The organism is Sporosarcina sp. P17b (assembly GCF_002743115.1).
Taxonomy (GTDB): domain Bacteria; phylum Bacillota; class Bacilli; order Bacillales_A; family Planococcaceae; genus Sporosarcina; species Sporosarcina ureae_C.
This window is the reverse complement of record NZ_PDYP01000019.1, coordinates 1-40390: the sequence shown is the minus strand read 5'-3', so window position 1 is coordinate 40390 and position 40390 is coordinate 1. Positions and strand designations below refer to the sequence as shown.

Sequence of the window (40390 nt, the reverse complement as noted above, 5' to 3'; positions counted from 1 at the left end):
ATCCGCTCTATCAGACGCCACGAGTGCTCATAGATTCATCTAAGTGATCATAGAACCTGGATAACCGCTCATAGCCTCGCAAGCTCAACATTAATCACAACCATAACTTCAATGTACAACAAAAAGTATCACCCACTCGCATTGCAAGGGATTAGCGCGTAGGAGGGGGCGACTCCAGGGGATCAGCTCACCGCGAACCCCCTAGGAAAGCGTCCCCCTCCGAAGCGCAAATCCCCACCCAAACACTAAGTACACCCATCCCCGAACAAACTTAGGAAAAATGATACAGCGCACTATTTGCACCTAGCTTTTTACAATGCTAAAATGGAGTGTGACTCAAAAATCTTGAACGAAAACTATGGACCAGACGAAGAACTTACAACTGGCAGGCGCGTCCTGCTAATTGATGAAGCTATGAGGATGTGACAATAAATGCTTGGCGTATTGAATAAAATGTTCGACCCAAACAAACGTGACCTAAAACGACTCGAGAAAATTGCCGACCAAGTAGAACTATTGGCTGATGATATGGAAAAACTGTCCGACGAACAACTGACAGCGAAAACAGACGAATTTAAAGAACGCTACCAACAAGGCGAGACGGTCGAAGACTTGCAGCCTGAAGCGTTTGCTGTCGTGCGTGAGGCTTCCCGCCGCGTACTAGGACTCTACCCATTCCGCGTGCAAATCATGGGTGCAGCGGCCCTTAACGAAGGCAATATCGCAGAGATGAAGACCGGTGAAGGTAAGACATTGACTTCAGTACTTGCGGTGTATTTAAATGCCCTGACGTCTAAAGGCGTTCACGTCGTCACTGTCAACGAATACTTGGCAAGTCGTGACGCAGAAGAAATGGGACAATTGTATTCATTCCTCGGCATGAACGTAGGTTTGAACTTGAACAGTATGAGTAAAGAAGAAAAGCGTGAAGCGTATGAAGCCGATGTAACATACAGCACGAACAACGAACTCGGTTTCGACTACTTGCGTGACAATATGGTGCTTTACAATGAACATAAAGTGCAACGCCCGCTTCATTTCGCCGTAATTGACGAAGTCGACTCCATTTTAGTCGATGAAGCACGTACGCCGTTGATCATTTCCGGTCAAGCAGCGAAAGCGCAGGAGCTGTATCGCTTGGCTAACCGCTTTGTGATTACGTTGAAAAAAGAAGAAGACTATTCATTCGATGAGTCGACAAAAGGCGTTGTATTGACGGAGCAAGGTATTGAAGCGGCTGAGAAAGCGTTCAGTATCGACAACTTGTTCGATCTGCAACACGTGACGCTAAACCACGCGATCAACCAGTCATTGAAAGCGCATGTTAGTATGCACAATGACGTAGACTATGTCGTAGAAGAAGGCGAAGTAGTCATCGTTGACTCCTTCACTGGACGTTTGATGAAAGGCCGTCGTTATAGTGACGGGTTACACCAAGCGATTGAAGCGAAAGAAGGACTTGAAGTTCAGAACGAGTCGATGACACTTGCGACGATTACGTTCCAGAACTATTTCCGTATGTATGAAAAGCTGTCCGGGATGACGGGTACAGCGAAGACAGAGGAAGAAGAGTTCCGCAATATCTATAATATGAACGTTATTGCGATCCCGACAAATCGTCCGATTGCTCGTGATGACCGTCCAGACTTAATCTTTGCATCGATGGATGGAAAGTATAAAGCTGTAGCGGAAGATATTAGAGATCGACACGAAAAAGGTCAGCCGGTGCTCGTCGGTACAGTAGCGATTGAAACGTCTGAAATCATTTCAGCTTTCTTGAAAAAATACGGCATTCCACATAATGTCTTGAACGCGAAGAATCACGAGCGTGAAGCCGAAATTATTCAAGACGCTGGTAAAAGAGGCGCTGTTACGATTGCGACGAACATGGCCGGTCGTGGTACCGACATTAAATTGGGTGACCATATCCAAGACGTTGGCGGTTTAGCGGTAATCGGTACAGAACGACATGAGTCTAGACGTATCGATAATCAGCTCCGTGGACGTTCAGGCCGTCAAGGTGATCCAGGTGTTACGCAATTTTATCTTTCATTAGAAGATGAATTAATGCGTCGTTTCGGTTCTGAGCAAATGAAATCGATGATGACGAAACTCGGTATGGATGATGAGACTCCGATCCAGTCGAAAATGGTTTCTCGTTCTGTTGAATCTGCCCAGAAACGAGTAGAGGGTAATAACTTTGATTCACGGAAACGTTTATTGCAGTATGACGATGTACTTCGTCAACAGCGTGAAGTAATTTACAAAGAGCGTAATGAAGTTCTTGGTTCAGAAAATATTCGTCCAGTGCTTGAAGGTATGTTGGAGTCGGTTATTGAACGCGTTGTGGCGGTCCACACTGCAGACAATACGGTCTATTCAAAAGGCTTGAAAGACTATCTGGAAGCGAACTTACTGGCTGAAGATACCGTGACGATTGAAGACTTGGAAGAGAAAACACCGGAAGAGTTGCAAACATTTATTCACGAATTGGTCATTGCACGCTATAATGAAAAAGAACAAGAAATGTCCGAAGAGCGTATGCGTGAATTTGAGAAAGTTGTCCTGTTGCGTGCGATTGATACCAAGTGGATGGATCATATCGATGCGATGGATCAACTTCGTAACGGAATTCATTTACGTGCGTATGGACAGAATGATCCGCTTCGTGAATACCAGGCAGAAGGATTTGGAATGTTTGAAGAGATGCTTGTATCGATCGAAAACGATGCGACGAAGTATGTCATGAAGGCTGAAATCCGCAATAACTTGGAGCGCGAAGAAGTAGCAAAAGGTCAAGCGAATAATCCGAAAGAAGACGGCGCACCGGTTGCTAAAAAGCCAATCCGACGCACTGTCAATATCGGCCGCAACGACCCTTGTCCATGTGGCAGCGGTAAGAAGTATAAGAACTGTCACGGCAAAGCATAACGAGAAACAACCACTCAGGAGGAAACAATTATGATGGAATTATCCGATGTTCGCAACGAGTTAGAAAAAACCGCTAAGAAATTAGTGGACTTCAGGGGGTCTCTTTGACTTAGAAAACAAAGAGACTAGCATGCAGGAATTAGATGAAATGATGATGGAGCCGGGCTTCTGGGATGACCAAGACGCTGCTCAGAAAGTCATTTCACAATCGAATGCATTAAAAGATGTAGTAGGCGAATATCACGAGTTAAGCGAGACGCAAGAAAATCTAGAGATGACGCTTGAACTTCTACGTGAAGAAGCTGACGAAGAGTTACAAGAAGACCTTATATCCGAATTAAAAGAGTTCAAAAAGAAGATGGATCAATTCGATCTTCAAATGTTATTAAGCGATGAGTTTGATAAAAATAGTGCAGTAGTTGAAATACACTCAGGCGCAGGCGGCACCGAGTCTCAAGACTGGGCGTCGATGTTGCTTCGCATGTACACACGCTGGGCAGAGCACCATGGCTTTAAAGTCGAAACACTCGACTATCAAGCAGGTGACGAGGCAGGCGTCAAGTCTGTCACACTCGGAATTAAAGGACATAATGCGTATGGCTACTTGAAAGCGGAGAAAGGTGTACATCGACTCGTTCGTATCTCACCATTTGACTCTTCAGGCAGACGCCATACATCCTTCTCTTCTATTGAAGTGATGCCGGAGTTTGAAGGCGACATCGAATTGGATCTGAAGTCGGAAGATATTAAGATTGATACGTATCGTTCAAGCGGCGCCGGCGGACAGCACGTTAACACGACGGATTCAGCTGTGCGTATGACTCACCTTCCAACGGGTGCAGTTGTTACGTGTCAGACGGAGCGTTCACAGATCAAGAACCGTGAGCGTGCGATGAATCTTTTGAAGGCGAAGATTTACCAGATTCGCGTCGAGGAAGAGGAAGCGCGTTTGGCGGATATCCGTGGCGAGCAGAAGGAAATTGGATGGGGTAGTCAGATCCGTTCTTATGTGTTCCATCCGTATTCTATGGTGAAGGATCACCGTACGAATGAGGAGACGGGTAATGTGAGTTCTGTTATGGATGGCGAGATTGACCAGTTCATCAATGCGTACTTGCGTTCAAGAATTTCGTAATTGTTTAAAGACAGCCCAGCAGGTCAGTTTATCTGACTTGTTGTGGCTGTTTTTCGTTTAAAGGCTGGCAGAGTGTTGGGGTGGGGATTGGTGCTTCGGAGGGGACGCTTTCCTGAGGGTTCGCGGCGAGCCAACCAGTCGCAAGCTCCCTTGGTTGTCTCGCCTGTCGAACTGATCCTCTAGGAGTCGCCCCTCCTACGCGCCAATCCCTTGCATAGTGAGTGGGTGCCACTTTTTGTAGTGTTTTAAAATTTCTAGGCTTTTTTTAAAAAGATTTTTCGTATGAAATAAAGGATTTAGAGCAGGCTAGGACTTGAACTTAATCAGTGGTATTTGAACTAAATCCACTTGATTTTGAAATATTTCAAAGATGTTACAATGTTACAGATTATTACAATGTACGACTTACATCCATCCACTTTATACGTAGGATTGGAACGGAAGCTGGGGGCGACTCCTGGGGAATCAAAGTGATCTTGAGACCCTGGACTGAGCGTAGCGAGGGAAGCGGCTCAAGATTGCTCCCCCGGAAAGCGTCCCCCAGCTGCAGTGGAAATCCCGAACCACTCTCCATTGTCACCTTTTTATTACAAACATTTCTAATAATAAATGTTTAAGAACCGGATTTTTGGTCAATACTATATTATGTACTCACTACCAAACCGTCCTTTTAGGCTAAATTTAGGCAAATAGCATAATTATCCATGATAATTAGAAACTTTGTCATATCTGGTGCCCGTTCACGGTCGTTTTTTGGTATACTACTTGTGTTACAAAAATACAAAGCAAAAGGGAGGATATTACATGAAGAACAAACTACTAGCTACACTTTTCGGAGCAGCACTAGTTCTTGGCGCTTGTGGTGGAGGCGACGATAACGCTTCAGAGCCAAAAGACGACGCTGCAAACGACAACGGCGCAGCTACTACTGAAGTAGATGCAGAAGCAGTTGTACAACAAAGCTGTGCGTCATGTCACGGAGGAAACTTAGAAGGTGGAGCAGGTCCAGCACTTGAGAACATTGGTGCAACACTTTCTGAAGAAGAAATCCACGACGTGATCGTTAACGGTAAAGGCGCTATGCCTCCTGGTATCATCCAAGGCGAAGAAGCAGATGCAGTTGCTGCTTGGTTAGCTGAAAAGAAATAATTGATATTACGATCGTTTCCAAGATTATATTGGGAACGATCTTTTTTTGTACATAATTCCGGAAGAAAATCCAAACTTCTACCAATTTGCTAGCTTGATCAATTGATACATAACTGTAATACATGATAGAGTAAAGCCCATGCTATAATAAAAATGGCGAATATGAGAGAAAAACAAAATTCAGGTGGTTATCATGTATGATTGTAATGAAAAATGTATACAAAAAGTACCCGAATGGTGTTATAGCCTCTAACGGAATTCATGTCGAAATCGAAAAAGGGGAATTTGTATATGTCGTTGGTCCAAGTGGTGCAGGTAAATCCACGTTCATCAAAATGATGTACCGTGAAGAAATCCCAACTAGTGGATTGATTTACTTTAACAATACCGAACTAACGAAAATGCAAAGAAAAGATGTCCCTTATTTGAGAAGACAAATTGGCGTGGTGTTTCAGGATTTTAAGCTATTGCCGAAACTGACTGTCTACGAAAATATTGCGTACGCGCTGGAAGTGATCGAAGAATCGCCGAGCGTTATCCGTAAAAAAGTGACAGAAGTGCTGAAATTAGTTGGGCTCACCAAAAAGATGAGAATGTTTCCAAATGAACTGTCAGGCGGAGAACAGCAACGGGTGTCGATTGCACGATCCATCGTCAATCAGCCCACATTAGTCATCGCAGACGAACCGACAGGGAATTTGGATCCGGAGACTTCATGGGAGATCATGAAGATTTTTGAACGTATAAATGCACAAGGTACGACGATTATTATGGCTACACACAATAAAGACATTGTAGATAATCAAAAACATCGGGTGATTCAGATCGAAGGCGGGCTCATCACACGAGATGAGTACGAAGGAGATTACTCAAATGAAATCTAGAACATTACGACGTCATATTCGGGAAAGTTTCAAAAGTCTAAGTCGGAATGGTTGGATGACCTTTGCATCCGTAAGTGCTGTTACCGTGACCTTATTGTTGATCGGTGTGTTCATCGTCATCATGATGAACTTGAATCAACTAGCGGATAACATCGAGAATGATGTGGAAATCAAAGTAGTCGCAGAGCAAAATGCAACTACATCACAAGTTGAGGGACTAATGAAGAAAGTCAAAGAGACCCCAGGCGTTGCCGAGGTCAAGTACTCCTCACGTGAACAGGAATTAAATCAAATGATTCAATCATTTGGTGAAGAGTTTGCGCTATATAAGCAGGACAACCCTCTCGGTGATGCATTATATGTAAAGGCAGATGATCCGAAAAATACGGCATCAGTCGCACTAGAACTCAGCACGTACGATTATACATTTGATGTGGAGTACGGAGAAGGTAAAGTAGAAAAGTTGTTCAATGTACTGAAAATTGGACGAAATGTTGGACTAGGATTGATTTTGGCATTGTTGTTTACGGCAATGTTCCTCATATCGAATACAATTCGACTCACGATCGTGGCACGACGTACCGAAATCGACATTATGAAACTGGTCGGTGCAACGGATAGTTTCGTGCGGATTCCTTTCATGCTCGAAGGAGTGTGGCTCGGGATTTTTGGTGCGATTATACCGATGGTTTTAATGACGACATTTTATTCGCAACTGTATAGTTTCTGGGAAGGTCGTTTGCAAAATGAGTTATTCCATTTGCTTGACCCAAGCCCGTTCTTATTACAATTAAACTTCTTACTGTTATTCGTCGCTGTTTTTATTGGCGTATGGGGCAGTTTCATGTCAGTCCGGAAGTTTTTGAGAGTGTAAGTGTTCGTATCGAAGGGAGAACTAGAATTTGAGAAAGAGAAATCGAATCATTTCAAGTGTCCTTGCGGTTTGCTTGCTGACCACAACGGTCGGCAGTGCAGACGTATTCGCAGACTCTCTGAAAGATCTGCAGAATGAAAAAAAGGCAGCAGAAACTAAAAAGAAAAATTTGGATTCTACTATCCAGAAAAAAGAAACGCAAATACAGGAAAAGCAATCGAAATTAGATGTGCTGATCAACCAAATTAAGAAACTGAACGACAAGATAGAAGAGACCAATCAAAATATGGACAGAATCATTGCAGAAATGAATAAGACCAAATTAGAGATTGAAGAACTTCAAGCGTCTATTAAAGAATTAGAGATTCGTATCGAGCAGCGGGACGAAGTATTGCGTGAGCGCGTTCGTGTCATGCAAGTCAAAGGCAATAAAGTCAGTTATCTCGACGTGCTTCTCGGTGCTAACAGTTTCGCGGATTTCATTGACCGTTTCTCCGCAGTGACGACACTGATGGACGCGGATCGTAAAATCATTGAACAGCAAGAACAAGATATGGCGCAGTTGGAAGAAGAAAAGAAACTGGTGGAGCAGAAATTAGCTGAACAAGAAGAGCGCCGACAGAAGATTCAGGCGATGAAAGATGAATTGCAGCAAAAGAAGCTGGAAAAAAGAGATGTTGTCAATGAACTTGAAAGAAGTCAGGAAAAACTTTCGAGTGAAAAAGGACAATTAGAAGAAGAATACAGCGATACGGTTGAATTCAGCAAAACGTTGGAAAAGAAAATCGTCGCTGAACAAGAGCGTTTGGCTGAAATCGTGAGAAAAGAACAAGCGAGAAAGCTGAAACTTCAACAACAGAAAGAAGCGGCAGCAGCAGCTGCTGTTTCAGCGCAAGGCGGTTCGGCTGATTATTCAGGTCCACTCCCTTCTGTTTCGAGCGGCTTTTGGACAAAACCGACTAGCGGGACCCTCAGTTCAGGATTTGGCTGGCGCATCCATCCAATCACTAAAGTGAAAAAGCAACACCGCGGTATGGATTTAAGTGCACCCTTGGGAACTCCAGTTGTAGCAGCCGGAGATGGTGTTGTATCGTATGCAGGTAGCATGGAAGGCTTTGGGAATGTCATTATGATTACACACTCTGTGAACAATCAGATTTTGACGACGGTTTATGGACATCTTTCTTCGATCGGCACAAGCTCAGGCAAGTCGGTAGGAAAAGGTGAGTTAATAGGAGCGGTTGGTTCGACAGGTTTCTCTACGGGCAATCATTTGCATTTTGAAGTGCACGTTGGAAACTTCTCTGCCACTGGTCCAAGTGCAGTCAACCCATTGCATTACGTTTCTTTTTAATATAGCATGAAATGAAAACCTGCCTGAAAGGGTGGGTTTTCATTTGTTCATAAGGAGAAAAGGGGGATGAGGGATGCCAGTAACGCAGTATTATCCAATAGGCTCGATTACGTTGCCGTCTTCATGGATTGCGCTCATTGCGGGCTTCATAGTTACCTATCTTTTCATTCGATTGTACGTTGGTAAAGTGCATGGCGAACGAGTTAGCAATATATTTTTCAATGTCATCATCATTTGGAAGTTGTCCGTAGTGTTGACGGATTTTTCTATGGTTATTAAAAACCCGTTATCTATTCTATACTTTCACGGCGGCACGTTTGGCTGGATCCTCGGACTGATCGTCGCAGGGTTATTGATAATTCGGCAAGTATATAAAGAGAAGTGGAAACGTAAAGATCAGTGGGCGCTATTACTTGCATTCATTTGCTGGCAAGGGGTCTATCAAATCGCTATGGCGTTTCTGAATGAAGGCAGTCTCCTAGCGAAAAGTGGAACCGTACTATTGTTTATCGCTATTTTTCTATTGGCATGTTGGAGCGAACGAAAGAAAGTGAATACGGTCAGCGAGCTTGCAAGTGTATTCGTAGCGGTTCATTTTCTCGTCTCGGCACTGCAAGGAAATGTATTGAATACAGCATGGATCACGACCATTTTCATCGGATTGCTTATGTGGGCAGTAGAGAGAGTGTCTTCGCAACCAATCAGCAGAAGGGAAGAGATAGAGTGAGCAAGAAAACGATTGGATATATTATCACGGCATTAATTATCGGTACGCTGATTTTCATTATGGTGCAAAATAATGCTGGAAAGAAAGAATCGGCTGAAGCACCGGCTTCACAAGTAAATCAACAAGAAGCGTTGCTTGCGGAAGAGGAAGGTTTGGAGCAATATTCACCGGCACCGGACTTTACGCTTGAAACATTGGCGGGCGATACGGTGACACTTTCTGAGTTAAAAGGTAAGAAAGTTATTCTGAATTTCTGGGCGACTTGGTGTCCACCGTGTAAAGCAGAAATGCCGCATATGGAAAGTTTTTATTCGAAATTAACGGATGAAGATCAAGTGGAATTAATCGCTGTGAACGTTACAGAATCAGAGAAGATTGGTATTAGTGAAGTGGAAAAGTTTATCGATTCATATGGATTGAGCTTCCCGATTCCACTGGATAAAAAGGCGGAAGTGACGCAGAAATATGGCGTGTTCTCGATGCCGACAACTTATATGATTGACACAAAAGGTCTCATAGCGCAAAAGATCATTGGACCATTGGATGAAAAAAAGTTGAATGAATTAGTCGATTCTATGGACTGAAAAAAGAGTCTGTTCTCGTGTCGTAACTTCTTGTCTACCTTCATATAGTGGAGGGAGGAGGAGGTTATGAATGCGTAAGAGCAGGCTTTTTTTAGTAGGTGTATTATTGCTGATCGGCGTTATTTGGCTGAATGGCTGCGGTAAGCAGAAAGCTGCACAAAATGAAACGATCAGTCAGCTGCCTGTAGTAGACGAAGTGTTTGAAAAGATTCAAGAGAGAGCCGTATATCCGGTCAAGAAGGACGAGCTGATTGAAGGAGCATTGCGTGGTATGACCGATACGATTGGCGATCCGTATTCTACGTATTTGACTGAGCAAGAAGCTGTGTCTCATCGCGAATCGCTGGCTGCTTCACGTGTCGGAATCGGAGCGGAAGTAACGCGTACAAATGGCAAGTATATTATTGTTGCGCCTATTAAAGGAGGACCAGCAGAAAAAGCCGGATTGCAGCCGTATGATGAAATTGTGCGTGTCAACGGTGAACGATTAGGGAATGAAACATTGCGAGACGTAGTAAATAGTATTCGCGGCAAGAAAGGGACGGAAGTGAAGTTGACGATTTTCCGGCCTGAAGCGGATAAGCATATGGAATATACGATTACCCGCGATAACATGCCTGTGCAGTCTGTATCGCATCAACTACTTGAAGAACGGGATGCTAAGCTTGGGTACATAGCGCTAAGCATGTTTGGTGAAGAGACGGCACAAGAGTGGCAAAAAGCTACGTCTGACGTCATTAAAAAAGGCGCTCAAGCGCTCATCATTGATGTGCGCGGTAATCCAGGAGGTTATTTGAAGGCTGTTTCCGAAATTTCCAGCAGTCTATTGGACGAAGATCGAACATTTGTCGTAATGCAAGATGCAAAAGGGAATTTAACCCCTGTTTCAACAGAAAAGAACGAGAACCTTTCATTCAATGAACGATTGAAAATGATTCCAATTGTTGTCGTTCAAGATGTCGGCAGTGCGTCAGCGAGTGAAGTATTGAGTGCGGCAATCAAAGATTTAAAACGCGGATCAATCATCGGTACTACAAGCTTCGGAAAAGGGACCGTGCAAGAAACGATGGAATTATCGAATGGCGGAGAATTGAAGCTATCGACGAATAAATGGCTAACGCCTAAAGAGAAGTGGATTCACGGTAAAGGGGTCACTGCGGATATTGAAGTGAAGCAGAATAAGTTATTTACAGAGCATTTACAGATGGTGACGGACACGATGAAGGAAGGCCATTTCAATGATGAAATCGCTTATGCGCAACGCATGCTCAAAGCATTTGGTCATCGTCCAGGTAGAACAGATGGCTATTTCGACCAAGAAACGGCAGAGGCTGTACAGGCGTTCCGCACAAAGCATGAAATCAAAGAAGGCTATGATATGGATCGAGAATTCTTTACTACATTGAAAACAGCTGCAGAAGAATATCGAGCGGAGCCAAAGAACGACAAACAATTGCGTATGGCAATTGATTTCCTCATCAATGAACTAGCAAAATAATAGCGGAGGCGGTCTGGCAAGGTCTTGGTGACAAGACTTTAAACGGGCAGCCTCTTTTTTTGTTGTGCAATTTAGCTTAAATTGGAACTTCCTATAAGAACTCTCTCGCTATTTTCCTTCTTTTTTTGTACAATGAAGAAAAGAGCTGTAAAGACAAGCGAGAAAGGTGACAGAAGATGTCTAGCGAACTATTACTTAATTTGAAAGATGCATTACTTTACTTTTTTCTGAATCCAGTCTGGCTAATCGCTCTCGTCGCTGCCTATATGCTTGGCAGTAAACGGGTAAGCCGTGAGCGAGCAGATTTCAATGTGGGCATAAACAAAGGCTCCACTGAAATGAAACACATGATTTCAGTCGGTTGGTTGCACGGTCTCGTCCTGTCGATTGTCATTGCAGGCGTTGGATTGATCGTCGACTTTAACTGGATTGTCATTTTATCTATCGTCATGTTGCTCGTCATTGTATCGTTCTCCTTTAAGTTAGCTTCACCGATCTACTATGCAACGATCGCGTTCTTTGCGTTATGGGCACTCGATCGATATGCAGGAGACTTTTCAATCGGCACATGGTTCGTTCAGGAAGATCTGAACTTCTTCGGTACATTAGCTATTACGGTACCGATTATTGCAGGATTGTTGTTAATTTCGGAAGGCTTATTGGTTCGTCGTCATGCGGCGCGTCATACGTCTCCCACATTCGTTCCGACTCAGCGTGGAATGCGCGGGGCAATCTACCAATCTAAATTACTATGGCTCGTACCTGTTGTGTTTTTAGTACCAGGACATATGGTAGCGGAATTCGCACCGTACTGGCCACAATTCACATTAGGTTCGGAGCAGTTTTCATTCATTCCGGTGCCTCTAGTCATCGGATTCTCGCAACTAGTAAGATCGACGTTCCCTGATGTGCTGTTCCCTAAAATGGGTAAAGCCATTGCTTGGCTCGGTATTGCTGTTGTTGCTGTAGGTATTGGCGCTATTTGGATGCCGGTGCTTGGTTGGGCTGCGTTGCTTGCGGGTGTACTATGCCGTCTCTTGTTGAGCGCTATGATTTCGATTTCAGAACGCAATAAACAAGTACTATTGGTACCTCAATCCGAAGGGGTGTATGTTGTAGCGGTTCTTGGAGATTCTCCAGCAGAGAAGATGGGTATTGTCCCAGGAGATTTGATCAAGTCGGTGAATGGGATCTCAATTCACAATGAAGATGAATTGTATGATGCCATCCAAGTCAATGCGGCACATTGTCGTTTACAAGTAATCGGTCGCGATGGAGAAGTTCGTTTGAAACAGCAAGTGCTGTTCCGTCATGACCACTTCCGTCTAGGCATTGTGGTTGTGCGATAAAAGGAGAGAACAAACAATATGCATGATTTCGAAACGAAGTTGATGCTTGCGATGTTTTTGCCGGGAATTTTAGTTGTGTTTTTTACGCGCGTGACATTTCATCACGTCGTGGGACTCATATTGACAGTGGCGCTCATTGCGGCTTCCGTTTATGCAGGATATACGCATAACTGGATGTTGTATGTAGCAGATGCAGTGTCACTGACAGTCGGTTTTTGGCTTGCGTCACGCATGGTGAAAAATGCGCGACTTAATCAAGCCGAGGAATGACAAAAGCGGTTTTCAAAGAGCAAATATGCTTTGAAAACCGCTTTTTGTTTTGTAAAATAAAAGTAACTGTTTTAACGGTCACAGCTCTGGGGAATAGTGAGAGTGAGAGTTAAAATAAACTATAGACAGCGAGCACGGCAATCGTGCCGATCACGACGAACATCACGTCTAGGCCAAAGAATGCAAGCGCAAAGGCAGTAATAGCTCCAATGATACCGAATAAAATATCATCTTGGATATGTAAAATAGCAGGAAATATAAGTGCACCGAGTACAGCATACGGAATATTGCGCAACACACCACTGACGATCGGTGGCAATTCTTTACCGTCGAGAAGGGTTAAGGGAATCATGCGCGGCAGATAGGTGGCAACTGCCATTCCGAGTAACATCCACCAATAAGAAGCACCCATCAGTTTTCCTCCTTTTGCTCAGTAAAGCGTTCAACATTTTTATTACTCTTCGTATAAAGGATTTCGACGAAGATGGCGGAAGCGAGTGTCGCAACCAAAATCGACCAGCCTGTAGACAATAAATTGGAATAATACAGTGCGCAGTGAATCGCAGCTGCAATTGCGGCAAGTAACACGACTTTACGGTTGCCTTTCATGGAAGGGACGAGTAGTCCGATGAACATTGCGTACAACGCAACAGACATAGCCTTTTGCAGAAACTGCGGTAAGTTGGCTCCGATGACGTGACCCACTGCCGTAAAGATCACCCAACTGCTGTACGCAATCAACGCTACGCCAAATGCGAAGGCCGTTGTGATCTGACGGTTCTTCTGCGTCGCAAGGACCGAAAATGTTTCATCGGTAATGCCGAATGCATAAATGGCTTTCTTCCATTTCGGTGCCGGCTCTACTTTTTCACTTAAGGCAGCTGTCATCAGGAAGTGCCGGATGTTGACGATAAATGTATTGGTGACAATGAGCCACGGTGCAACGCCTGTCGCAAGTAGGCTGAGCGCCATATATTGTGCGGCTCCAGCATAAACGAACAAGCTCATTGCAGTGGCTTCCAAAATCGAGAGGCCGGTCGTTTTAGCAAGCAGTCCGAATGTCAGCGCGACAGGGAAATAGCCAATCGCGATGCTCATGCCTGATTTCAGCCCATGGAAAAAGGTTGTATTCACTAAGCAGCCCATCTTTCTTTTACTAATCTGACAGCTAGTATACTATAACTAGACAAATTCCACAGCAGTATGACTAAAAATTTTGATAATCGGTGAGGGTGTTGGTGATGAATGAATGGCTATCGATAGATAAAGTGGAGGAATTGGCGGCGCAGTACGAGGCGCTAGGTTTTTTAATGGGATTAATTCCACCGTTCGTGGAGGCTTTCCTGCCATTTTTGCCGCTCGTCGTATTTGTTATCGCCAATGCGATCGCCTTTGGATTTTGGCTAGGCTTTGTGCTTTCTTGGGTAGGTACCGTGGCAGGATCGTATGCGGTGTTCTTGCTTGTACGTAGGTTCGGTGGAAATCGGTTTTTCTCATTCCTCACGCGTCCCGTGAAAGTGCAACAGTTGATTCAGTGGGTGGAGCGTAATGGCTTCGGTCCGTTATTTGTATTGATATGTTTCCCGTTTACACCATCTGCTTTGGTGAATTTGGTGGCGGGTTTGTCGAATATGAATAAGAAGAATTATTTGTTTGTGTTGATGCTTGGTAAGCTGGTGATGATTATGATGATTTCGTTTATTGGGTATGATGTGCGGGCGTTGGTTACGCAGCCGGTCCGGACGTTGTTGATGTTTGTGGTGATTTTCTTGTTGTGGTTGGTGGGTAAGTGGTTTGAGCGTCGGTTGACGCGGAAGGTGGAAGATGATTTTAAGAGTTTTTCTAGTGTGCATGGTGGCGGCAAAAAAGAATAAAGGTTAACGGTTCCTGTCTCTCTTTTCTTTCGGTACAATGGAAGGAAGAGGGATGGGGATTTTTTGGTTGAAGTAGAGTGGAAGTGAAGGTGAGTGGAATAGCACCCGTTGATCGACGTTCCAGGCGGACGCTTTCCCGAGGGCGTGGCTTGAGCCAAGCGAACAGCGAAGGGTTCGCTTTGCCGTATTTCTGTGTACTTTACAGAAATTAAGGCATCTGTCCGGGGTCTCAAGGCGCACGCTGATCCTCCGGGAGTCGCCGCCTTCCACTTACGATCAACTATTTTGTGGTTCTGATTGGTGTGACGGATTACTTTCAAGAGTTTTAGTGATAAATAATAATGTGTTGGGTCATGGCTCGACTGGTTGTTGGTGACTGATGATAGTGAGTGTCTGCTTTCTGGACCCGCGCAGGCACGTGGGGGATTGCCTCCAGCCATGAGCCAGCTGGCGGTGAAGCTGCCAGTTGTCTCACGGCCACGGCCTAACCCGCAGTTGTGCCTGCGCTACTAAGTATTTACCAAGTTCGGTTGTGGTTTATAGTAGATCAAACCAGTGACTGGATAGTACTAGTTTCTATTCTTGCAAAACAAGTACCTGAACTGCCCTACACCCAATCCAACGAAGGCGGCTGCCAGTGGTAGGCGTAGTAATGAGACAGCCAGGCGCACTTCCTGACTGGCTCATTGCGGGAGCCATCCACCACCGCCGAAGTGGGGCCAATGCCCGCCCCACTTACTATTCATATACACCAGCGTCAAAAGAAAGGGGAGACCGCTATGTCATTGCGCTTCGTTACCGGACGTTCCGGAACAGGAAAAACCACCTTCATTGAAAAAGAAATCGCACAAGAACTGAAAGAACGCCCAATGGGAGCCCCCATCATCGTCATCGTGCCCGACCAACTATCCTACTCGATGGAATACAGCCTATCCGTCAAGTCAGGATTAACCGGCATGATCCGTGCACAAGTCCTCACATTCAAACGTCTCGCGTGGCGGGTGCTGCAAGAAGTAGGCGGCATCACACGTGAAGAAGTGGACAGCTTCGGTTACCGCATGCTTGTGCGTAGCGTGCTAGAAGAGAATAAAGACTCGTTTAAGCTATTTAAACAAGCCGCTTCCAAGCACGGGTTCGCTGAACAAATCAGCGATATCATGAAAGAATTCAGCAAATATTGTATCGATCAGCAAGCGTTTACGGAATTAAAAACTTCGCTAGCAGAAAAGCAAGCGCCTCGGATTTTGCAGGATAAGGCGCATGATTTACAGCTGTTGCTTGAGAAGATTGAAGAACGTCTAGGAACGACGTATATGGACAGTGAAGGGCAATTGAACGCACTAGCTGATCAGTTGGCGCATTCAGAATGGTTGCAGGATGCGTCGATCTACATAGACGGCTTCGGTGATTTCACGACACAGGAATACAATATAATTACGCAATTAATGAAGTATACGAAACGTGTGACAGTCGTATTGCCAATGGAAGAAAAAGTGCATACTAGTGAGCATGAGTTATTCCATACGGCTCAGCAACAATATGAAACACTTCAACAACTTGCGTACAGTGAGTCAGTAGATCGCGAAGAACGCGTGCATTTAACGGAATCGCAACGCTTTTCAAATCGTGAATTGGCTCATCTAGAAGAGCAGTTTGATCACTACCCTCCTAAAGCATTTGAATCCGAAGGGGCCATTCAGATCATTGAAGCGTCCAATCGACGTGCAGAGATTCATGCGGTAGCGCGCTCGATACGTAAAATGATGCGAGAAGGTAAACGATATCGAGGCATGACGGTTTTAAATCGTCAACCAGATGTCTATAACGAATTAATTCAAAACATCTTCACGCAATATGATATACCGGTTTTCATTAGCCAGAAAAAGCCGATGCTTCATCATCCATTGATTGAATTTGCGCGTTCGTTGCTGGAAGCCGTGCGTACGGATTGGTCGTATGAAGCAGTGTTTCGGGCTGTGAAGACGGACCTGTTTTTCCCTGTCAATGAAAGTAAGCAAGTATGGCGAGAGCGTGCAGATCGTCTGGAGAATTTCGTGCTCGCAAAAGGAATTCATGGTAAATCCCGCTGGCAAGACGAAGAACGCTGGAAAGTGAGTCGCTATAGAGGGCTCGAGAAGATTAAAACCATTCAGACGGATGAAGAACTGGCAACGCAGGCGGAGTTTGCCGAGACGCGCGATCTGATTCGGGAGCCGATTGAACAGTTACAGCAGAAATTAAAAGCAGCTGTGACAGGAAGAGACGTAGCGGAAGCTTTGTTTTATACGCTGGAGTCACTGAATGTCTACGATAAAATAATAGAGTTACAGCAAACCGAACAGACGAATAATCACCTACAAGCAGCGGCTGAACATGAACAAGCGTGGACGAGTTGGATTAATGTGCTCGATCAGTTCGTGTTGATGTTCGGGGAGAAAGAATTGCCGATTGCAGAAGCGATGAAAATATTGGACGAAGGATTCGATACGCTGGAATTCAAATTAATTCCGCCTTCGCTCGATCAAGTCACCGTGACGACTGTGGAGTTATTTAATTCGATGGATGTGGAAGCGGTGTTCGTACTCGGTGCGAATGAAGGAATATTGCCACTGCGAAATGATCACGAAGGATTGCTTTCGGATAGTGACCGCGAGTTGTTTAGTGAAATTGGAATTACGTTGGCACCTACAACGAAACTTCAGCTTATGCGCGAGTCGTATATGGCGTATCGTGCGTTTACTGGAGCCAGTGCGCGATTGACTGTCAGTTATCCAATTGCGGATGAAGAAGGAAAAGCGTTGATTCCGTCGCTTTATATTCCAAGATTGCAGCAAATCGTATCGAATATTCCTACAGAGATTGCCGTTATTGAGCCGACAGAGTTGTCCGAAGTAAAAGACAAGCTGGTCTATATCGAACATCCTGACGTTGCCCTGTCTTACGCAATTCGAATGATGCGCCAAGCATCGACTCAAGAAGAAATTGCGCCTGAATGGCAAGCGGTTCTCGCCTATTATAAAGAAGATCCCCTTTGGTCTTCAGTTATAGAGTCGATCATTCAACCCGCATTGAAGCGACAGAAAACGGAGCTTCTTGATTCGGAATTGACGACTGGTTTATACGGGTCATCCTTTACGACGAGTGTATCGAGAATTGAATCGTATTATAGCTGTCCGTTCCAACATTTCACGACGTATGGCTTGAATTTACAAGAGCGTTTTGAGTTCCAGCTAGAAGCACCGGATATCGGGGATTTATTCCATGCGGCATTGAAATGGGTTTCGGATGAAGTGATGCGCCAAGGCTTATCTTGGGCAGCATTGACGAAAGAGCAGTGCTGGCAGTTAGGCCGGGAAGCGATTGATGCACTGGCGCCGAAGTTTTTCCATAGAATTTTATTATCAAGTCAGCGCTATGCATATATTCAGCGGAAATTAATGCAAATCATTCAACGGACGATTCGCGCATTGCAGTCACAGGCTCGCAATTCAAGCTTCACGCCGATTGCGATTGAAACAGGATTTGGTCCGAATGAAGAAATTGCACCGCTTAAAATCAACCTAAAAAATGGTCAACAGATGCATATTCGCGGACGCATCGACCGGATCGACACGATGAAGAAAGACGATCAAACTTTCTTGCGCGTGGTGGATTATAAATCATCAGCCCGTGCGCTTGATTTAACGGAAGTGTATTACGGCTTATCGCTGCAAATGTTAACGTATCTCGATGTGGCGCTTGAGCACGCAGAAGACTGGTTAGGCGTCTATGCAAATCCTGCGGGTGTGCTGTATATGTACGTTCACAATCCGATGTTGCGATTGACGAAAGAGTTGAATGAAGACGCTATCGAGAAAGAATTAATGAAATCATATAAAATGCAAGGCTATATAGTGGAAGACGCAGATGTGGCGCTTGCAATGGATGACCAACTTGAAAGTGAGTCACTCATTATTCCGGCGCGTTTGAAGAAAGACGGTTCGTTTTATTCGACTTCAAAAGTCGTGCCGCCTGAAGATATCAATATTTTGCGTTCGTATGTCCGCAAGAAACATCAGCAAGCAGGGGACGGTATGTTGTCCGGCGATACACGCGTCTATCCGTACCGCTTGAAGGAACATATGCCGTGTACGTTCTGTTCGTATCAATCGATTTGTCAGTTTGATAGTACGGATCCGACACAGCCGACACGGAATTACACAGCCTACAAGTCAGAAGAGTCATTAGAAAAGATGCGGAAGGAGATAGATCCAGATGCGAATTCCAGATAAGCCGCCACACGAGACGTTTACCGACGAGCAGTGGAAAGCAATTCACGCGTCCGGTAAAGACATCCTCGTATCGGCTGCGGCAGGTTCAGGAAAGACGAAAGTTCTCATTACACGGATGATTGAAAAAGTATTAAATACAGAACACCCGATAGATGTCGATCAGTTATTAGTTGTGACGTTTACGAATGCGGCTGCCGCTGAAATGCGTCATCGAATGGCCAGTGCGCTTGAAGAAGCGATTGCTGAAAATCCTTCTTCTATCCATTTGCGCAGACAGCTGAATCTGCTCAATAAAGCACAAATCTCTTCCTTGCATTCATTCTGTCTGCAAGTCGTTCGCCAGTATTCGTATGTACTGGATATAGATCCAGGATTCCGTATTGCGGATACAACGGAAGCAGCCATTTTACGCGATGACACAGTAGCAACGGTTTTGGAGGAGGCGTATAGTCAGCCCGATCCGGAAGCGATGTATCGCCTAAGTGATAGCTTTACAGCCGACCGTAATGATCAGGCAATCGAGACATTGATTGATAAACTGTATGACTATTCACGTGTCCATCCGAATCCATCACACTGGTTGGAGTTGATCCCAAAGCAGTATGAAATTGGTGACGAGGCGACGATTGACGACTTGTCGTTCATTGATTCGCTGAAAGTATCGATCCAACATACGCTTGAAGAAGCAAAAACGGTGACGCGCGATTTACAGCGAGTAGCGGAAATGAATGATGGACCGTTGCCGTTACTAGAAACCGCAAAAGCCGACGAAGCATGGATTGACGGCGCGCTCGAATATATGCTTCACGGCAAGTGGGAAGACGCGTTTGCCTACTTCCAGACGTTGAAGTGGGTGAAGGCGGGCACGATTCGTAAAGATTCGTGTGACGAAGACTTAGCCGCACGAGGTAAGTCGATGCGCGATCAAGTGAAGAAAATCGTTACCGCGTTAAAAGACACGTACTTTACTCGGACACCTGCCAGATTATTGGAGGAAATTCGTTTGATGGCGCCGCTCATGCACACGCTTGTCGGATTGGTAGAGGACTTTACGGCACGTTATCAAGCGTTGAAAGAAGAGCGCGGCTTAGTGGATTTCTCGGATCTTGAGCACTATGCGTTACAGATTTTATCCGAAGAAGTAGATGGGGTACTCGTTCCTTCCGATATTGCGAACGATTACCGCAATCGATTTGCGGAAGTATTGGTGGATGAATATCAAGATACGAACTTCTTACAAGAGGCTATTTTGCAATTGGTCAAGCAAGGTGGAGAAACGGACGGCAATTTATTCATGGTAGGGGACGTTAAACAGTCGATCTATCGTTTCCGTTTAGCTGAACCGGGATTATTTTTAGGGAAGTATGATCGTTTTACAACAGACGTAGACGATCAAGGCTTGAAAATCGATTTGAATGCCAACTTCCGGAGCCGTAAAGAAGTACTGGACGCAACGAACTTTATTTTCAAGCAGATTATGGGGACGCGTGTCGGGGAAATTGAGTATGACGAAGCGGCTGCGTTGAAGTACGGTGCACAGTATCCTGAAAAAGACGTGTCAGCTGGACTGACGATTTTGTATGAGAATGAAGAAGATGAATTGTCTGAGGAGCAAGAAGCCCAGCAAGAGTTGAAGAAATCTCAGGCAGAAGCGCGTTTCATTGCGCAGAAAATCAAGACATGGAAAGACGAGAAAGCACAAGTGGCAGATGCATTCAACGGTAAGCAACGTCCACTCGAATACAGTGATATCGTCATCCTTATGCGCTCCATGACTTGGTCGAGCGAAATTGCGGATGAATTAAAAGCCGCTGGGATACCTGTCTATGTATCATTGTCTTCAGGCTATTTTGATGCGATTGAAGTCATGATCATGCTCAATACATTGCGTGTCGTGGACAATCCATATCAGGATATTCCACTCGTCTCAGTGTTGCGTGCTCCTTTTGTCGGCATGACGGAAAATGAGCTGGCACAAATTCGTCTTGTTAATCGCAATGTGACGTTTTATGAAGCGCTACAAACCTTTATGCAAACAGGTGGTGCCGGAGTCAATCCAGCGACACAGGAAAAACTTCAACGCTTTTTCTTGTTGCTGGAAGACTGGCGGAATAGGGCGCGTCATGGTTCGTTGTCAGAATTGATTTGGCAAGTCTACCAAGATACGCATTATTACGAAATGGTCGGAATTTTACCGAACGGAAAACAGCGCCAAGCCAATCTACGTGCTCTCCATGATCGGGCGATGGCTTATGAAAAAACATCATTCCGTGGACTGTTCCGTTTCCTTCGATTTATCGATCGCATGCGTAAACGTGGCGATGATCTTGGGGAAGCGCGGTTCATGAGCGAAAAGGAAAACGTCGTGCGTATCATGACGATCCATTCATCAAAAGGCTTGGAGTTCCCGTATGTATTTTTAGCGGGGATGGGGCGTCCGTTCAATAAAATGGACTTTAATCAATCGTATTTATTCGATCAGCATTTCGGGCTCGCTGTTAAAGCGATTGATCCCGAGAAACGTATTATGTTCACGTCACTACCGTTTCTAGCGATCAAAGAGAAGAAGGAGCTAGAGATGCGGGCAGAGGAAATGCGGGTGCTCTACGTGGCTATGACGCGTGCTAAGGAGCATTTGGAGCTGATTGCCTCGGTTAAAGACATTGAAAAGACGATGAACAAGTGGCAAGAAGCACAGCTACTGGATGAAGATGCGCCTCTACCGGAATACAAACGTTCACGGGCGACGGGTTATCTAGATTGGATTGGACCGGCTGTCGCGCGTCATATAGACTTTGGAAAATTCGGTAAGACAGCTGGCGGTGAATTAATGGACGACGCGTCTTCGTGGGAAGTCAATGCGTATCCATTTTCTGCTTTCCATAGTACCGATGAGATGGAGATTGAAGATTGGATTCCTATTGACCAAGAGGCGGCAGTGGCGGATCCGAAGTTAGTTACAGAAGTGCGCAATCGTTTTGATGCACAGTATCCGTATGAATTTGCGGTCGGTTTGTCTTCCAAGCAATCGGTCAGTGAGTTAAAGCGGATTGCATTGCTTGAACTAGAGCGGGGAGATGCGGATCCGTTTGAAGAGTTGGAGCCAGACGTCACGAAACGAATTTCCAATCTTCATGCACGTCCATCATTTTTGCAGAAACGTTCCTTAACAAAAGCAGAAATTGGTACGGCGATGCATACTGTCATGCAGCATCTTCAGTTGGACGCAGAACTGGATCAAGCCAGTGCCAAGGAATTCGTCGAACAGCTTGCGAAGCGTGAGTTGCTGACAAAAGAAGAGGCGGCTGCAATTGACGTTCAGGCGATTATCGCATTTTTCCATACGACACTTGGCCAACGAATGGCTCAAGCCGATCAAGTGTTGCGTGAAATGCCATTTACCTATGCGTTGCCCGCTATAGAAGGCGAGTATCAGTTACTGCAAGGTATCGCGGATTGTCTGTTCCATGAAGACGGCGAGTGGGTGCTCGTTGATTATAAAACGGATGATGTCAGTAAGTTTCATTCGGATCAAGCGATTGCGAAAGAAATGCAAGTCCGTTATGGCACTCAGTTGAGTTTGTATAAAAAAGTATTGGAATCCATTCTCTCGATTGAAATTAAAGAAATGGTGCTCTACTTATTTAGCGGAGCAAAAATCATTAGCTTACAGGAGGAATTTGTTTGAAGTTGACACCTACATCCCTTACGGAGCGAGTGGAAGCACTCGATTTCTTAAGGGGTATTGCGTTACTTGGAATTTTGATAGCGAATATGATTCATTTTCATTCGCCATATGCGTATATGGATCCGTATTCCTGGTACACCATTCCGCATGAGCAATCGATGTTCCATTTTATTGATGTATTTATTGAAGCCAGTTTCTACCCACTATTCGCCATGCTGTTTGGCTATGGCTTGAATATGCAGTATGAAAAGTCATTGAAAAATGACACGTTGTTTGCGCCGTTCATGGCACGACGTATGGGAGTTCTACTAGTTATCGGTGTGTTGCATGCGGTACTCATTTGGTCTGGCGATATTTTGTTTACGTATGCGCTCATGGGATTCATCATGATTGCGGTGATCCGGATTCCAAAGAAGTGGTTACTGGCGCTGTCGTTAGTTATTTATTTTGTGCCGACATTATTGTTGTACAGTATTTTGGCGCTTACTCGTAGTGCGACTTCATCGAATATGTTGGATGGATTTGAAGATGTTCAGCAAATTGAACGAGCGATTGCCGCCTATGCAAACGGCACGTTCGGCGATATTTTCGCTTTTCGTTTGAATGAATTCTTCACTTTTCAAATCATTGGCTCGATTACAGCGGTCTTTATCATTTTGCCGTTGATCATGTTCGGAGCAGCATTATCGAAATTCAAAGTCGTCGAGCGTATGTATGCGCTGAAAGGGAAGTTGCTGGTAGCCATGCTAGTATTTATTCCGATTGGCGTTGTTTTGAAAAACATTCCGAGTTGGGATGGGCCAAAGTTTGAAAATATTTTACTCGTTCAATCGATATTCGGTGGACCCATTCTGACACTTGGATACGGAGCGATGTTCTTATTACTGTTCCAAATCCCATTTTTAAAGAGTATTACGCAACCTTTTGCAAAAGTTGGCAGGATGGCATTCACGACGTATATTATGCAGTCGGTTATCGCAACGTTGATATTTTATTCATATGGAGCAGGTCTGTATGGTAAAGTAGATATAGTGACCGGCACGTGGTTGGCAATCGGAATTTTCGTAGTCCAGCTCATTATTGCGCAGGTTTGGTTAGCGAAATTCCGGATGGGACCACTCGAAGCCATTTGGCGGAAGTTGTCGTATGGAAAGAATTTCGCCGTTAAAGAGGAAAAAAAGTAGATTTTGTCGTAACATAGGAGTATGTGAATTCACATGGAAAGGGTTGGGTATTCAAATGAAATTATTGTCATTCCGTTACGAAGGACAGACTTTATTCGGACCAAAAGTTAAACGTGAGGAAGCTGTGTGGGATCTAATCGCAATGGCTGAGGCATTGGAACAAACTGATTTCCCTAAAACGATGATCGAAGGCGTTTCCCACGGCATGGATTTCGTGGAGGAAGTTCGTAAATTGGTAGAGAAAACTGAAGCTGAAGGAAACGTAGAGCAGTTCAAGCATGCGTTCACTGACATCGAATGGTTATCTCCAATTCCACGCACACCGAAAAATGTGTTATGCGTAGGGAAGAACTATCTTGATCATGCAGAGGAACTTGGATCGAAAGCACCTGAGAAATTGATGATATTCACAAAATCCCCTACTTCAATTGCGGGAGACGAGCAAACGTTACCGATCCACAGTGAAGTGACTGATTCATTAGATTACGAAGGTGAACTGGCGGTTGTGATCAGTAAAACGGGCAAAAATATTCCAAAACAATTGGCATATGATTACGTGTTCGGCTATACAATCGGTAACGATATTACAGCACGCAATATCCAATCGGAACACAAGCAGTTCTTCTTAGGCAAAAGTTTAGACGGTTCTTGTCCGATGGGTCCTTATGTGGTGACGAAAGACGAAATTCCAAACCCACAAAATCTATCCATTGTAACGAAAGTGAATGATGGTGTGCGCCAAAACGGTAATACATCTAATATGATCTTTAAAATTGACGACTTGATTGCTGAAATCTCCAAGTACGTCACGTTGGAGCCAGGCGATGTAATCTTGACAGGCACGCCAGCTGGTGTTGGTAAAGGTATGACACCTCCAACGTACTTGAAAAAAGGCGATACAGTTAAAGTATCGATCGAAGGTATCGGTACACTAGTTAACCGTTTCGAATAATACGCAAGTCTATGAGGTAAACAATAGAATAGTCGTAGCTTGAAAGATATGGTAGAATATCAATCGACTATACTAATAACGAGGTGGAAGTAATGGGATTTTTAACTGATACAACCCATATGCATATTTTTACATGGGTAGTAGGTGTTGTACTATTTTTAGTAGCAGCAAGTATGGCAAATGGAACAAAAGGAAAAAAGATTACACATATGATTTTGCGTCTGTTCTATGTATTGATCGTCATCACAGGAGCTGCGTTATTCTTTAAGCATATGAGTATTGATTCCATGCTATATGGCATCAAATTTGTACTGGGTATTTTGACAATCGGATTTATGGAAATGGTTCTCGTTCGCGGAAGTAAAGGGAAGAACACGGGTCTTATGTGGATTCTCTTCGTCGTCGCGCTACTTGCAACGATGTTCGTAGGTTTCAAATTACCAATGGGCTTCAACTTTTTCGCATAATGACTACTGATCGATAAGGAGATGGAAGAATGGCAACACAAACAGGCTGGATATTTTTGATAGTGATCCTGTTACTGATGGCGTTGTTTGCCGTCTCCGTTATCGTCAGTGCGCGAAGGCAGCGGGATCCGGACTTCTTTACTGAAGACGATAACTCATAACCATGCGCGAGCAGTGGGGGATTTTTCCTCTCCTGCTTTTTTTATTTGGTTATTCGACATTCTTTCACAAGATTGCCGTATTTATAGAACGTGTCAATGGTTTTCATAAGAAAGAATGGCGTGGTCATCAGCTGTTTGATAAACTAAAAGAAGAGTGTGTATGAGGAGGATTTACTAAAGTGAAACGAATATTCGGACTACTGGCAACAGGTTTACTTGCCCTATCGATAGCACAACCCGCTTTTGCAGATACCGACAGAACGTTCAACGACGAAAGTATCTATGATTTACTTGTCGACCGCTTCAATAACGGACTTGGAACGAATGACACGGAAGTCAACGCACAAGACCCGAGTAAATTTAACGGGGGAGACTTTGCTGGAATTAGCAATCGATTGGAACATTTGATCGATATGCATTTTACGATGATTTCGGTCGGACCGGTTTTCAAAACGGCTTCTTATGATGGCAATGAAGTCCTTGACTATAACGAGATTGAGCCGCACTTCGGTACTACGGAAGAGTTTATTGCATTGATTGATGAGATGCATGCGAATGATTTAAAAATCATGGCGGACTTCCCGCTAGTAGGTGAAGTAAATGATCCCGCTGTCCAGGATGAACTACTGAAATCGGCTGTACAATTTGTTTCTGATTATGAGTTGGACGGGCTTCGTCTGACGAAAATTGCTAACGCAAACACTGAGTTCCTGAACAATATGATTGAAGCCGTGAAAGAAGCGAACGAAGGACTATACGTGATCACCAATGAACAAAGTGATGCAGCATTTGACAGTGTACCTGCTGAAAAACAAAGTGCAGCTATCCAAGAATCATTCGTGCAAGTAGATCCGGATACCTCTTCATTGGATCAATTCAGTAATGATGACGCTGGAAAGTTACTACAGTTTGATGATTTAACTGGAACCCGTTTTACATATAAAATGGTGGAACTACGTCAATTCCCACCAACACGTTGGAAAGTGGCGACAGTGGCACAATTCATGCTTCCTGGTGTTCCGTTAGTGCCGTATGCGACGGAAATTGCTGTTAATGGTAAAGAGGCACCTGAATCCCACCCGTTCTTCAACTTCAAGACAGATATGGAGTTACAAGAGTGGATTGGTGATCTGAATACGCTTCGTAATGATTCAGATGCACTTCGCACTGGTGATTTTAAGTTCTTGCATAATGAAGATGGATTTGTTGTGTTTGAACGTTCCAATGAGGATGAGAAGTGGATTATTGCGTTGAATAATACATCTGAAGTGCAAAGTTTGGAAGTGAACCCGAGTGAGCTTGGGGAGAAGAAGAAGCTTCGCGGTGTGCTTGGTCAAGATTTGATCAAGGAGACGAAAGATAATCAGTATCATGTGGTACTAGATCGTGAGACTGCGGAGATTTATCTTGTAGAGGATGATAAAGGATTCAATACGCCTTATTTGATTGCTTCTATTTTGGTTGTGGTGTTGTTTATTGGATTCCTATTCCTTGTTATTCGTAAGGGGAAGCAGAGTCGGGTTGAGAATGCTGTTAATCAAGAGAAGTAAGACTACTGTTGATTAACGTTCCAGTCGAACGTTTTCACATGGGCTAATGCATTAAACTTTAAAAGTTAATTTAAAAGAAAAAACTCAAGATGAGTTCCCGATACTGGAATTCAACTTGAGTCTCAGACAGTCTGCTTTTCGTGCGGGCTGTTTTTTATTCATTTTTTGTGTTGTTTAGGAAGAATAGGGCGATGGTTCCGGGGCCGGCGTGTGAGCCGATGACGGACCCTATTTGATGAATTTCGATTGCTTTTGGTTGAATGACTTCTTGTATCATTTCTTGGAATTCTTTAGCTGTAGCTAGGTCGTCACCATGGCTGATCGCGATGGTTTGTTCTTGTAGGTTGCTGCCGCGTTCTTCCATCATTTCGATCATGCGACGAAGGACTTTTTTGCGTCCGCGGTGTTTTTCAATTGGGACGAGTTTACCGTCTTCTACGTGCAACAACGGTTTGATGTTGAGTAATCCGCCGAAAAACGCGCTGGCCTTGGATACACGTCCGCCTTTTGCCAAGTAGTCTAGATCTTCCACAGTGAAGAGATGTTCCATATGTGTTGCCATTGTGCGGATTTCTTGTTCGATTTCTCGCATGCCGACGCCTTCATTGCGCAGTCGCACGGCTTCTTTAACGAGTAGACCGTATCCGAGTGAGGCGCAATGCGTGTCGATAACTGCCAAGTCCATGGACGGGTTTTCTTCTTTCACTTGGTCGCTCGTCATGACGGCAGTTTGGTATGTGCCTGACAGTTGGGAGGAGAATGCGATATAGATGCCGTCTTCACCGGACGTTGCAAGGTCTTTCCAAGTCGTCATCATTTTATCAGGTGAAGCTTGGGAGGTCTTTGGCTGTTGTCCTTGACGAATAGCATCAAAAACTTCCTTCGAATTAATCTCCACGATATCTTCGTATTCTTTTCCATCTAGAAGAACGCTTAACGGAAATAGTTCTACTTCATTTTCTTCAAAGAAGTCTAGTGGTAAATCACAAGCACTATCCGCAAAAATTCTCATTTCTCTTCCCCCTTATACAAAGATGTTTTTCTGTAATGATAGTCGTTCTTCTAATATACGTGAAATGCCGTCTTCATTATTTGTGTCGGTGATTTCATCTGCAATGGATTTCAGTTGATCAATGGCATTCCCCATCGCAACGCCCGTCCCTGCGTAGTCAATCATTTCCAGATCATTGTCTTCGTCGCCGAATGCGATGATGCGATCTTTCGGTATATTCATCCATTTAGAAACAGCGTCAATCCCGACGGCTTTATTGAGGCCATGGCGTACAATTTCCACAATGTTAAACGGGGCACCCCAGCGTCTATGATCGATGACTTCCGCATGTAACTCTTCAAGATGCTGACGAATTGGATCGACTGTCAGTTGGTCAGCTTGAATCAGCAAGCTAGTTGGGTCGGTTTTCAATGAATTCCGGATGTCGCCAGCTGTAATAAGTGGACTTCCAAAGTTTAAAATATCCAAAAAGCGCTCATCATGGTAATGGGTATAGACGTCATCCATCACTTCCGCCACAATATTTTCGATTGGAAAATCTTGCATTGCTTCCACTACTTCGTTGACGATAGGTAATGCAATCGTTTCGTGGATTGTTTTCCATGAACGGTCGGTAGGGTGATGAACAAAGGCTCCGTTAAAGTTGACGATGGGTGTCGTCAATCCAAGTTGTCGGTAATAAATTTCACTCGCACGGTAGGGACGTCCTGTCGCAATCATGACATGATGCCCTTGCGAAACGGCTCTACGAAGTGTTTCTTCCGTTTTGGATGATATATCTTTCTGATCTGTTAGTAATGTTCCATCTAAGTCTAAAACTATTAAATGTGGTTTCAAGAAATCCTCTCCTACTTATGCTTATAGTATCAGATTGTTATGTCTTTATAGTTTATCGTTAAACGTGTAAGTAAGTCAAAAGAATGGATGATAAGGCGAAGGTTTTGTCTTATTCGGTAAATGTTGTTATCCTAAAATAACAGTAACTGATCGTAAGAAAAGAGGAATCGTCATGATTATTCGAGCAGAAAAGTGGCAAGAGATCCCAGTGCTTCATATCGTAGAGGAGTCAAAAGAAACCGAACACATTCCTGTTGTCCTATTTTTTCATGGATTCACTAGCGCGAAGGAACATAATTTACATTACGCATATAACTTAGCTAAACAAGGAGTTCGTGTAATTTAACCGGAAGCCAAATTGCATGGGGAACGTTCAGAATCTCTGAATGAATTTCAACTAGCATTGAACTTTTGGGATATCGTATTGACTTCCATTAAAGAAGCTGATGTCATACATGATGAGCTGTTTAGAAAAGAATTAGTTGATGAAGAAACACGTATTGGCATGGGTGGCACTTCAATGGGTGGCATTACAACATTCGGCTGCTTGTCGAGTTACGATTGGATAGACGCAGCATCCGTCATGATGGGATCACCAGCAATTACACGCCTGGCAAAAGGTCAAATTTCGCATGCAGAACGTGACGGTAGAGAATTACCGGTGAGCCAAAAAGAACGCGAACAACTTTTTGCGGCACTAGATCAAATAGACTTATCACAAAATCCACGCAGATTGCATCAGCGCCCACTCTTCATGTGGCATGGTGAACAAGATACTATGGTGCCATTTGAGCTCACAAAAGAATTTCACGAAGAAATTCAAGAGAATTACGAGAACCATCCCGAGCTACTGAAATGGATGCCTGACGAACATGCAGGCCACTCCGTTTCGCGTTCAGGAATGCTAGCCGCAGTCAATTGGCTTGCAGAGCATTTGCACGCAAGGTAGTATGTTGGTAAGATAAGATTACTACACAGCAGAGAGGAGCATTCCTAATGAACACAGAAGAAGAAATCAAGCAGTATTTATTTGGTGCATTAGAAAACGTCATCGACCCTGAATTGGGTATTGATATCGTCAACCTTGGATTGGTTTACAATGCAGAGTTGCTTGACGAAGGAGTCGCGAAAATAACAATGACGTTGACGTCTATGGGTTGCCCGATGGGTCCACAGATTGTAGCGAATATTGAGCAGGAGCTAATGGAGCTTCCTGAAGTGAAGGATACAGTGGTAGATATTATTTGGAATCCACCATGGTCCCGCGATAACATGTCTCGTTATGCCAAGATTGCACTCGGCGTACGTTAATAGAATACACCAACCACACCTTTTTATAGGGTGTGGTTTTTTTCGGTCTATGAGTCAGAATGAAAAGGAATGAAGTAGGCGGCAGGGGCTTGGCGTGGGGATTGGCGCTTCGGAGGGGACGCTTTCTGGAGGGCGGGCGGTGAACCACACCCCTGCGCTGCGCTTCGGCGGGTGTTTCACCTGTCCCGCTGATCCTCCCAGAGTCGCCCCTCCTACGCACCAATCCCTTGCAATGTAAGTACACGACACTTTTTGTTGTACATTGAAGTTATGCTTGTGATTAATGTTGAGATTTCGAGGCTATGAGCGGTTATCAAGGTTCTATGATCACATAGATGAATCTATGAGCACTCGTGGCGTCTAATAGAGCGGATAGTGCGTGCTATAGAGCGCAAAAAGTGTTCTAAGAGCGCTTAAACGGATTCTATGAGCGGAAGTTGCTAGCTGGAGCCTCCATCCAATGACGAACACTAAATAACCCACCTAACCAATCCTCATATCCAAAATACCAACCTTCAAAATAAAAAAAGGAAATGCTGGATTGTGTCGAATAGGATTAAGGTAGCGTCAAACAGAAAGTACGAGGGGGAATGGGAAATGTCAGTTAAAACAGCGGATCTATGCGATGACTTTATCGACGAACTGCAAGTATGCACAGTGGAGTTCAAATCTTACGGAAAGCACAAGAGATTCTCGGGGCCGATCTCTACAGTGAAAGTATACGAAGACAACGTGCTCGTCAAAGAAGCACTTCAAACGATACCGCAAGGCAATGTACTCGTGGTTGACGGAGGAGGTTCAAAACGCTGCGCACTCATGGGGGACATGCTCGGCGAAATCGCCCAAGACCGTAAACTTGCGGGCGTCATTATCTACGGCTGCGCACGCGATACCGCGGATCTTGGCACACAAGAGATCGGCGTCATGGCGATCGGCAGCATGCCAGTGAAGAGTATCAAGCGCGGCGAAGGACAGAAAGACGAGGTGCTTCATTTTGGGAATGTTGAATGGACACCAGGTCACTATGTCTACGCAGACGAAGATGGGGTAGTCGTTGCGCCACGTCAATTAGTTTAATGCCAGTCGCTCGCGTAATGCGGGCGGCTTTTTTATGTGAAAAACCAATCGAAAAATAATAGAGTAATTCAAGTTAAAACTTTTTACTTTCGTTAAAAAATAGACTATAATTGAATTAATCAAAGATAGTCAAAGTCAAAATAATGAGAGGTGGATGTATATGCGTATGGATGGAACACAAGAAGATCAGCGCTCACCACTGGAGCAATTTGGACGCAATCTAGTTGAAGAAGTAAAGAATGGTAAAATGGATCCGGTTATTGGCCGGGATGAAGAAATTCGAAATGTCATCCGAATATTGTCAAGAAAGACTAAAAACAATCCTGTACTAATTGGGGAACCAGGTGTTGGTAAAACTGCGATTGTTGAAGGATTAGCGCAGCGTATTGTGAAAGGCGATGTGCCGGAAGGGTTGAAAGACCGCCAGATTTTCGAACTAGATATGAGTGCATTGATAGCAGGCGCGAAGTATCGTGGGGAGTTTGAAGAACGTCTGAAAAGTGTCTTGAAACAAGTGAAAGACAGTAATGGAGAAATCATTATGTTCATTGATGAAATCCACACGATCGTTGGAGCGGGTAAAACTGAAGGCGCGATGGATGCCGGCAATATGTTGAAGCCGATGCTAGCGCGTGGTGAATTGTACTGTATTGGTGCGACTACACTAGATGAATACCGCATGTATATCGAGAAAGATGCGGCACTTGAAAGACGTTTCCAGCAAGTAATGGTTCGTGAACCTTCTGTTGAGGACACGATTTCGATTCTACGTGGTTTGAAAGAACGTTTTGAATTACACCATGGTGTGCGTATTCATGACCGAGCCATCGTTGCAGCGGCAACATTATCCGATCGATATATAACAGAACGTTTCATGCCGGATAAAGCTATAGATTTAATTGATGAAGCATGTGCGATGATTCGTACAGAAATTGATTCTATGCCGTCAGAATTAGATGCGGTAACTCGTAGAATTATGCAACTTGAAATTGAAGAGCAGGCATTGCGTAAAGAAAAAGATACGATGAGTCAGTCGCGTCTTAAAACTTTACGGGAAGAGTTGCAAGATTTGAAGGATTCCTCAAAAGATATGCGTGAGCAGTGGGATAATGAAAAAGCTGAATTAAAAACTATTCAAACGAAAAGAGAAGAGTTAGATCGCTATCGTCGTGAACTCGAGGAAGCGCAAGGTAGTTTTGATTTGAATAAAGCGGCAGAATTACAGTACGGTAAAATTCCTGCATTAGAGAAATCATTGAAAGAACTGGAAAGCCCGCTTGAAGGTACGAAAGATTTACGTTTAGTACGTGAGGAAGTGGCGGAAGAAGAGATTGCTTCGATCGTTGCTCGTTGGACAGGTATTCCGGTAACGAAACTCGTAGAAGGTGAACGCGAGAAGTTATTGCGATTGCATGAAACGTTGAAAGAACGTGTCATTGGACAAGACAATGCCGTACAACTCGTCACGGAAGCCGTCTGGCGTGCACGTGCGGGTATTCAAGATCCGAATAAGCCTATTGGTTCGTTCTTGTTCTTAGGTCCGACTGGGGTAGGTAAGACGGAGCTAGCGAAAACATTGGCAGCTACATTGTTTGACTCGGAAGACCACTTTGTCCGAATTGATATGTCTGAATACATGGAGAAGCACAGTGTGTCTCGTTTAGTCGGTGCGCCTCCAGGATATATCGGGTACGAAGAAGGAGGTCAGCTGACGGAAGCAGTCAGACGCAATCCATATGCCGTCGTGTTATTGGATGAAATCGAAAAAGCACACCCGGATGTAGCGAATATCTTGCTGCAGATCCTAGATGACGGTCGCATCACAGATAGCCAAGGACGTTTGGTCAACTTTACGAATACGGTTGTCATTATGACTTCGAATATAGGATCTGCTTATTTACTTAATAATGATTTAAATGAGTCGGAGCATGCCAAAGAAGATTTGATTATGGCTGCACTTCGTAGTCACTTTAAGCCTGAGTTATTGAATCGGATGGATGACATTATTATCTTCCATTCTTTAACTGCTGAATCATTTAAAGCGATTGCTAACAAGATGCTCGTTGATTTGGTAGCTCGTTTAGAAGAGCAAGATCTAGAACTCGTCTATGATGAAGATGTACTCGATTGGATTGTGCGTGAAGGTGCAGATGCAGATTTCGGTGCACGCCCATTGAAACGATTCATCCAACGACATGTAGAAACAAAAGTTGCAAAAGAAGTAATACGTGGCGGATTGGTCGAAGGACAGCAAATCAAATTGTCCATGAATGATGGAGCATTAGTTGTAGAAGTCATGCCGGTAGTATAAGGTCAATATAAAAAGCGTAAGAACTGATGAACAGTTCTTACGCTTTTTGATCGTCTATTAAACGTCAGCTGGAGATTCGTTAGGAATGATTGCTGTGATAATCAATACAAGTACAGCCAAAACGATTGAAACGGTAACGCCCGCCATAAAGTCGAATTCGGTACCTCCAATGGAGCCAGCAACGTAGTTTAACATAGCTACTAATAGGAACGACCAAACAAATGTCATAATATAGTGCATGATTTTCACCTCGAATAGTCTATTTCAAAGTTCATCATACCATAGTCAGTCAAAACGTTGAAATGATTTTATACATTATATTTGACGAAAAAGTGTCCTCGTCTTGAAAAAGTACACATTTTCTTCTATAATTACTACCAGGTACTAATATTAGATGATAAGGAACGAGGTAGATGAGATGAGAGCTGGACTTTTAGGGATGGGGAAATTTGTTCCACAGACAGTTGTGACAAATGAGTATTTAGAAAAACGTTTAGATACTTCCGACGAATGGATTCGCACACGTACAGGAATACAAGAACGCAGAATTGCGGATGATACTATTGATACGTCTGACATGGCATTTGAGGCTGCGAAGGATGCATTGGAATCAGCGGGTATTCGCGCTGATCAAATTGGTCTCATTTTAGTAGCAACAGTAACACCTGATAACATATTCCCTTCTGTTTCAACGATGATCCAGCATCGCTTAGGTGCAAAGAATGCAGCGGCGATGGATGTATCTGCAGCTTGTGCAGGATTCATCTATGGTATAGTAACGGCCAAGCAGTTTGTTGAATCAGGCACGTATGACTATGTCCTCGTAGTAGGCGTGGAAAAGTTATCGAAAATCGTCGACTGGGAAGACCGCAATACAGCTGTTTTATTCGGTGATGGGGCAGGAGCGACAGTCGTAGGGAAAGTAAGTGAAGGCAGAGGAATTCTTTCATTCGAATTGGGAGCAGACGGTTCAGGTGGAAAACATCTTCATCATGATAAGTTTTTACAAATGAATGGCCGTGAAGTATTCAAATTTGCGGTACGTCAAATGGGAGAAACAGCGGTCAACGTTGCGAAAAAAGCAGGTTTGACGACTGACCAAGTGGATTATTTGGTTCCTCATCAGGCGAATATCCGTATTATGGAAGCCTCACGTGAGCGTTTAGGCTTACCGGTCGAGAAGATGTCCAAGACGGTTCACAAGTACGGTAATACGTCTGCTGCGTCTATTCCGATTTCATTGACGGACGATTTGGAAAAGGGACGCGTGAAAGACGATGATGTGATTGTTCTCGTAGGATTCGGTGGCGGCTTGACATGGGGCGGCTTATGTATAAAATGGGGTAAGTAATTAACCTGTAAAATAAAAGTTCACGATAGAGAGGAAGTTTGAAATTGGAAAAACGACGTGTAGTGGTAACGGGTATTGGTGGAATCTCCCCAGTAGGTAACTCTGCTGAAGAATCATGGAAAGCAGTCCTAGAAGGAAAATCCGGTATTGATATCATGACCAGACTCGATCAAGAGAAATTCCCAGTTCGTGTTATGGCAGAGGTTAAGGGATTCGATATCGAGCAATATGTTTCACGTAAAGACGCTCGGAAAATGGATCGATTCACGCATTATGCAGTCGCTTCAGCGATGATGGCAATGAAAGATGCAAACTTGGAACTTGAAGGCGACTTAGCGCTTCGTACAGGAGTTTGGATCGGTTCAGGAATCGGCGGAATGGAATCACATGAGACACAATTTAATACATTCCTTGAAAAAGGTTACCGACGCGTCAGTCCATTTTTCGTTCCGATGATGATTCCGGACATGGCAGCAGGACAAGTGTCTATTTTTACAGGCGCTAAAGGTATCAACTCTTGTTCCGTTACGGCTTGTGCATCTGGTACAAACTCGATCGGTGATGCTTTCGAAGTAATCCTTCGCGGAGATGCAGACGTGATGATTACGGGTGGAACTGAAGCACCGATTACGTCACTTGCAGTAGCAGGCTTCATCGCAAGTACAGCGTTGTCTTTAAATGATGATCCATCAAAAGCTTCCCGTCCGTTCGATAAAAACCGTGATGGTTTCGTCATGGGTGAGGGTGCAGGTATCTTGATTTTAGAAGAGTATGAGCATGCGGTTGCACGTGGGGCGAAGATCTATGCAGAGATCGTAGGCTACGGTTCAACTGGAGACGCACATCATATTACAGCACCGGCACCAGGTGGAGAAGGTGGCGCACGCGCTATGCAACAGGCATTGGCTAAAGCGGGCGTAGAGCCGAACCAGGTGGATTATATCAATGCACATGGTACAAGTACGCCGTATAATGATTTGTTTGAGACGATGGCTGCGAAGACGGTGTTTGGCGATCACGCGTATAAGTTGGCGATGAGCTCGACTAAGTCGATGACAGGTCATTTGCTTGGCGCTGCTGGTGGTATTGAGGCGATCTTTACTGTGAAGGCGTTGCAGGAAGGGATTTTGCCTCCTACTATGAATTATGAGACGCCGGATCCTGAGTGTGATTTGGATTATGTGGTGAATGAGGCGCGTAAGGCTGATATTACGTATGCTATGAGTAATTCTCTTGGCTTTGGCGGGCATAATGCTTCGTTGGTGTTTAAGAAGATATAAGTTGGAGGTGGGAAGGGTCGATTTTGACTCTTTCTGCTTTTTTTTATTGGAGAAGCTTAAGTTCAAGTTCAAGTTCAAGTTCAAGTTCAAGTTCAAGTTCAAGTTCAAGTTCAAGTTCAAGTTCAAGTTCAAGTTCAAGTTCAAGTTCAAGTTCAAGTTCAAGTTCGTTGGTGAGTGGAAGGGCACCGTTTACCGACGTTCCAGGCGGACGCTTTCCCATGGGCCCGCGGTGAGCCAACCAGTTCGCTGCGCTCTCTTTTGGTTGTCTCACCTGATCGGGCTGATCCATCGGGAGTCGCCGCCTTCCACTTACGGTAAACTAGTGTATTGTTCTACCAATAGAATAATGATGGATTAAAACTTAAACTCAAAATTAAAATCAAAGTCAAAATGAAACCCAAACCAAACCCAAACCAAACCCAAACCCAAACCCAAACCCAAACCCAAACCCAAACCCAAACCCAAACCCAAACCCAAACCCAAACCCAAACCAAAAAGACTGAAGACAAGCTCCTTTGAAATGATTGTGGAGATGTTTTCAGTCGTTTTTGGTTATTGGGGTTAAGACTTGTATTATTACACCTGTTCTGAACATAGGATGGAGAAAAGGTGTAAAGGACGAGATGTCGGTGACGCGTTTTTTTATATTTGTTTGTAGTTATTGTGTGATTGTGGTGACGCTGGCTAATTTGTTGTTTTACTTGAATTATTCAGCGCTTGGTTATGATTATCGACAGATTTTAGTTTTCATTTTGCAGTCGACTGATTTTTTGATGCTAGTGATTGCGGTTGTGTTTTTATTGCTTACCGTGTACGTCCCAAGCCCATCGCGGCCTCCATCTTTTTAAGGGTGGCGGAGGCGATGGTGTTTGCTTTTTCGGCTCCTTGGTCGAGGATTTCGTCGAGTTCAGGGGAGTCGATTAGTTCATGGTAACGTTGTTGGATACCTGCTAGATGTTGGTTGATAGCATCCGCGACGCCCATTTTAAATGCTCCGTAGCCTTGGCCTTCGTATTTTGCTTCTAATTCTTCGATGGACATTCCACTTAATGAAGATTCGATGATTAATAAATTGGAGACACCTGGTTTGTTTTCTACATCGAATTTCACGATACCTTCTGAGTCTGTTACAGCGCTCTTGATTTTCTTTTCGATTTCTTTTGGTGTATCCAAAATCGTGATCGTTGCTTTTTTATTTGGATCGGATTTGCTCATTTTCTTTAATGGATCTTGTAAAGATTTTACGCGAGCTCCGTTTTTAGGAATACGAACGGCCGGAATGGTCAATACTTTCCCGTATCGGCTATTGAAGCGCTCTGCTAAATCCCTTGTTAATTCCAAGTGTTGCTTCTGATCTTCTCCGACGGGAACGATATCCGTGTTATACAATAAAATGTCCGCAGCCATTAATGGAGGGTAGGTAAGAAGTGCGGCAGATACACCTTCTGCTCCATCTGATTTGTCTTTAAACTGTGTCATGCGCTCAAGTTCACCGATATATGAAATACATTGCATGATCCATCCAGCTTGTGCATGTGCTGGAACTTCTGATTGGATGAATAAAGTGGATTTCTGAGGATCAATTCCGCTTGCAATATAGGTAGCGGCTAATGAACGAATTGCTTGTTTTAGATCATCCGGATCTTGCTGCACTGTAATTGCGTGTTGATCGACGATACAAAAAATGCAGTCTTCGTCATTTTGAAGCTCAACGAATTGACGGAATGCGCCAATATAGTTTCCTAATGTGATGACACCTGTTGGTTGTACACCTGAAAAAATTGTTTTCATGATTGTATTTCCTCCTTTAATTGCAGGCTATAACAGATTAGCCTGTATCGTGCGTGAAAAACGGCATAAAAAAACATCAGTCATCCCCTATAAATAGGGACGATTGATGAAAGGTAACCGTGGTACCACCCGAATTGCTAATAAAAGCCGCTCAATTCCCATAACGCGGGAAGACGTGATGGAGTACTGTATTCATCCATCAAGCTCAGGAGCCCATTCTTTTTGTGCGGTTTTACTTGCTCTCACCCTATACAAGCTCTCTACAAAAACCGTTACAAAAATACTTTTTCCTTCAGTGCCGTTCACTTATTGCTTAAAATTATATCGATACTTTTTGAAAAATGCAACTTTCATTTGAGGAAAACGAAAAAGATTTGAATAACATGAAACCTTTTAGTACACCTGTACGTACTATAAAGAGAACCAATAATTAGCAGAATTAATTTCTAAATGAGAATGCAATTATTTACAAATGAAATGTTTAAAACATTTCAGCACTGGGTATAAAAGTAGAAGATGTTCATTTATCGCAGAAAACATCATGATTCTTGACTGGTTTGTTGAAAAATAAGAAATTCTGCAATATGAATAAGTTTTTTTGAAAAACTATATTAATTGAGAATGAATGTGTGTATAATGAACAGTATAGACATTAATTATAATAATTCTAAAGTGAATTACATGAATTGCAAATACACTAAATCTAATGTGCGTAAGCCGTAGGAAAGGACGTGTCAATAAATGGGTGTCACACTTTATACATCGCCTAGTTGTACATCTTGTAGAAAAGCAAAAGCATGGTTGGAGGAACATGAGATTCCTTATACAGAGCGTAACATTTTCTCTGAACCATTGAATATTCAAGAGATCAAACAAATTCTTCGCATGACGGAAGATGGTACTGACGAAATTATTTCAACACGATCCAAGATATTCCAAAAATTAAATGTTGACGTGGAAAGTCTTCCACTTCAAAGATTATATGAGTTGATCCAAGAACATCCTGGTCTTTTGAGAAGACCAATCATTCTAGATGAAAAAAGACTCCAAGTAGGGTACAATGAAGATGAGATTCGTCGTTTCCTACCGAGAAAAGTTAGAGCCTATCAGCTGCTCGAAGCGCGGCGTATGGTAAACTAATCTTAATAACAAAAGCTGATAGGGATGACACGGGATACAATTGTGCCTATCAGCTTTTTTGAATTGATATTCCCTTGTATTCCTCTAAGTTAACCACTTCAATGCTGACAAAGTTTTAATGATATACAAGAAACCCTTACGAATACGTCGGAGCCGACATATAGTAGTAATAAGCATTGCAAGTGTGTATTAGTATATGACAGGGGAGGGCCTGTTCTACAGAAGGGAGAGATAAGGGATGGAAATAGAGCGCATTAATGAAAACACGGTAAAGTTTTATTTATCCTATGGAGATATCGAAGCCCGTGGTTTTAGTAAAGAAGACGTCTGGTATAATCGCGACAAGAGTGAAGAACTTTTTTGGGACATGATGGATGAACTTGGTGACGATACAGAGTTCGAAGTAGAGGGACCGCTTTGGATCCAAGTCAATGCGATGAATGAAGGCATTGAAGTAATTGTAACTCGTGCACATCTTCCGAAGAACGCTGAATCTTCACAGTTCCCATTTGGAATTGAAGACCCAGAAGAATTATTCGATCCGATTTTTGATGCGATTAATGACTCTGATGAAGAAGAAAGTGAAGAAGAGTCGCAGATTACAAATAGAGTATTTGTCTTTAACGAGTTTGACCAGATCATACCATTGGCAAGCAAGATGATTTCACTCGAAGACGAATTTGAATCGCAACTATATGCATTCGAGGATCGTTATTATCTCAACTTACGCTTCGATTATTCTCTAATCGAGAAGAAGCGTTCGAAGGACATTTCCAGTATGATTACAGAATACGGCGCGGTGTCTAAGATGTCTATTCATCGTATAGAGGAATATGGCAAAGTTGTCATGGAATCTGATGTATTTGAACAAGTAAACAAGTATTTCTCATAATACACTGAAAAGCTACCAGTAATCTGGTAGCTTTTTTTATTTTCGAGTAATTAGGTTGTCGTTTGACTGGCAATATAAGTGGGGCGGTCATTGGCCCCACTTCGGCGGTGGTGGATGGCTTCCGCAATGAGCCAGACAGGAAAGTGCGCCTGTCTGTCTCATTACTACGCCTACCACTGGCAGCCGCCTACGTTAAATTGTGTGTAAGTCAGATCAGATACTTGTTTTGAAAGAATAGGAACTAGTACTACCCCGTCACTGGTTTTATCTCCTATAAACCACAAACAAACTTGCTAACCACTTAGTAGCGCAGGCACAACTGCGGGGTAGGCCGTGGCCATGAGACAGCTAGCAAAGCTCCACCGCTAGTTGGCTCATGGCTGGAGGCAATCCCCCACGTGCCTGCGCGAGTCCAAAGCATGACCCTCACTACTTTCAATGAACAAGCCAATCTCGAGCAACGACCTAATCTATCTCCTAATGACT

Annotated in this window: 37 protein-coding genes and 1 other annotated feature; of the genes, 29 read left to right on the top strand and 8 right to left on the bottom strand. The window is 43.9% G+C overall.

Annotated elements, in window-relative coordinates; translation table 11 throughout:
- The first annotated feature begins 432 nt into the window (after positions 1 to 432).
- The 11 genes from secA to CSV76_RS15175 all read left to right on the top strand — a co-directional run bounded on the left by secA (position 433) and on the right by CSV76_RS15175 (position 12755).
- A complete protein-coding gene (gene secA / locus CSV76_RS15225) occupies positions 433 to 2931 on the top strand; it encodes a preprotein translocase subunit SecA (protein WP_085428433.1) in 2499 nt (832 codons plus the stop codon).
- A gap of 33 nt (positions 2932 to 2964) precedes the next feature.
- Positions 2965 to 4066, top strand: a protein-coding gene (prfB, locus tag CSV76_RS15220; RefSeq protein ID WP_099626113.1) for a peptide chain release factor 2 whose coding sequence is annotated in 2 segments (ribosomal slippage) — positions 2965 to 3036 and positions 3038 to 4066 — 1101 coding nt in all. Because the reading frame shifts where the segments join, the coding sequence is not laid out codon by codon here.
- Between the two features lie 804 nt (positions 4067 to 4870).
- The gene (cccB, locus tag CSV76_RS15215; RefSeq protein ID WP_099626111.1) at positions 4871 to 5215 is read left to right on the top strand and encodes a cytochrome c551; all 345 of its coding nucleotides are present in this window, start codon (positions 4871 to 4873) and stop codon (positions 5213 to 5215) included.
- Between the two features lie 197 nt (positions 5216 to 5412).
- Positions 5413 to 6099, top strand: coding sequence for a cell division ATP-binding protein FtsE (gene ftsE, locus CSV76_RS15210; RefSeq protein WP_085428436.1), 687 nt, complete (start codon positions 5413 to 5415; stop codon positions 6097 to 6099).
- Positions 6089 to 6973, top strand: coding sequence for a permease-like cell division protein FtsX (gene ftsX, locus CSV76_RS15205; protein WP_099626110.1), 885 nt, complete (start codon positions 6089 to 6091; stop codon positions 6971 to 6973). Before ftsE ends, ftsX begins: the two co-directional genes overlap by 11 nt.
- Before the next feature lie 28 nt (positions 6974 to 7001).
- Entirely contained in the window at positions 7002 to 8327 is a 1326-nt protein-coding gene (locus tag CSV76_RS15200) for a murein hydrolase activator EnvC family protein (protein ID WP_233204510.1), read from the top strand.
- A 73-nt stretch (positions 8328 to 8400) separates the two neighbouring features.
- Positions 8401 to 9054 carry a hypothetical protein gene (locus CSV76_RS15195; RefSeq protein WP_099626109.1) on the top strand — a complete coding sequence of 218 codons (654 nt, stop codon included), beginning with the start codon at positions 8401 to 8403 and terminating at the stop codon, positions 9052 to 9054.
- A complete protein-coding gene (locus CSV76_RS15190) occupies positions 9051 to 9638 on the top strand; it encodes a redoxin domain-containing protein (RefSeq protein WP_085428439.1) in 588 nt (195 codons plus the stop codon). The genes CSV76_RS15195 and CSV76_RS15190 overlap by 4 nt, the downstream gene beginning before the upstream one ends.
- Positions 9639 to 9708: 70 nt before the next feature.
- On the top strand, positions 9709 to 11136 hold the full coding sequence (locus tag CSV76_RS15185) for a S41 family peptidase (RefSeq protein ID WP_099626108.1): 1428 nt from the start codon (positions 9709 to 9711) through the stop codon (positions 11134 to 11136).
- 176 nt (positions 11137 to 11312) lie between these two features.
- A complete protein-coding gene (locus CSV76_RS15180) occupies positions 11313 to 12485 on the top strand; it encodes a PDZ domain-containing protein (RefSeq protein ID WP_099626107.1) in 1173 nt (390 codons plus the stop codon).
- An 18-nt stretch (positions 12486 to 12503) separates the two neighbouring features.
- A complete protein-coding gene (locus CSV76_RS15175) occupies positions 12504 to 12755 on the top strand; it encodes a CsbA family protein (protein ID WP_085428442.1) in 252 nt (83 codons plus the stop codon).
- Between the two features lie 109 nt (positions 12756 to 12864).
- Here the strand turns inward: CSV76_RS15175 and CSV76_RS15170 are convergent, their stop codons facing one another.
- Entirely contained in the window at positions 12865 to 13167 is a 303-nt protein-coding gene (locus CSV76_RS15170; RefSeq protein WP_085428443.1) for an AzlD domain-containing protein, read from the bottom strand.
- On the bottom strand, positions 13167 to 13853 hold the full coding sequence (locus CSV76_RS15165; protein WP_232319651.1) for an AzlC family ABC transporter permease: 687 nt from the start codon (positions 13851 to 13853) through the stop codon (positions 13167 to 13169). The genes CSV76_RS15170 and CSV76_RS15165 overlap by 1 nt, the downstream gene beginning before the upstream one ends.
- Before the next feature lie 143 nt (positions 13854 to 13996).
- Between CSV76_RS15165 and CSV76_RS15160 the strand changes: the two genes are divergently transcribed.
- The 9 genes from CSV76_RS15160 (at position 13997) to CSV76_RS15130 (ending at position 26902) form a co-directional block, all read left to right on the top strand.
- Complete coding sequence (locus tag CSV76_RS15160) at positions 13997 to 14629, top strand: TVP38/TMEM64 family protein (RefSeq protein ID WP_099626106.1); 633 nt, start codon at positions 13997 to 13999, stop codon at positions 14627 to 14629.
- 637 nt (positions 14630 to 15266) lie between these two features.
- Positions 15267 to 15464, top strand: a complete 198-nt coding sequence (locus CSV76_RS17165; RefSeq protein ID WP_143560380.1) for a hypothetical protein — start codon at positions 15267 to 15269, stop codon at positions 15462 to 15464.
- Positions 15409 to 18900, top strand: coding sequence for a helicase-exonuclease AddAB subunit AddB (gene addB / locus CSV76_RS15155; RefSeq protein ID WP_099626105.1), 3492 nt, complete (start codon positions 15409 to 15411; stop codon positions 18898 to 18900). The genes CSV76_RS17165 and addB overlap by 56 nt, the downstream gene beginning before the upstream one ends.
- Positions 18884 to 22588 carry a helicase-exonuclease AddAB subunit AddA gene (gene addA, locus CSV76_RS15150; protein ID WP_099626104.1) on the top strand — a complete coding sequence of 1235 codons (3705 nt, stop codon included), beginning with the start codon at positions 18884 to 18886 and terminating at the stop codon, positions 22586 to 22588. Before addB ends, addA begins: the two co-directional genes overlap by 17 nt.
- Entirely contained in the window at positions 22585 to 23772 is a 1188-nt protein-coding gene (locus CSV76_RS15145) for a DUF418 domain-containing protein (RefSeq protein ID WP_085428448.1), read from the top strand. The genes addA and CSV76_RS15145 overlap by 4 nt, the downstream gene beginning before the upstream one ends.
- 55 nt (positions 23773 to 23827) lie before the next feature.
- Entirely contained in the window at positions 23828 to 24724 is an 897-nt protein-coding gene (locus CSV76_RS15140; protein WP_085429095.1) for a fumarylacetoacetate hydrolase family protein, read from the top strand.
- A 92-nt stretch (positions 24725 to 24816) separates the two neighbouring features.
- Positions 24817 to 25191 carry a YisL family protein gene (locus CSV76_RS15135; protein ID WP_099626103.1) on the top strand — a complete coding sequence of 125 codons (375 nt, stop codon included), beginning with the start codon at positions 24817 to 24819 and terminating at the stop codon, positions 25189 to 25191.
- Between the two features lie 29 nt (positions 25192 to 25220).
- Positions 25221 to 25352 (top strand): resistance to Congo red protein, encoded by a 132-nt coding sequence (locus CSV76_RS17775; RefSeq protein ID WP_233192393.1) that lies wholly within the window; start codon positions 25221 to 25223, stop codon positions 25350 to 25352.
- 179 nt (positions 25353 to 25531) lie between these two features.
- The gene (locus CSV76_RS15130) at positions 25532 to 26902 is read left to right on the top strand and encodes an alpha-amylase family glycosyl hydrolase (protein ID WP_099626102.1); all 1371 of its coding nucleotides are present in this window, start codon (positions 25532 to 25534) and stop codon (positions 26900 to 26902) included.
- A gap of 154 nt (positions 26903 to 27056) precedes the next feature.
- On the opposite strand, the gene CSV76_RS15125 is transcribed toward CSV76_RS15130, so the two are convergent.
- A complete protein-coding gene (locus CSV76_RS15125; protein ID WP_085428451.1) occupies positions 27057 to 27914 on the bottom strand; it encodes a DegV family protein in 858 nt (285 codons plus the stop codon).
- A gap of 12 nt (positions 27915 to 27926) precedes the next feature.
- Positions 27927 to 28751, bottom strand: coding sequence for a Cof-type HAD-IIB family hydrolase (locus CSV76_RS15120; RefSeq protein ID WP_099626101.1), 825 nt, complete (start codon positions 28749 to 28751; stop codon positions 27927 to 27929).
- Positions 28752 to 28923: 172 nt separating this feature from the next.
- Between CSV76_RS15120 and CSV76_RS17770 the strand changes: the two genes are divergently transcribed.
- From CSV76_RS17770 to CSV76_RS15100, 5 genes are all read left to right on the top strand, one after another.
- Complete coding sequence (locus tag CSV76_RS17770; RefSeq protein WP_233204509.1) at positions 28924 to 29097, top strand: alpha/beta hydrolase family protein; 174 nt, start codon at positions 28924 to 28926, stop codon at positions 29095 to 29097.
- A gap of 57 nt (positions 29098 to 29154) precedes the next feature.
- Complete coding sequence (locus tag CSV76_RS15115; RefSeq protein WP_233204508.1) at positions 29155 to 29700, top strand: prolyl oligopeptidase family serine peptidase; 546 nt, start codon at positions 29155 to 29157, stop codon at positions 29698 to 29700.
- A gap of 47 nt (positions 29701 to 29747) precedes the next feature.
- Complete coding sequence (locus CSV76_RS15110; RefSeq protein ID WP_085428454.1) at positions 29748 to 30062, top strand: metal-sulfur cluster assembly factor; 315 nt, start codon at positions 29748 to 29750, stop codon at positions 30060 to 30062.
- Between the two features lie 597 nt (positions 30063 to 30659).
- On the top strand, positions 30660 to 31139 hold the full coding sequence (gene rraA, locus CSV76_RS15105; protein WP_085428455.1) for a ribonuclease E activity regulator RraA: 480 nt from the start codon (positions 30660 to 30662) through the stop codon (positions 31137 to 31139).
- A 166-nt stretch (positions 31140 to 31305) separates the two neighbouring features.
- Positions 31306 to 33450, top strand: coding sequence for an ATP-dependent Clp protease ATP-binding subunit (locus CSV76_RS15100; protein ID WP_233204507.1), 2145 nt, complete (start codon positions 31306 to 31308; stop codon positions 33448 to 33450).
- Between the two features lie 57 nt (positions 33451 to 33507).
- Here CSV76_RS15100 and CSV76_RS15095 read toward each other — a convergent pair whose 3' ends face one another.
- On the bottom strand, positions 33508 to 33678 hold the full coding sequence (locus tag CSV76_RS15095; protein WP_369823351.1) for a DUF2929 family protein: 171 nt from the start codon (positions 33676 to 33678) through the stop codon (positions 33508 to 33510).
- 190 nt (positions 33679 to 33868) lie between these two features.
- Between CSV76_RS15095 and CSV76_RS15090 the strand changes: the two genes are divergently transcribed.
- The gene (locus CSV76_RS15090) at positions 33869 to 34801 is read left to right on the top strand and encodes a beta-ketoacyl-ACP synthase III (RefSeq protein ID WP_099626099.1); all 933 of its coding nucleotides are present in this window, start codon (positions 33869 to 33871) and stop codon (positions 34799 to 34801) included.
- A 44-nt stretch (positions 34802 to 34845) separates the two neighbouring features.
- Positions 34846 to 36081 (top strand): beta-ketoacyl-ACP synthase II, encoded by a 1236-nt coding sequence (fabF, locus tag CSV76_RS15085; protein ID WP_085428458.1) that lies wholly within the window; start codon positions 34846 to 34848, stop codon positions 36079 to 36081.
- 43 nt (positions 36082 to 36124) lie between these two features.
- On the opposite strand, the gene CSV76_RS17605 is transcribed toward fabF, so the two are convergent.
- Positions 36125 to 36370, bottom strand: coding sequence for a hypothetical protein (locus CSV76_RS17605; RefSeq protein WP_199173079.1), 246 nt, complete (start codon positions 36368 to 36370; stop codon positions 36125 to 36127).
- 515 nt (positions 36371 to 36885) lie between these two features.
- The gene (gene trpS, locus CSV76_RS15075) at positions 36886 to 37872 is read right to left on the bottom strand and encodes a tryptophan--tRNA ligase (protein WP_085428460.1); all 987 of its coding nucleotides are present in this window, start codon (positions 37870 to 37872) and stop codon (positions 36886 to 36888) included.
- Between the two features lie 92 nt (positions 37873 to 37964).
- Positions 37965 to 38177, bottom strand: a binding site (T-box leader).
- A gap of 436 nt (positions 38178 to 38613) precedes the next feature.
- Here trpS and spxA point away from each other — a divergent pair.
- Positions 38614 to 39012, top strand: coding sequence for a transcriptional regulator SpxA (spxA, locus tag CSV76_RS15070; protein WP_009765721.1), 399 nt, complete (start codon positions 38614 to 38616; stop codon positions 39010 to 39012).
- A gap of 238 nt (positions 39013 to 39250) precedes the next feature.
- On the top strand, positions 39251 to 39904 hold the full coding sequence (gene mecA / locus CSV76_RS15065) for an adaptor protein MecA (RefSeq protein ID WP_085428461.1): 654 nt from the start codon (positions 39251 to 39253) through the stop codon (positions 39902 to 39904).
- A 301-nt stretch (positions 39905 to 40205) separates the two neighbouring features.
- Here the strand turns inward: mecA and CSV76_RS17765 are convergent.
- The coding region (locus CSV76_RS17765; RefSeq protein ID WP_233204506.1) for a hypothetical protein at positions 40206 to 40390 on the bottom strand (185 nt) is incomplete at its 5' end.

Coding starts and splice junctions, on each gene's coding strand:
- CSV76_RS15175 (WP_085428442.1), top strand. CDS start 12,504: ATGCATGATTTCGAAACGAAGTTGATGCTTGCGATGTTTTTGCCGGGA.
- cccB (WP_099626111.1), top strand. CDS start 4,871: ATGAAGAACAAACTACTAGCTACACTTTTCGGAGCAGCACTAGTTCTT.
- ftsE (WP_085428436.1), top strand. CDS start 5,413: ATGATTGTAATGAAAAATGTATACAAAAAGTACCCGAATGGTGTTATA.
- CSV76_RS15160 (WP_099626106.1), top strand. CDS start 13,997: ATGAATGAATGGCTATCGATAGATAAAGTGGAGGAATTGGCGGCGCAG.
- CSV76_RS17775 (WP_233192393.1), top strand. CDS start 25,221: ATGGCAACACAAACAGGCTGGATATTTTTGATAGTGATCCTGTTACTG.
- mecA (WP_085428461.1), top strand. CDS start 39,251: ATGGAAATAGAGCGCATTAATGAAAACACGGTAAAGTTTTATTTATCC.
- rraA (WP_085428455.1), top strand. CDS start 30,660: ATGTCAGTTAAAACAGCGGATCTATGCGATGACTTTATCGACGAACTG.
- CSV76_RS15100 (WP_233204507.1), top strand. CDS start 31,306: ATGGATGGAACACAAGAAGATCAGCGCTCACCACTGGAGCAATTTGGA.
- CSV76_RS15110 (WP_085428454.1), top strand. CDS start 29,748: ATGAACACAGAAGAAGAAATCAAGCAGTATTTATTTGGTGCATTAGAA.
- CSV76_RS15140 (WP_085429095.1), top strand. CDS start 23,828: ATGAAATTATTGTCATTCCGTTACGAAGGACAGACTTTATTCGGACCA.
- ftsX (WP_099626110.1), top strand. CDS start 6,089: ATGAAATCTAGAACATTACGACGTCATATTCGGGAAAGTTTCAAAAGT.
- CSV76_RS15135 (WP_099626103.1), top strand. CDS start 24,817: ATGGGATTTTTAACTGATACAACCCATATGCATATTTTTACATGGGTA.
- CSV76_RS17605 (WP_199173079.1), bottom strand. CDS start 36,370: ATGGATCAGCCCGATCAGGTGAGACAACCAAAAGAGAGCGCAGCGAAC.
- CSV76_RS15090 (WP_099626099.1), top strand. CDS start 33,869: ATGAGAGCTGGACTTTTAGGGATGGGGAAATTTGTTCCACAGACAGTT.
- CSV76_RS15195 (WP_099626109.1), top strand. CDS start 8,401: ATGCCAGTAACGCAGTATTATCCAATAGGCTCGATTACGTTGCCGTCT.
- addA (WP_099626104.1), top strand. CDS start 18,884: ATGCGAATTCCAGATAAGCCGCCACACGAGACGTTTACCGACGAGCAG.
- CSV76_RS15180 (WP_099626107.1), top strand. CDS start 11,313: ATGTCTAGCGAACTATTACTTAATTTGAAAGATGCATTACTTTACTTT.
- trpS (WP_085428460.1), bottom strand. CDS start 37,872: ATGAAAACAATTTTTTCAGGTGTACAACCAACAGGTGTCATCACATTA.
- CSV76_RS15095 (WP_369823351.1), bottom strand. CDS start 33,678: ATGACATTTGTTTGGTCGTTCCTATTAGTAGCTATGTTAAACTACGTT.
- CSV76_RS15165 (WP_232319651.1), bottom strand. CDS start 13,853: ATGAGCATCGCGATTGGCTATTTCCCTGTCGCGCTGACATTCGGACTG.
- CSV76_RS15170 (WP_085428443.1), bottom strand. CDS start 13,167: ATGGGTGCTTCTTATTGGTGGATGTTACTCGGAATGGCAGTTGCCACC.
- addB (WP_099626105.1), top strand. CDS start 15,409: ATGTCATTGCGCTTCGTTACCGGACGTTCCGGAACAGGAAAAACCACC.
- CSV76_RS15125 (WP_085428451.1), bottom strand. CDS start 27,914: ATGAGAATTTTTGCGGATAGTGCTTGTGATTTACCACTAGACTTCTTT.
- secA (WP_085428433.1), top strand. CDS start 433: ATGCTTGGCGTATTGAATAAAATGTTCGACCCAAACAAACGTGACCTA.
- spxA (WP_009765721.1), top strand. CDS start 38,614: ATGGGTGTCACACTTTATACATCGCCTAGTTGTACATCTTGTAGAAAA.
- CSV76_RS17770 (WP_233204509.1), top strand. CDS start 28,924: ATGATTATTCGAGCAGAAAAGTGGCAAGAGATCCCAGTGCTTCATATC.
- CSV76_RS15185 (WP_099626108.1), top strand. CDS start 9,709: ATGCGTAAGAGCAGGCTTTTTTTAGTAGGTGTATTATTGCTGATCGGC.